Origin of the sequence: Sphingobacterium sp. LZ11T8 (assembly GCF_024261425.1) — a bacterium.
In the GTDB taxonomy this organism is placed as follows: domain Bacteria; phylum Bacteroidota; class Bacteroidia; order Sphingobacteriales; family Sphingobacteriaceae; genus Sphingobacterium.
Window position 1 is genome coordinate 230687 of record NZ_JANBZY010000005.1, and the last position, 57671, is coordinate 288357.

Sequence of the window (57671 nt, forward strand, 5' to 3'; positions counted from 1 at the left end):
GCCGCAATACCTTCTTCAGTATATATTAAAGTAACCTCAATCTTAGGTTGCTTATATTCCTTTTTCATTTTTATTCTTTTAATAGCTGTGTGTGTTCTATTATCACTAACAAATAGTTGGGTGACTATTGTAGAGAGTACAAATTTAATGCTATTGGACTTTCCTCAAGGTTTATTCTAGCTATTAAGTTTTAATTGTAGTGTATGGTCTACACTAATGAAGCGCTATTTTATCTCTCGAATAAATAAATAATTAAGAATTTGAAAAAACTCCCTAGCGATAAAATATATTTTGAATAAATAAGTGTTAAAATGACGTTAATTAAATATTTTTAATATATTGCATTATGAAATGTGAAAATTTCATGATTCAACCCTCTGGTTTGAACAATTATAAACTATCAAATACAACACCAACAGAATTACACAATGCGAGGAAATTATGTCATAGGGATAGATTTTGGTACAGATTCCGTACGCTCTATTTTGGTAAATGCTAATAATGGGGAGGAAGTATCTTCCGATGTGTTTTACTATCCGCGATGGGCCAAAGGTCTTTACAATGATGCTGAAAAGAATCAGTTTCGACAACATCCCTTAGATTATATCGAGGGGATTACCGCCACGATAAAGAGATGTATAGAACTGGCAGGACCTGAGCGGGCATCTCAAGTAGTTGCTATTTCAGTTGATACCACGGGTTCCACTCCGATTGCCATCAATAAAGAGGGAGTTCCACTTTCCTTACTGCCGGAATTTGCTGAGAATCCTAATGCAATGTTTATCCTTTGGAAAGATCATACCGCAGTTGCAGAGGCAAAAGAAATAAATACACATGCAGAAAAGTATGATAATAATTACCTAAAATATGTTGGTGGCGTTTATTCTTCGGAATGGTTCTGGTCCAAAATATTGCATATTTCCCGTGTTGATGAAAGAATTCGTGACCAAGCATATACATGGATAGAACATTGTGATTGGGTGCCTTTTTTGTTGACCGGAGGAAATTCAGCGGATGAGGTTAAGCGTGGAGTCTGTGCAGCAGGTCATAAGGGTTTATGGGCAGAGGAATATCAAGGGTATCCGCCAAGTGAGTTTTTCGAGGGATTAGACCCACTTCTCAAAGGACATGTCGAGAAGTTAGGAACAGGAACCTATTGTTCATCAGAGTCAGTTGGGAAACTATCGGCAGAATGGGCGGAAAAGCTAGGTTTGAGTACCAATGTCAGTGTTGGAGCAGGCGCTTTTGATTGCCATATGGGGGCCGTAGGTGGAGAAATAGAGCCTTATTTCCTAAGTAAGGTAATGGGAACTTCGACCTGTGATATCTTGGTTGTCCCTGGCGAGCTCGATTTTACCGTAGAAGGCATTTGTGGACAGGTTAATGGTTCTGTTATTCCTAAAATGACAGGCCTTGAGGCTGGACAATCAGCATTTGGTGACGCTTATGCCTGGTTTAAGGATCTTTTGATGTGGCCATTGATAGAATTACTGGGCAAGGATCATGAACAGGTTATGCAAGCTGAAAAAAAGATCATCCCTATGCTGAGTGAGAAAGCAAGTGCTATTAAGCCCAAGCTTTCCCAGCCAATGGCAATTGATTGGCTGAATGGCAGAAGAACACCATATGCGAATCAAAATCTAAAATCAGCTTTTTTTGATCTGAACCTATCAACTGATGTAATCTTATTGTTCCGTGCTGTCGTAGAGTCGACCTGTTTTGGAGCTAAGAAAATTGTGGAATGCTTTATTGATCAGCAAATTCCTGTTAAGGGGATTATTGCTTTAGGGGGAGTGGCGAAAAAATCTCCTTTCGTGATGCAAATGATGGCTGATATCATCAATATGCCTATTAAAGTCCACAAATCTGAGCAAACCTGTGCATTGGGAGCTGCCATGTTTGCAGCAGTTGTAGGCGGTATTTATGAAACAGTTGAAGAGGCGATGGAAAAAATGGGACAAGGGTTCGATGTGGAATACCAGCCTAATCCAGAACTTGCTCCAATCTATGCCGAACGATACAAGAAATACAGCCAATTAGCTGATTTACTAGAAAATAACCTTTACCATGTATAACAGAATTAAACAAGAAGCATACGATGCCAACATGGAATTACCCAAGCTAGGCTTAGTTCTATTTACATTTGGAAATGTTAGTGTCGTAGACCGGGAAAATAAGGTTTTTGCGATCAAACCAAGTGGGGTGCCATATGAAGACCTAAAACCATCCGATATGGTAATAGTAGACTTTGATTCGAACATTATCGAAGGCAATCTGAGGCCTTCTTCCGATACAAAAACCCATGCAGTCCTATATAAAGAATGGGAAGAGATAGGGGCCATTGTACACACGCATTCCACCTATGGAACGGCTTGGGCACAGAGCAACAGAGATATCCCTATCTATGGTACAACCCATGCAGACCATCTGACCAAGGACATCCCATGTGCTCCTCCAATGCAGGACGAGATGATCAAAGGGAATTATGAATATCAGACAGGATATCAGATTATCGATCATTTTAGGGACAGTCATTTAGATTATAAGGAAGTTGAAATGATGTTGGTTGGCAATCATGCCCCTTTTTGTTGGGGAAAGGACGGTAAAAAGGCAGTTTACAATGCAGCCGTATTGGAGTATGTGGCAAAGATGGCCTTCCTGACCGAACAGATTAACCCTGATGTACATCGAATGAAGGATTCCTTAATCAACAAGCACTATGAAAGAAAGCATGGTAAAGATGCTTACTATGGACAATAAATCATTAATAAACCTCAAATAATAAATACATGCCTACCTTAAAAAACTTAGAAGTTTGGTTCATCACTGGAAGTCAAGATCTGTACGGAGAAGAAACATTAAAACAAGCAGCAGATCACTCTAAGGAAATCTCAGCCTACTTTAATGATCATTCCAATATACCAGTAAAAGTAATATTCAAGCCTATCGTCAGAAATTCAGAAGAAATATTCGCTACAATTTCAGCAGCAAATGCAGCTGAAAACTGTATTGGGTTGATTACCTGGATGCATACGTTTTCACCTGCCAAAATGTGGATAAGAGGCCTGCAGGCCATGCAAAAACCACTTTTGCATCTACATACCCAATTTAACCGAGATATCCCTTGGGATGCCATAGACATGGACTTTATGAACCTAAATCAAAGTGCACATGGCGACCGGGAATTTGGATTTATTGTGTCAAGAATGCGAATCGGAAGAAAGGTCGTGACAGGCCATTGGCAGGATGAAGAAGTCATTTCGCAGATCAATGTCTGGTGCAGGGCAGCTGCAGCGTGGCATGATTGGCAAGGAGCTAAATTTGTTCGTTTTGGAGATAATATGCGATATGTGGCAGTAACTGAAGGTGATAAGGTTGAAGCAGAGATTAAATTCGGTTTCTCTGTAAACACCCATGGAATCGGAGATTTAGTCGCTGAAATAGATCAGGTTTCGGAAGCTGCGGTAAATAAGCTTGTGAGGGAATACGAACAAGCCTATGTACTTGCAGAGGATGTCCTAGAAAACGGTAAAAACAGAAAACAAGTTGTTGAAGCTGCAAGAATTGAACTTGGTTTAAGATCATTCTTGGAAAAGGGAAATTATAAAGGTTTCACCGATACTTTTGAAGACCTGCATGGTATGTTGCAATTGCCTGGTTTGGCAGTACAGCGTTTGATGCAGGACGGATATGGCTTCGCTGGTGAAGGAGATTGGAAAACTCCAGCCATAGTAAGAGCGTGCAAGGTAATGGCAACAGGCTATGAGGGTGCAAATGCATTTATGGAAGATTATACTTACCATTTCGACCCTAAGAATGAAATGGTTCTTGGTTCCCATATGTTAGAAGTAGATGCTTCTTTAGCAGCAGAAAAACCAAGGTTAGAAGTTCATCCGCTAGGGATTGGCGGCAAATCCGATCCAGCAAGGTTAGTATTTAACTCTAAAGGAGGAAAAGCCTTGAATGCTGCTTTAGTGGATATGGGCGACCGTTTTAGATTGGTGGTGAATACCGTAAAAGGGGTTGAAGTCAAGGAAAAGCTTCCAAAGCTGCCTGTAGCAAGGGTACTTTGGCAACCAGAACCAGACATGAAAACTGCCTGTACAGCCTGGATATATGCGGGTGGGGCGCATCATACCGTTTACAGCCAAAATTTAACCACCGAATACTTAGCTGATTTTGCAAGAATCGCTGGATTAGAATTAATCGTCATAGATGAATCCACAAATCTCAAAGATTTTGAGAATAACCTAAAATGGAGTGAAGCTTTCTTCAAACTTCAATAAGCAACAATAACCAATAATAAACCCTACAATCATGGAAAAATTCGCAACAATTGACTACGTCATATTCTTGATTTACTTTATCGTAGTCTCAGGTTATGGATATTGGATTTATAGAAGGCAGAAATCTGCAAGTGAGAGCAGTAAGGATTATTTCTTGGCAGAAGGATCCTTGACCTGGTGGGCGATTGGAGCCAGCTTGATTGCCTCCAACATCTCTGCTGAGCAATTTATTGGAATGAGTGGTAACGGCTTTACTGTAGGTATCGCTGTTGCCGCTTATGAATGGATTGCGGCCATAGCTCTGATTATCGTTGCGGTTTGGTTTATTCCCGTCTATCTCAAGAACAAAATATTTACCATGCCTCAGTTCCTGAAGCAGCGGTATAACGAAACAACGGCCCTTATTATGGCCATTTTTTGGTTGTTCCTTTATGTATTTGTCAATCTGACCTCCATTCTATACTTAGGGGCATTGGCCATCAGTAATTTAGGCGGTGGTGAGAACTTCCATATTATCATGCTCGCCCTCGCGGTTTTCTCCGTGATTATTACCCTTGGGGGAATGAAGGTTATTGGATTTACGGATGTAATACAAGTTGTGGTTTTGATTATTGGAGGTTTGGCAACCACTTATGTGGCATTGACACTCGTTTCTGATCATTTCGGATTAGGGAAAGATGCGCTGGCAGGCTTTAAACAATTGATGGTGGATTCTCCCAAGCATTTTAACCTGATAGTGGATAAACCTACAGAACAGAGTACGCAGGAAGAGATCAATAAATACCTCATGCTTCCCGGTATAGGGATGTATCTTGCGGGAATCTGGATTGTCAATTTAAATTATTGGGGGTGTAACCAATATATCACCCAGCGTGCTTTAGGAGCCGATTTGAAGACAGCTAGGACAGGTATCCTATTTGCCGGATTCTTAAAGTTATTGATGCCTATCATCGTCATGCTTCCAGGGATCGCTGCTTATGTACTCTATAAAAACGGTGCATTGCAAGAAGAAATGGCTCCAGGAGGAAATTTCAATCCTGATAATGCCTACTCAGCAATCTTAGGATTCCTTCCAAACGGCATGAAAGGGTTTTCCTTAGCTGCCCTCACTGCAGCCATAGTAGCTTCTTTAGCAGGAAAGGCAAATAGTATAGCGACCATCTTTACCATGGATATTTACAATAAATACATGGATAAGAATGCCTCGGAGAAGAAATTGATTCGAGTGGGTAAGATTACCATTGTGCTGTCCATCATAGTTTCATTGTTATTTACCTGGGATGATCTATTGGGAATTGGCGGAGCCGGTGGTTTTACCTTTATCCAGAAATATACCGGTTTTATCTCTCCAGGAGTGTTTGCCATGTTCTTATTGGGCATGTTCTGGAAGAGAACAACAGGGGCTGCAGCCATTGCAGGTTTGATTACCGGATTTGTGCTGTCGGTCGTTTTCAATAACTATGCACCGGCATGGTTCGGCCATGAAACCTTCCTTTATACTGCATATCCTAACGCACAAGGCAACTATGAAATCCCATTCCAGATCTGTATGGGCCTTGCATTTTTGTTTACCATGATCGTGATGGTTTCCATCAGTTTATTGGGACCTAAAATTAATCCTAAAGGCTTAGAATTGGACAGAAGAATGTTCAAGCTGGAGCCTTCAGTAACAGTTATGGTGGTTATTACGATTCTCCTTGTAGGAGCATTGTATGTTAAGTTTTGGTAATAAATTAATAGAATCATGATCTTGACCTTATTCTCAAATTCCAAATTCTGCATGCAGGGATTCTTTCTGCTCATCGTTGCATTAAGTATTGGCCAAGCACATGCACAGCTCGAAAGCCCAAATGGAAAGATCAAGGTCGATGTACAATTGAATGAAATGGGAGAACCTTCCTATGCAGTTAAATTTGAAGATGTGGTGGTTCTGGAAAGTTCGAAATTGGGATTGATGGTAGGCGATGAATCATTTTCTTCTGGTTTATCCCTGGTCAATAGATCCAAAGTAAATACAGTTAATAAATCTTATGAGAGCTTAAATGCCAAAAGAAGAATTAATAAGTATCAAGCAAATGAGCAATTGTTCAGTTATATTAATAAACAAAAACATAAGTTCAATATCCGTTTTCAAGTTTCCAATGATGGTGTGGTATTTCGTTACGAAATCCCCCAGATAGATCATGAAAAAAGGTTGCTGAAATCAGAAACAAGTTCCTTTAAGTTTCCAAAGACTACCATTGCATGGTTACAGCCCATGGCCATTGCAAAGTCTGGATGGGAACAGACAAATCCCTCTTATGAGGAACATTATTATCAGGAAATTAAAGTCGGTACAGTTGAGTCAACCCGTACAGGTTGGGTTTATCCAGCATTATTTAAAGTTGGAGAAACCTATGCCCTAATCTCCGAATCTGGCTTGGAGGCAAATCATGCTGCCAGCAGGTTGGATACCGAATCTGAAAATGCAGAATACAAGATAGCCTATGCAGGGATTAAGGAAACTATCATGAATAAAGAATTGGAAACTGTAGTGGAGGGTGATTTCCAGAGTCCTTGGCGTGTAATCGCTATAGGAACTTTAGGTACCCTAGTAGAATCAACCTTGGGCCTGGATATCCTTGATCCAGCCATACAGATAGACCAGAGCTTTATAAAGCCTGGAAAGGCTTCTTGGAGTTGGATCAATAGCAAAGACGAGTACATCATATTTGATGAGCAGAAGAAATATATAGATTTTGCTGCCGACATGAATTGGCAATATTGTTTGATCGATGTAAACTGGGATAGGAATATAGGTTATGAAAAGATCCAAGAGTTAGCCGATTATGCGAAAGAGAAGAAAGTGAGTTTGATCCTATGGTATAATTCTGCAGGAGATTGGAATACCGTCGGCTATACCCCTAAAAACAAGCTGTTAACCTCGGAATCGCGTAGAAAGGAATTTGCCAAACTTCATGAAATGGGGATCAAAGGTGTGAAAATTGATTTTTTTGGGGGCGATGGTAAGTCCGTGATTGCATACTACCATGAAATCCTTCGTGATGCCGCAGACTATAAACTTCTAGTGAATTTCCATGGTGCTACTTTGCCACGAGGATGGTCAAAAATGTATCCCCATCTGATGACAGTTGAGGCTGTGCGGGGATTTGAGACCGTAACATTTACCCAGGAAGATGCCGATAGACAAGCCGAGATTTGTGCCACATTGCCGTTTACCAGAAATGTATTCGATCCAATGGATTATACCCCTATGAACCTCTTTAAGGTGAATGCTAATGTCAAGAGAAAAACTACCTCAGCTTTCGAACTGGCAACCTCTATTTTATTTTTGTCCGGAATCCAGCATTATGCGGAATCTCCCGAAGGTATGGCTCATGTACCAGAATATATTAAGCAGTTCCTACGTGATCTGCCTTCAAATTGGGACGATGTCAAATTTATCCAGGGTTATCCTGGCAAAGAAGTCGTGATTGCTAGGAAGTCTGGAAATAAGTGGTATATGGCCGGAATAAACGGTGAAAACATGGAGAAAAAAATGACTATAAACCTTTCTGGATTGGCAACAAAGGGGATGGTAAAACTTATAACGGATGGCAATAACATTGCCGAATTTAGCACACAAGAGTTTGATGTAAAAGATCAAAAATCCATAACGGTCAGGCCTAATGGAGGGTTTGTGATGATATTAGATTAAACGATATCAGCACTATATCCCCATATCTTGCGCCGACCAGCTTGGCAGGTACCGCAAGAAGGACATGATCTGATCCTTATAGATATCCTTATTCAACACATAATAAAAGGCCCCTTTTTTAGAATTCTCCTTGTCCTTTTCATTTAATTTAATCAACAGGTTTGATGAAAGTAACTTTCTGTTGAAATTCCTTTTATCGATCACGATATCATAAACAGCCTCATAAAGGCTGGATATCTGTGGTAAGGTGAATTTTTCAGGTAAAAGTTCAAACAGGATAGGGTATAGGGCTGCCTTGCTCCGCAACAACCTTTTTGCAGTATTGATCATTTCCACATGGTCAAAGATCAGGGTTGGATAATCGTCGATAGGGAACCATTTCGCTTTGAATTCTTCAGAAAGGATATGTTGGTATTCCTTGCTATCTATTAATGCAAAGTAGGTAATACTCACCACACGGCCATGTTTTTCTCGATTGGGTTTTCCAAAAACGGCAGATTGTTCCATATATACATCTTCCAATCCCGTCAACTTGTACAAAATCCTTGATGCAGCCTCATCAGGACTCTCATCAGGCTGTACAAATCCACCCATTAAACTCCAATTGTTGATTTCAGGTTCAAAGCCTCTCTTGATCAATAGGATTTGTAAAGATTCACCATCAAACCCAAAAATGATACAATCTACTGCCAGGAGCGTGCTTGGTTCATCCTTATAAAATTCCATATACTTTTTTTCCACTAATCTAAATTTGGCATTTTCGTCTTGTGAACCAAATTGCTGTATAGCCAAAATACAAAATTTAATTAAAATTATTAAAATTCAATTGATGTGGTATTTTCTTGCTTATGTTTAAAACTTTCCTGTTTGCTCAAAATACGCCCTTTCTGCACCTCAATTATTAAAATCCTGTTATAATTGGTTAAATAAAGGTCAACGACTTTCTTTTCTGTTTTCCTTTAAATTATTTATTAAATTAGGGTAACCTAAATCTCGCGTTAATAACCATGAATGTTAGACCTAATGATCTTCCTTTTACAAAGATGATTTTCTGTTTAGTTGCAGCCTTCATCCTCGTACTATTTTCTTGCTGTAAGGATGCCGGTAACTCCTCCAAACCATACAAAGCTTGGGAAGTAACAGGTGGCTCAAAGGAAAACATTAAATACGCCGATCTAAATCAAATCGATACCCAAAATGTGAAGGATTTAGAGGTCGCATGGATCTATCATTCTGAAGGCGCTGACAGCCTTAAATTCAGTCCTATCGAAACGAATCCGATTATCGTCGATAATGTGCTATATGGTGTCTCTCCAAAGATGAAACTATTTGCCCTTGAGGCTGGAACAGGTAAGCAAATCTGGGTTTTTGACCCACGGGACTCATTGATAACAGGAAAATGGGTCCGTAATAGCGAGAATATGAATCGAGGGGTAACCTATTGGTCAAGTGCAACAGACAAAAGAATTATCTATACCGTAGGGCCATTTGTCTATGCTGTAGATGCACTTTCAGGATCATTAATAAAATCCTTTGGCGATCAAGGTGGAATCGACCTGAGGAAAGGATTAGGGCGCGATGAAAAGAAATCCAATATGACTCCCACCTCCCCGGTTATCGTCTATAAAGACCTCTTTATCGTCAGTGGACAAGTTGATGAGGAAACACCTGGCCATATACGTGCTTTTGATGTCAAAACAGGAGAACAGAAATGGATTTTCCATACCATTCCCCATCCCGGAGAATTTGGATTTGATACTTGGGAAGACAGTACGGCCTATAAAACTAAAGGATCAGCAAATGCTTGGTCTGGCTTTAGTTTGGATGAAAAACGAGGCTTGGTTTTCGCGGGAATAGGAAATCCAACCAATGATTTCTATGGGGGCAAACGTTTGGGAGATGGCTTGTTTGGAAACTGTATTTTGGCTTTAGATGCCGAAACCGGAAAAAGGAAATGGCATTTCCAGACCGTGCACCATGATGTATGGGACATGGACCCTTCAAGTGCCCCGATTTTGGTCACCCTAAATAAAGGGGGGCAAAAAATCGATGCTCTTGTTCAAACCACTAAAACAGGGTTGGTTTTTATTCTCGACCGTGAAACGGGTACCCCAATTTATCCCATAGAAGAGCGCCCTGTACCAACTTTAGGTGCTGTTGAAGGTGAGGTGCTTTCCCCAACTCAACCTTTCCCTGTAAAACCAGCCCCGTTTGCTAGGCAAGGGATGACAGAAAAGGATCTCAACTCCTTGGTTTCAGCAGACTCTTACGAGGATATTAAGAAAAGATATGCACAATATAATTCTCATGGTATCTACACACCACCATCCATCAATGGAACGGTGATCTTCCCCGGTTACGACGGTGGTGGAGAGTGGGGCGGACCTTCTTTCGATCCTGAAACAGGTATTCTCTATGTCAATTCAAATGAAATGACCTGGGTGCTGAATCTTGTTAAATTGGAAAAGACCTCAAATACCCAAAAAACTAACCTTGAAGCGGGTGCTATCCTCTACAAAAAACATTGCATGTCCTGTCATGGACCGGAAAGATTAGGTGGAGGAGATTACCCATCACTGATTGCTGTCAATAAAAAATATAACCTCATCAAGTTTAATGAGCTGCTGTCAACAGGCAGACGAATGATGCCTCCTTTTAATCATATGAGCTTGGCAGAAAAAAATGCAATCGCATCCCTAGTCCTAGAAATGGATGGTAAAAAAGAGGAATTATATGCAGGCAAACCTGAAACGCTCGCCACTTCTTCCAACGAGGATAATGATAGTCCAGATTATTCCTTTACTGGTTACAATAAGTTTCTGACCAAAGAAGGATACCCAGCTGTCAATCCACCTTGGGGAACCCTTAATGCCATCGATCTGAATACAGGCGAGTATGTCTGGAAAATCCCGTTCGGAGAGTTTGAAGAATTGAAGAAAAAAGGAATTCCAACAACAGGTAGAGAAAACTATGGCGGCTCTGTCATTACCTCAGGAGGACTGTTGTTTATTGCAGCAAGTTCCGATGGGAAGTTCAGGGCAATCAATAAAGCAAACGGCAAAATTCTATTCGAAACAGAGCTGCCTGCACCTGGCGTTGCTACCCCTGCAACCTATGTGGTCAATGGAAAGCAATTTGTTGTGATAGCCTGCGGGGGTTCAAAATGGGGAGGAAAAAAAGGAGATGCTTACGTAGCCTTTGCTTTACCTGATAAAAAATGAACGGTTCAATAAAAAATATCATCAATGTTCTGGTCTTTTCGATCCTTTGCTGTTCTTGTCAGGAAAGGATCGAAAAGAATAAGCGGGAAAAGCTTGTTGATTCTACCAATTTGCGTGCGCAATACATTCGTGCCATTGCTGGGGAAGATGAGAGGGTAGATTCTACCACTGTACAAAAAGGGGAGGTGTTGCTGTCCTATTCAGATTGTTATACCTGCCATAAGGAAAATAAAAAAGTGTTGGGGCCATCTTTTCAGGATATTAACCTTCGTTATCCTCGGCAACAGGTTTTTATTAAGATCTTGGCCCAACGGATTATACATGGAGGCTCAGGTGCTTGGGGACATGTAGCGATGAAAGCACATCCTAAATTATCCGTTCCAGATGCTGAAGCTATGGTTACTTATATACTTTCGGCACCATCAAGCAGAAAATAGCTATCTCCAAGCTTTCTGCTTGTAACGTAATAATTACCTAGATTTTTTCCTTCAATCCATTTTAACTTTCCTTTTATTAAAAATTAATACTAACTTAAATCCAATAACCAGTTGATTCTGAGTATGTGGAAATCATTCATGTCGCTCAGAAGAGACTTAAACCTTATACTACACCCTCAACGGGAGCTTTGGCTCCAAAACAAAAGCTATCATCATATGCAATCATTTGATTGTGTTTGATTCGGACAATAGAACATCTTTTTCCATAATGAAGTGGAATAGAGAATGGGCTAATGGTTTTTGGTAATAATTTGACTTAACATAAATTATGATGTGTAGAAAAAATCCTGTTTCAAAGAAATCACTTAGCATTGCCGCTGTTTTTTCAGTGTTTGGATTGCTGATCTTTCTCTTGCCCATGTGCCGTCCAGGTACTGGATCAGGAAGTTCAGATGCCGGAAACTTTGTCCTGCCAAAATATGTTGACTACAACTATGATATAAAACCGATCCTTTCTGATAAATGCTTTGCTTGCCACGGTCCGGACAATAATACCCGAGAAGCTGGCTTAAGATTGGACACCGAAGAAGGGGCCTACAAAGCTTTGGCTGAAAGTCCTGATAAGCATGCTGTGGTTCCCGGTAAACCCCATATCAGTGAAGCTTTTCTGCGTATCACATCGGATGACGAGTCCATAAAGATGCCACCTACTGCTTCAAATCTGCCCTTGAGCAATTTTGAAATTGACCTTATCGAACGTTGGATTGAACAAGGAGCAGTTTATAAACCGCATTGGGCTTTTACGGCACCTAAAAAACCTGAAGTGCCCCAACAGGAAAAAATTAAATGGGGGAATAATGAGATCGATAATTTTGTTCTTGACAAAATGTCCAAAGCTGGGTTCAAACCTAATCCTGAAGCCGATAAAAATAGGCTCCTGCGCAGGGTAAGCCTGGATTTAACAGGATTGCCGCCTGATGAGAAAGTCATGGAACGTTTCTTAAATGACGATTCACCCCAAGCCTATGAAAAATTAGTGGACGAACTCATGGCAAGTCCCGCATTTGGTGAACAAATGGCCTTGCACTGGATGGATGTCGCTCGTTACGCTGACTCCTATGGCTACCAAGATGATGATATCAGGACACAATGGCCTTGGCGGGATTGGGTTATCCATGCTTTTAATGAAAACATGCCCTACAATCAGTTTGTCACTTGGCAATTGGCTGGAGATTTACTCCCCAATCCTAATAAAGAGCAGATTTTAGCGACAGCTTTCAATAGAAACCATAAAATCACGGAAGAAGGTGGAGTGGTGGAAGAGGAATATCGCGTTGCCTATGGACTGGATAAAACCAATACCTATGCTAAAGGTATTTTAGGAATTACCATGGAGTGTGCACAATGCCACGACCATAAGTATGACCCTTTTACCCAAAAGAACTATTATGGCATGTACGCCTTCTTCAATAATTCTTTGGAAAAAGGTTTAGAAGGATTAGTGAATTCAGGACCATCAAAAACTCCAAGGCTGACCGTAACCCAAGAAGATATCAAGGGAATCCTGAGTTTCATCAATCAAAATGCTGATGATGGAGAGGTCACGGTATCGGTCATGGGCGAAAGGGATAGCATCCGACCTACCTTTATTCTGGATAGAGGGGTTTATGATGCCCCGACTGTACGTGTCTATCCGCAGACGCCTGAAGCTGTTTTGCCTTTTGATAGCACCAAGTACGCATCCAATAGATTGGGATTGGCCCAATGGACCTTCAGTGATAAAAATCCATTGACCTCTAGGGTGTTTGTAAACCAAATGTGGGCACTCATTTTCGGACGTGGCCTGGTCGCTTCCGTTGCTGATTTTGGCAATCAAGGTGACCTTCCTAGTCACCCTGAACTTCTGGACTGGTTGGCAGTTGACTTCCAGCAAAATGGATGGAACATCAAACGGCTTATCAAGCAACTGGTCAGTACGGCCACCTATAAGCAGTCTTCTGTCATAGAACAAAAACACTTAGAAAAAGATCCTGATAATATCTTCCTGGCTCGGGCGAAAAGGTTGCGATTGCCGGCGCAGATGATTCGGGATCAAGTCTTGGCGACCAGCGGATTATTGAACCGGAAAATAGGTGGGCCCAGTATCAAACCTTATCAACCCGAAGGAATTTGGGAAGTCAGTAGTTCGGGGCGGGGAGCTTTGGCGCAATATGTACAGGATCACGGTCAGGACTTATACCGTCGAGGAATGTATGTCTTCTTTAAATTGACGCTGCCGCCTCCCAATATGTTGATTTTTGATGCCAGTAACCGAGATGCCTGTGAAGTCCAAAGACAAAGGACCAATACACCATTGCAAGCCTTGGTCATGATGAACGATCCGGCTATACTGGAGGCGTCTAGGATCTACTCGACAAACCTGATGGCCGATCAGCCAAATCTTAAACAGAATGACTATATCAATAAAGTTTTTAAACGGGTACTCTGTCGAGAACCCACGGATAAAGAATTGGAGTTGTTAGGTTCCTATTATCAAGATGAACTTACTCGGTTTACTCAAAACAAAAAAGATGCTGCCTCCTTCTTAAATGTGGGTGAGGCACCGCAGGACAGCTCTCTTCCAAAAGAGAAATTAGCCGCATTGATGTCGGTGGTGCATGCGATTTATAATCTGGAAGAAACACTGAATAAAGGATAGGGTCTAGGGAAATACAATATGGATAATCATGAGAAAAAAGATAGATAATAACTTAGATAAAGAAGTAAAAGAAGCTCAGCTGTTCCAAAACCGCAGGCAATTTTTATCTAGTTTAAGCATAGGGATTGGAAGTATAGCCTTAGGGTCTTTATTGATTCCAGACTTGTTTTCGGGCAAACCTGGTAGCCAAGAAGCCTTTGAAAGAGCTTTGCCTCATTTTGCTCCTAAAGCAAAACGGGTCATTTACCTTTTCCAATCTGGTGGCGTATCCCAATTGGAATCCTTCGACCATAAACCAAAGCTTAGGGAGATGATCGGTCAAGACTTGCCAGAATCAATCCGTGGCGGACAAAGATTGACCGGTATGACAGCAGGTCAAGCTACTTTTCCACTGGTGGGTTCATATTTTGATTTTGCTCAATATGGACAAAGTCGAGCTTGGGTAAGCAGTTTATTTCCGCACATGGCAAAGATCGTGGATGATCTATGTATCATCAAATCTATGCATACAGATGCCATTAACCATGATCCCGCCATCACTTTCTTCCAAACGGGATCTCAACAGGGTAGCCGTGCGAGTATGGGTGCTTGGTTGAGTTATGGACTAGGAAGTGAAAACCAAAATTTACCGGGCTTCTGCGTCCTAGTTTCTAAGGGAAAAGGAAATGGTCAAGGAGTCTATTCTAAACTTTGGACCAACGGATTCCTGGATTCTGTCCATCAAGGGGTGCAATTTATGGGTGGTCCTGATCCGGTTCTCTATCTTAATAACCCTGAAGGAACCGATAAGATGAGCCGTAGGAAACTTTTGGATAAGCTCGCCGAATTGAACAGCATGCAATTTGAAACGTTCAAGGATCCCGAGATTACGGCAAAAGTCCAACAATATGAAATGGCATATAGAATGCAGACCTCCGTACCGGAAGTAACTGACCTGTCCAAAGAACCTGACCATATCATAAAAATGTATGGTCCTGAGTGCTTGGTCCCTGGTACCTATGCGGCAAATTGTCTGCTTGCCAGAAAACTTTCAGAAAATGGAGTGCGTTTCGTGCAACTCTACCATCAAGGCTGGGACCAACATGGTGGTCTCCCAAATGAAATGGCCATGCAAGCAAAAGATGTGGATCAGGCTTCCGCAGCATTGGTTTCCGATCTTAAACAAAGAGGTCTGTTGGATGAAACCCTAGTGATATGGGGCGGAGAATTTGGTAGAACAAACTATTGCCAAGGTGGACTGACCGTGGATAATTATGGCCGTGACCATCACCCGCGCTGCTTCAGCGTTTGGATGGCAGGTGGCGGTATCAAACCGGGCATGGTCTATGGCGAGACGGATGAACTGGGCTATAATATTGTCAAAAACCCTGTTCATGTACATGATTTCCATGCTACCATTCTGCATACACTGGGTTTAGATCATGAAAAACTAACCTATAAGCATTTGGGAAGGAGATACCGATTGACCGATGTCGCAGGTAATGTAGTCAAAGATATTTTAGCATAAACAGGGAAGCTAAATGACAATCAAAAATTTGCACTTCAATATATTGATAGGCCTCAACAGCTTTATCATTTTTTTCTTACTGTTTGAAAACAGCATTCAGATCCCCGCTTATTTACAGGTTGTAGGCCGAATGCACCCCTTGTTGCTGCATTTTCCTATTGTGCTCTTGGTCATCTGCTGGATCCTCTATCTTTTTAGGTCTCGCCTTGAAAAAGAAGTACCAACGCTTCAATCTATCCTCAACTCCCTGTTGTTCATCAGTGCCTTACTGACTGCGATCACGGTCATCATGGGGCTGTTACTTTCTAAGGAAGGGGGATTTGAAGGAAGGACCTATGAAATACATAAATATACCGGAGTTGGCCTATCCCTATTGACACTTGCCTTACTGGCTTTTATCCGATTCAACTCCAGTGGCAAATACCAGAAAGTCTTTGCCCTTGGCATGAATATTTCCATCATTCTGTTGCTTCTTGTTGGGCATTTTGGTGCATCCCTTACCCATGGTGAGGATTTTATCATGTCGCCCATCATGGAAAAGAAATCAAAGGAATTGGATGCTGAAACCGCTATTGTTTTTGAAGATGCAGTTATGCCTATCCTTCAGGCAAAATGCGTAGGCTGCCATAATTCAAGTAAACCTAAGGGCGGACTTGTCCTATCTGATAGTACATCAATCTTGAAAGGTGGCGAGAATGGAAAGGTCTTTACTGCGGGTAACGCATTGACCAGTTTAATGATCGAACGTATCCTCCTGGATATTGAACATAAACATAAGATGCCTCCTAAAGGGAAACCTCAATTGAGTATCGATGAGGTATCTCTTTTACGAGCTTGGATACAGAGCGGTGGTAAATTTGATCTTCCGCTTTCTGCCTTCGCCGTTCAGGATACCCTCTTTCAGGCTGTCAAGTCTGTCTATGGTTTTGCTGGAGCAGAAACCTATGATTTCGCTGCAGCAGATGAAGCTGAAGTAAAGAAACTAAACACACCCTACAGGATCATCAACCCCTTGGATGCTGGCTCTCCAGCCTTGGATGTAAACTTTTATGGCAAGGACTTTTTTACGGATAAATCGCTTTCTGAATTATCCTCCATTGCCGAGCAGGTGGTCTCCATAAACTTGAGTTCCATGCCGATTAAAAAGGCCGACATCCAAACACTCAATAAATTTAAGAACCTGAGGATCCTGAACCTGAACAACAGTAAGGTAAGCAACGAAGACCTGGCATTGCTTAAGGATCATGAAAACCTTAAAAGTATCAGCCTCATTGGCACTGGCATTAGCATAGAAGGAATCAAATCTTTGGCAAATCTGCCAAATATGAGGAAAATTTTCGTTTGGAACACTGCATTAAAACCTACGGATCTAGATGCGATAAGAAAGGATTTTCCAACCCTGAAAATAGATGCGGGATCGAAATCTGATGATTCCCAAAAATTGGCCCTGACACCGGTAAGAATAAATCCTAATCGGAGCTTTTTCCAGAAAGAGATGACAGTTTCACTAAGTCATCCTATTACGGGTGTGCAATTGAGATATACCTTGGATGGTACGAATCCGGATTCTTCAACGGCCAAGATCTATAAGGAACCTATCCTGCTGAACAAGGATGCTAATTTACGTGTCAAGGCAGTGAAAGAGGGTTGGTTGCCTAGCAATGAAACCCAGCAACGTTTCTATGCAACTTCGTTTAGTCCTAAGACCATCGTGTTAGAAACTAAACCTAGTCAACAATATAAAGCAAGAAAGGAACAAAGCTTCTTTGATCTGGAAAGTGGAGGCAATAACAATGCAGATGGTAAGTGGTTAGGATTTCAGGGGAATGACCTTTCTACGACGATGAGCTTCGGTGAAGCAATTTCACTCGATACCCTCGCTCTCAGCATTAAACAGTCGTATAATGAACATATCTATCCACCTGAATATATTGAAATCTGGGGTGGAACTGACTCCCTGAACCTCAAACTCTTGAACAAAGTCAAATTGGACCTGGATAAAGTGGATAAAATGCGATATAAACGAATGATTGCCTGTGCAATCCCTAATCAGAAAATCAGTTTTATTCGACTGAAAACAAAGCACTATCCTAAAATTCCACAAGGTTTTCCCGGAGATGGTAACCCACCTTGGTTATTTGTGGATGAAATCATATTAAAATAACTGGTATTTAACCTATAAATCTACATCATGAATAGAAAAGCATTTATCCAAAAATCTACTGTCCTAACAGGGAGTTTGTTGATCATGAAAGACTTGTTTTCCAAACCGAAAAACATCGTTTATGGTCATAATAGCATGAAGTATAGTCTGGATACGGCTTGGGCAACTAAACATAACCCGAAATTAACGGTTAATGATTGCCATGAAATGGTACAGGATAAAAAGGGTAGGATCATCTTGCTGACCAATGAAACAAAGAATAACGTCATTGTCTTCAATAAGGACGGTAAAGTATTGGAAAGTTGGGGAAATGACTTCCCCGGAGGTCATGGCCTGACCTTGCATAATGAAAATGGAACTGATTACCTATATATTACCGATACCGATAAACATCAGGTCTATAAAACCAGCCTTTCAGGAAAGGTCCTCCTGACCATTGATGCTCCTCTAGGAATTGGGCTTTACCATAAAAAAGAGGAATTTGTACCTACGGAAACTGCAATCGATGATAATGGCGACATCTATATTGCCGATGGCTATGGCGCTCAACATATCCTACACTATGACAGTAAAGGTAAATTGATCAATCATTTTGGCGGTCGAGGAGAAGGAGATCAATTTCTTGATAATGCGCATGGAATTGCCTTTGACAAAAGAAAAGGTAAAAAAAGCCTTTTGATTACAGACCGAACGAGGAACTGCTTTAAAAGATTTGATACTGCAGGGAAATTGTTGGAGATTATCCAGCTGCCAGGAGAATGTGTGTGTAGACCTGTGATCAAAGGGAACCATGTTTATGCGGCAGTTTTAAGGTCTCCAAATATGGATGTTGCAGGTTCGGGCTTTGTTACCATCCTGGACAAAAACAATAAGGTGGTCAGCAATATAGGGGGTACAGAACCTGTTTACCAAGATGGAACCTTAAAGACTATGCAGCAACAAGACAAGATATTTGTTCATCCCCACGATGTCTGTGTGGATGATGATGATAATTTATATGTGGCGCAATGGGCATCTGGAAAGGTTTTTCCATATAAGTTAAATAGGGTGTAACCTTATCTTTTCTTGTACATTTCCCTATACTTGATTTTTTCGGATTCTCGCTCGATCAATAGTCGGGCTAGAGTATGTCCGGGGGACCTAATGCCTGCTTCTTCGGCCAATGCCCGTCTAGCTTTTTCTTCGGAGACATCGATTCGATAAAGGATACTGATCACCTTATTGAAATTTGTGGAAACCAGTTCATCTATATGATTGGCTAATTGTTCGAATTGTTCTTTCTCGGTCTTATATTTTGAGACATTTTCCAATTGAAGCTTATCGGCAACCAAAAGCACAGGATAATTCTTGTTTTCCATATCTTTTTCTCATTTCTACTGGTAAATTTAATTTTATTTTATCCATTTCCATTAAGTAAAATGACCTTTTGTAGCTGACTATTTTAGCTCCAAATTCTTTCAAATTCGACCATTTGTTTCGAGTATAGCTTTAGTCTTATTCGAGGCATATTCGGAAAATTCGGAATGTGTCTCGAATGAGAGTAAACTTAGATACGGGGAAACCACTTGATTGGAATAGCTAAAATATTATCCTGAAATAAGTGCTTTTGCTCTTATTCTGATTTCTCCAGTGATTCTCCTTTTGGAGAACCGAAAATCTGCTTATGTATAATCAGGCAGATGCTGATAACTATTATGATTGCTGCAATCCCTAGGGTTTCGTGGGTTCTTTGGAAGCTATGACGCATAAGACCTCCGATTCCTTGGATCATTAGCACAAATTCATTGAGGAATATCCCGAGCAATAAGCCATAGACCCCAATTCCAATACCCTTATTCATTTTTAGAGCCTGACTGTTGAAGGCGTAGCCCAATAAAAATAAGGAAATAATTACTAATAATACCAAATGTAGGTAGGCAATAACGATCGGTCTAAAGCCATAGACCAATTGGCTTAAGGCCGGAATAATGGAGATCGCTTGCAGGATCAATTTGATGCAGACCGCTAAGGCCACACAGGACCATAAGATAAAGACAACTTTACTTAACTGTAATGCATCCGTTTTCTTTTTGGCAGCAAAGAATTTGATAAGGAATTTTGCCCATAGGAAAATTTGTACCAAAACGGTTAGCAGCAATAATCCATAAAGCCAATTAGGGAATCCTTTCCACCAGAGTACAGACAGAAAATAAGCAGGAACAACTGTTGAGATATACAGCCATGAGAACCTCGGGCTAATGATACTCTGGCCAAATTTTTTGAAAATCCAATGGTTCAACAAACCAAAACAGCCAAAGAAAAACCAGCCATTGTATTGGAAATGCAGATAGAAGTAGACAGAGGCCAATTGTTTCAATGGATCCAATTGATGGGTTACCTTCAGGTAAACCAAGGCAAATGTGCCAATCGATGAGAGAACATTATATATTACTGCGGCTTTGATCAAGATCAATATCGCTTTTGGAACAGAGGATTTATTGAGGTCTTTCCAGAGAACGATCGCAAACCAATAGGAGACCAACACGACCAAGGATGAGAATGTAATAGAGAGAAAGGCATAACCCGTAATGGTAAATGAGATCAGCATGCCCAAGGATGCCAGGAAATTGGCTGATAGGATATTCCTATAAATTTTGGGAAAGCTCTTTTCCATGTTATTTCCAGTAACGATCAAGATCAAGAAAATCATGATCGCTTGAGACACCCATCCCGAAAATGCAAAGTGCGAATGTGCATGCATCAGGTTTTTTTGATCCAGGAAGGGTAGGGGAAAGAGAAATTTAAGGCGCATCAATAGACCATAGATTCCCACGATCAGAAAACTGAACATGGTTAGTAGAGTCCAATCTTTTGCAGAATTAAATTTGAGTGTTGCTGACATTCCTTTTTTCTAAGCTAATTAACCTTCGACCTTTCCAGTGCAATAAGTCGGGATAAATACCTTTCCTTTGATAATGGAAAGTTTTTCCTCTTTTTCAAGGTTTTTCATGGCTCGGATTATGGTTTCCACCCTTAACCCGGTCATATTTGCCAATTGTTGCCTGGTCAACATCAATCGATGACATTCCCCACAGATGAGTTTGTTTTCATCGTTTAATTTATTGAGCAGATGAATCAGGATTTCCTCTGGCGAATAGCTGCAGATCATTTTCGTCATGAAGAGCTTGAACCGAAGTTCTCTTGCTATTCGTTGGGTTACCAAGAGCATGATGCTATGGTAATCGCTTAGAATCTCCATAAATGCGCTAGAGGATAACTTTAGCATGGTACATGGTTTGTCTGCGATGGCAGTTGCCACATGGAAACCGTTATCAAGTATGGCAACCTCCCCAAATCCCTCGCCTGCACAGACGACCTTATGCAATACTTCTTTACCGTCGGCAAGGAAGTTGCAAATTCTTACTCGTCCACTGATCACTTGATAATAGAAATTTGAAGGACTATTCTCATGGAATATCACTTCTGCGCTTTCCACTTTTTTAACGGTTGCGCCTTTTTCAATAAGTAACTCGGATGGGATCATATCCTTGTTTGTTTTATGTCTTTCTATTTAAGACAAATCTATCCAGAAAGACTGTTTTCATAGTTGATGGTAGTCACTCAAAATAGTGATTAGAATCAAAATTAGACTTAATTCTCTAATAGTCAATAGGATGCAGGGTTGATTACCATAAATCAATACTGTTAATCAATAAATTATGATTTGCCTCATAAAATTAGCCTCAAGCTTGCCGGTACCTTTGTAATAAACGTAATACACAATCATTGATTGAATTCAAAAAAATCTAAGAAACTATGAAAAAATTAACCGTACTCTTTTTGATGGCCATGTTTATATATGCCTGTTCATCAAACAATAGTGAACAAAAATCAGAGCGTTCCTTCCCAGAGGAAACAGCCGCCGCATCTAGCGATGCTGGTACTGACGCAAGCTCCTATGACCCTAACCGCGGAGAAGGAAAATTTACAACAGTTGACCTAGGCGCCAAGCTGGATGTAGCGATGGCTGAAGCAGGCAAGACCATTGTAGATTTAAAGTGTGCATCATGTCACAAGATGACCGATGAGAAATTGGTTGGACCAGGATGGAAAGGCGTTTCAGAACGTAGAAAACCAGAATGGATCATGAACTTTATTACCAACCCAGATGCGATGTTGGATAAAGACCCTGAGTTGCAAGCGCAATTGGAATTGTGTTTAGTGCGTATGCCTAACCAAAACTTAACAGACGATGATGCCCGCAAAATCTTGGAATTTATGCGTCAAAATGATGGTGTGAAATAATTCGAAAGCAAGTTATTATATCTAAATCATACTATAATGGAATTTAAAAAATATTTTCTATCAGGGATTGCTGTGGCCACGCTGCTCACTTCATTCCAAGCTTGTAAGCCCAAAGGGGCCGGTGAAGCTGTCAGTGGTAATGCCGCAGAAAAGACCTATGTCGCTCCAGGAAAATACGATGAGTTTTACAACTTCGTATCAGGTGGTTTCAGCGGACAGATGTCTGTATACGGACTGCCTTCAGGACGTTTGTTAAGGGTCATCCCGGTATTCTCCGTGGATCCTGAAAAAGGATGGGGATTCAGTGAAGAAACGAAACCTATGCTGGAAACTTCCCATGGTAATGTGCCTTGGGATGATTTGCACCACGTTCAATTATCAAAAACCGACGGTAACTATGATGGTCGTTGGGTATTTGCCAATGCCAACAATACACCACGTATTGCGCGTATCGACTTGACTACCTTCCGTACAGCAGAGATCCTTGAACTTCCGAACAGTGGGGGTAACCACTCATCACCTTATATCACTGAAAATACAGAGTATGTGGTAGCAGGAACGCGTTTTTCGGTTCCTTTAGATGGTGAAGGTGGCGACGTGCCTATCAATACCTTTAAGCAGAACTTCCGTGGTTCATTGAGCTTTGTCAGTGTAGACAAAACGAGTGGAAACATGGAATTATCCTTCCAGATTGAAACTCCTGGAGTCAACTACGATTTAAGTCGTGCTGGTAAAGGTGTATCTCATGGTTGGTTCTTCTTCTCTACCTATAACACTGAACAAGCAAACACCTTGTTAGAGGTAAATGCGTCTAAAAATGACAAAGACTTTGTTTTAGCAGTAAACTGGAAAAAAGCAGAGGAATATTTAAAAGCTGGTAAAGGTAAAAAGGTTACTGGTCTGAAATATGCCCACAACAAGTACGATGAAAAATCACATACTTCTTCTACTGAATTCAAAACGGAAACTATCGTCTTGAAGGCAGAAGAGTTAGAAGGATTGTGTTACTATATCCCTTGTCCTAAATCACCTCACGGTGTAGACGTTGACCCTACGGGTGAATATATTGTCGGTTCAGGTAAACTTGCCGCTTTAATTCCAGTATTCTCATTCGATAAAATCCAAAAAGCGATTGCTGGAAAACAATTCGAAGGTGAATTCGGTGGTATTCCAATCATTAAATATGAAGCAGCATTACATGGCGAGGTAGAAAAACCAGGTTTAGGTCCATTGCACACTGAGTTTGATGAAAAAGGAAATGCGATCACTTCATTCTTCGTATCCTCAGAATTGGTGAAATGGAATGTGAAGACTTTGAAAGTTATTGACCGTGTTCCAACTTATTATTCAACAGGTCACTTGATGATCCCTGGTGGTGATACCAAAAATCCTTATGGAAAATATGTGGTTGCTTATAACAAGATTACAAAAGACCGTTTCCTTCCTACAGGACCTGAATTGTCACAAAGTGCGCAGATCTTTGATATTTCAGGAGACAAGATGCAGTTGATCTTGGACTTCCCTACAATCGGTGAGCCGCACTATGCGCAAGCAATTAAGGCAGACAAAGTCGTAGACAAGAGCGTTAAGATCTTCAAAATCGAAGAAAATACGAACCCACATGCTACAAAAGGAGAGAGTGAAGCTCGCGTAGAACGTAAGGGTAACCAAATCCATGTTTACCTAACTTCTATCCGTTCCCACTTTGCACCTGACAATATTGAGGGTGTTCAATTAGGCGATGAGGTCTATTTCCACGTAACCAATATTGAGCAAGACTGGGATATGCCACATGGATTTGCCGTAAAAGGAGCCAAAAATGGCGAGCTTTTGGTTATGCCAGGAGAAACCCAGACCTTAAAATGGGTACCAGACCGTGTTGGTGTGTTCCCATTCTATTGTACGGACTTCTGTAGTGCATTGCACCAGGAAATGCAAGGTTATATCCGTATTTCGAAGAAAGGAAATAATGTTCCGTTGACCTACAGCGTTGGCACAAACATGCCTAAAGAGAGTACTAACTAAAGCTACATAGAGATGAAATCTACAAACAACTTGTCAGTCTTGCACCGTGTCTTATTGGTACTATGCGGCCTGGCTTTAGTAGCAGTCATCTTCCTTCCGATTTGGCGTATTGAGCTGGATGCAGCTCAATACCCAGAAGGGTTGGAACTGCAGATATTCAGCCATAAATTGTCTGGACAGGTGGATATCATCAACGGATTGAACCATTATATCGGCATGAAAACCCTACATAAGGAGGATTTTAAGGAATTCACAGTCCTTCCTTATATCATTGGATTCTTTGCATTGGCCTTTACCGTTGTCGGTCTTGCCAACAAAAGAAAGTGGGTATACTATTTATTTGGAGCATTCTTGCTATTTGGGATTGTAGCCATGGTAGACTTCTATGTTTGGGAGTACAACTATGGACATAACCTTGACCCGAATGCACCGATCAAAGTACCAGGAATGTCCTATACTCCTCCATTGATCGGCTATAAAAAGCTGTTGAATTTCGGAGCTTATTCCGTTCCCGATATTGGTGGTTGGATTTTTATCCTTTGCGGAATTATTTTGGCTTTTTGTGTCATTCAAGAATGGCGCAAAACGAAAACTTCTAAAAAACTTAAAAATGAACAGAACTAAGATATTTCTTATCTGCTTGAGCAGTGTCCTTCTGATCATGTTTGGATTGCAAGCATGTCAAGGCAATAGTGAACCAAAGCCCATAAAATATGGCTCTGACCAATGTGCTTATTGCAAAATGACTATTAGCGATGCTCGATTTGGCACACAGTTGCAGACTAAAAAAGGTCGAGTTTACAATTTCGACGATGTACAATGCATGATTTCCTTTGTGAAGGAAAGCAACGTGAAAAAGGAAGAGGTTGCAGCCTATTTTTTACCGGATTATAGCAGTAATAAATTGTTGCCAGCAGACAAGATGTTCTATTTGAAAAGCGAAGAGCTGAAAAGCCCTATGCGTGGAAATATTGCAGCCTTTGAAAAGACAGAGGATCTGGAAAAGACAAAAGCTGAATTAGGAGGTACCGCCCTTAGTTGGGAAGACCTTTGGAAATAAAACCTGCATCATGGGAAGATCAGTTTGGAAGATATTTAGTGCGTTGATTTGTTTATTTATGGTAGGTGGCATGTCTCATGCCACTACCATTAGAGTAGGCAAAAATCATTCGGTGACATCCATAAAACAAGGGATTGCCCTGGCAAAAAAAGGCGATACCGTACTGGTTCAATCTGGAACCTATAAGGAGGGAAATATTATCATCGACAAAGCTATCAGCCTGATCGGTGAGGGTATGCCGACATTGGATGGAGATAAAAAACATGAGCCAATCTCCGTAAAATCACCCTTTGTCAATATTCAAGGATTTAGGATCAAGGGCTCTGGACATTCCTCCATTAATGATGTGGCGGGAATAAAAATCTACAATACCCATCATGTCAACATTATCAACAATGTATTGGATGATAATTTCTTTGGGGTCTATTCCCAAAACTCCAAACATCTGGAGATCAGGGGTAACAAGATCCAGGCTTATGGAACGGCCGAACAATTGATTGGCAACGGTATCCATGGTTGGAAATCGGACAGCCTACTCATTGAGAACAATGAGATCTTAGGACATCGGGATGGCATCTATCTAGAATTTGTAACCCATACCCATGTCAACAAAAACCGCTCAGAAGGCAACCTGAGATATGGCCTGCATTTCATGTTTTCACATGACAACAGCTATATAGAAAACATATTCCGGGCAAATGGTGCCGGAGTGGCCGTTATGTACACCAAGAATGTACATATGGAGAACAATAAATTTGAAGAAAACTGGGGGGATTCCGCTTATGGTCTGCTCCTAAAAGATATATCAGACAGTAAAATAATCAACAATACATTTGATCGCAATACCGCCGGAATTTTTATGGAAGGTTCCAATAGGATCCAAATCGAGAACAACCTTTTTCAAGGAAATGGATGGAGCGTAAAAATCCAGGCGAGTTGTATGGACAATGATTTTAAGAATAATAATTTCTTGCAAAACACATTTGATGTGGCAACCAATGGAACGTTGACCCTTAACAATTTTGAAAATAATTATTGGGATAAATATGAAGGCTATGATCTGGATAAGGATGGGATTGGGGATATTCCTTTCCGCCCAGTAAGTTTATTTTCCATGTTGGTCGAGCGCTATCCATCTGCCATGTTGCTTTTTAGAAGTTTTATGGTGACGTTGTTTGATCGTACCGAGAAGCTTTTGCCAAGTTTGACCCCAGAAGGGTTAAAAGATGAGAAACCACGTATGAAATCAGTTTAATTATGATCGAAATCCAACATATTTTCAAAGACTTTGGCAAGTTTAAGGTGCTGAAAGACATTAACCTTACCTTGAATGGAGGGGAGTGTGTCGCCTTGATCGGTCCAAACGGAAGTGGAAAAACCACGCTAATCAAATCTGTTTTGGGGATGGTGGTGCCGAGTGCTGGGATCATCAAATTTGACGGCGAGAATATCCAAAACAAATATTCTTACCGAAAAGAGATCGGCTATATGCCACAGATTGGACAATATCCAGAGAATATGAGCATAGGTCAGGTATTGGATATGATGAAAGATATTCGAAAGATGCCAGAAGATCAGTTAGATCTAGACTTATACCACGCGTTTAACTTACCAGCATTGTTGGATAAACGTATGGGCACGCTGTCTGGAGGGACTAGGCAAAAAGTCAGTGCATGTTTGGCATTTCTATTTAATCCAAAGGCCTTGATCTTAGACGAACCGACGGCCGGACTAGATCCTCTTTCCTCCGAAATATTGAAAAGTAAGATCCAGAAGGTCATGAATGAAAATAAACTGATCATTATCAGTTCACATGTGCTCAGTGACCTGGACGATTTAGTTTCCCAAATCATTTATCTGCAAGAAGGGAAACTGATGTTCCATAAATCACTTCAACAGTTAAAGATAGATACAGGTACAGATAAATTGTCTAAAGCAATTGCGCAGGTCATGTCTGTTCCAAATCAAACTAAATAGGCTATCCATGAATAAAATTATACGCTACGTTTTTGTTGATTTACTGAGAAATAAAACCATCATTTTCTATACCGTTTTACTCTTTGCCCTTTCAGTAAGTGTGTTCAGTATGGAAGATAATTATGAAAAAGGATTGGTGAGTTTATTGAACATTGTACTTTTTGTAGTTCCTCTGGTAAGTATCGTATTTTCAAGCATATACCTCTATAATAGTGCTGAATTTATTTGTTTATTAGTGAGTCAACCCCTGAAGCGGGGGAATATTTGGCTGAGCATCTTTGCAGGTCTGGCAGGTACCTTATGTCTATCCTTTTTTATAGGCGTAGGGATACCAACCCTCATTTATGCTTTCAGCAGTTCTGGATTAATTTTGGTCGGATGCGGGTTATTGCTTTCTGTGATCTTTGTGTCAATAGCCTTGTGGACCTCTGTATTGATTCGGGACAAATCCAAAGGTATCGGACTTGCAATCCTCTTGTGGTTGTATTTCGGGTTGCTGTTCGATGCCTTGGTCTTATTTATGTTGTTCCAATTTTCGGACTACCCAATCGAGAACTTTATGGTTGGATTGTCCATGTTCAACCCCATCGATGTCTGTCGGATCATGATCCTCTTACAACTCGACCTTTCTGCCATGATGGGCTACACCGGAGCAATTTTTAGAGACTTCTTTGGAAATGCACTAGGCATGGGCCTAACCATGGGCGTCCTGTTTTTGTGGGCGAGCATTCCACTATGGCTGTCGGTCAGGTATTTTAAAAAGAAGGATCTATAGGAGCGAGTACGGCAATTGGTACAATGCCAAACAAATGACAGGTCCGATTGACGGTTTTATACATTGTCATAAAATTCATTTTTGCCATGATAATCAATCAATTCACAAAAATCTCAGAGCTTATCAAAGCTAATGAGTTGTGCATTGATGCCATTGCATCAATAGCGAAACCCTTACGGAAAATCAAAATTCCAATATTGCGTAAGGTCTTGACTCCTCGTGTCAATATCATGGAAGCTGCAAAGATTGCAAACTGTTCTGTAGATGACTTTAGACGTGTTCTGGAGCCACTGGGTTTTACATGGGAAGAGGCTTCTGGGCCCAAGACTTCTGAATTAGAGAAAGTACAAAATAAACCAGGCTGGCTACTGGAATGTGAACAGATTGTTCGATTGGATGTCAGGCCAATTCTAGATGCTGACCGTGATCCTTTAAAAGAAATCATGGCAGCTTATAAATCACTTCCTGAAAAGGCAGTTTTGGAAATCATCAATACATTTTTGCCATTCCCACTTATTAGCCGACTGGAAGATAAAGGCGCATTCAGTTATACCGATGAAGTTTCAAAAACGGAATTTCATACTTATTTCTATAAGCCAATGGGAGAAAAGGCGGTGACCAAAATAGAGTCCATGATATCGTTTGTATCCTTTGATGTGATCGAAGGGATACTGAATAAGAAGAGTTTCGATATGGTAGAGTTGGATGTTAGGAGTTTGCCAATGCCACAACCTATGGAGCGTATCTTGGAAACCTTGGGCCAATTAAAAGCGAATGAAGGCCTTTTTGTCCAACACAAGAAAGTACCCCTTTACCTGTTGGAAGAATTGGGCAATCTACCTTATCGGGTATTTGTCAGCGAAATTGCCGAAGGAGATGTGAGAATATTAATTCATCCTTAAGTAAAGAGATATGACTTTAAGTTCGATGGATAATGCCACTAAAGGATATGTAGTTGTGCCATTTTTTGCTACGGCGGCTATCTTTTTCCTAGTTTTCAGCATCCTGTTGGTATTGACGGGGAGCCAAATCCTAGGACATTATTTTCAACCTAAGGTTCTAGCTATAGTCCATACCCTAGCCTTGGGGTGGGGCACCATGATCATATTTGGGGCAGCCTATCAATTAGTGCCGGTCATATTTGAGCAAACTCTGTTCTCCCCTAAATTAGCTTTGTTCAGCTATTTCCCGTTAACCGTAGGTAGCTGTCTCTTGATCCATAGCTTTTGGAATTTCCGTACTGATTGGGTCCTGATTTTAGGCGGGTCCCTAGTTTGCTTGGCTTCTTATATCTATTTCCTGGTCATATGGATGACCAGTAAGAACCATGAAAAATCGTTTGAATTCAATCTGTTTTTCATGTTTTCCGCATTCTGGTTATGTTTCACTACAACTGTAGGATTATTGCTGGCCATTAATTTAGGGCATCACTATATTTCCAAGAATCATTTAGACATTTTGAAACTGCATGCCCATGCTGGTTTAGCGGGATGGTTTCTACAACTGATCCTCGGGGCAGGGGCAAAGATGATCCCCATGTTCGTCATGGGTAAATCAATCAAGAGAAAAGCATTGTTTATTTCTGTTACCCTGATCAATACAGGGTTGATCATGTTCCTGGTTCACGGATATAGAAATCAAGTGGATTACAAACTTCTGCTATGCGGAACATTGATCCTTGCGGGTGTCATTAGTTGGGGGGTATTTATTCAGGACTGTTTAAAGAACAGGCTTCGAAAAAAAATAGAGATCCCTATCAAGCATAGCTTATTATCCATTGGTAGTCTGTTTGCTGCTTTTGCAAGTTTGCCACTCGTAATTAATCAAGAGTCAGGGAATTGGGTTACCCTCTATATGGTTTGGATATTCTTGGGTTGGATAACGGGAATAATCTTGGGTATGACCTTTAAGACCCTGCCATTTATTATTTGGAACATTCAGTATAAAAACTTGAACGGAATGGCCAATGTGCCCATGCCGAAAGACCTATATAGCCATCAATTATTAAAGGTCCAATACATCCTGTTCCTTGCAGGTTTATCACTGACCTTGCTGGCGGTTGGCTTCAAAATCAAATGGTTGATCACTGTCAGTTCTATCCTATGGGTCCTTCTTTCCGTTTCTTACTTAATGAATGTTTTGAAGGTGCTGACTCATAAGAGGAAGGAGGAATATGGAAGTTGATTTTACATCTCCGTTTGCTTCGGAGCAATTGAAGGCGATGCAATCGCTGATGTTAGTCATGGATCCAGAACTTGGGATAAACATCATTGATATGGGCTTGGTCTATGGATTTGATTTTACAAAGAGCGACAAGCTACAGATTCAAATGACCTTAACGACGCCCTATTGTCCGATGGCAGGGTCCATCACACAGGCGGTGCAAAAAAGTATGGAAAAGACCTTTCCTGACCGAGTAATCATATTAGAACTGGTTTGGCAACCGGAATGGTCACCTGATCTGATGACCGAGGCGGGAAGGGAACAATTGAATAGACAATAAAACTAAATTAATACTACTATGAAAAATGTAATCTATGTGATCTGTTGGAGTTTATTTGCTCTGACGATGGCTTCTTGCCAAAAGGACGATGGTTTGGAGAATCCTTTGGAAGATAAAATGATCATTGCTGAAAAAACGATAAATGCCTCAACGCAGGTCCAGCTCTTGGCTGATAAGGACCTGGTTGTAGGTTTTCAACAAGTTTATATCAGAGTTTTGAAAGATGGAAAATCTAATGCTACAGATAAGATAGAATTTTCTCCAGTCATGGATATGGGTACCATGAAACATGGTGCACCTACCGGTAAATTTGCATTCAATTCTGCCGTTGATGCCTTCCAAGGTTTTGTGGTTTTTACCATGCCTACTGCGGATAATGGAACTTGGGCAATTGACCTGAAAATCAATAATGAAACGCTGAACTTTCCGGTCGTGATCAAACCTGCAGCCACGCGTAATGTTCCTGTGAAGTCTTTCACTGCACCTGATAATAAACGCTACATCCTGACCTTGGTACAACCTTCTTCCCCAAAGATTGGAATCAATGATTTGGAAGTGATGGTTTTCTGGAGGGAAAATATGTTTTCATTTCCTGTTCAAGATGGATTGACATTAGATTTCCATCCCGAAATGACTTCCATGAACCATGGCTCCAGCAATAATGTAAACCCACAGGGTTCAGGTGCAGGAATTTATAAAGGAAAAGTGAATTTCAGTATGTCTGGAGATTGGAGATTATTCTTCAATATCAGCAAGGGTGAAACCCAGTTAGGGAAAGATGTCTTTCTAGATGTTCTTTTTTGATAATAAGGATCAATAAAATTGTTAGGACTCGTTAAAATTTAGGGCTTATGAAAAGGGTTTCTTTTATTTTAAGTTTTTGCTTCCTTGCGGCTGGACAATTTGTTCAAGCCCAGCATCATCATCATGACACCTTGAAGAATGTTGCCATTGAGGAAGTGGTGGTAAGTACTCAGGTTTCAGTAAATAAGCAGCTTGAAAATGAACAACGAGCTTCTAAACAAGCCAATATTGACCAGATCTTGGACAGGATAGCTGGGGTACAGATGGTTCGCAGGGGCAATTATGCCTGGGAACCAACCATCCGTAGCCTAAATGCTGCGCAGATCAATCTGACAATTGATGGAATGGCGATTTTTGGAGCATGTACCGATCGTATGGATCCTATCAGCTCTTACATTGAGCCCAGTAACTTGAAGCAGATCAATGTGAATATTGGCCCATCATTCAACAGCTATGCTGGGGGAATGGCCGGAGGAATGAACTTCAAACTTGCCAATCCAGAACTTTCCAAAGTACCTCAATTGAATGGAATGCTAGGGACAGGTTATGAATCGAACTCACAAGCTGTTCAGACCTTGGCATCACTGCAATATAGTTCGGATAAATTTGCATTCCTCGTGAACGGAATTTTTAGAAAAGCACAGAACTATAAAGCGGCGGACAGGACAATTGTTCCAAATTCGCAGTTCCAGAAATGGAATGGATCTATTGCTGCGACCTATAAGTTGAATTCCAAGAATCAAATACTTGCCCAATATCTTGCCGATTATGGTCAGGATATTGGGTATCCTGCATTGACCATGGATGTTGCTTTTGCCAATGCAAATATTGTTTCCCTGACGCATGTCTATAATGCCGGCAAAGTAGGGCTGAATGAAATTCGATCTAAGATTTATTTCAACCATATAGACCATGCTATGGATGATAGCAAAAGACCTGCGGAAACTGTTCCGATGCACATGGATATGCCCGGTCTGTCATGTACTGCTGGCTTTTATTCCGAGTCGGGATATCAGTTTGCCAAGCATCATTTGCAAGCAAGGCTAAATGGATACATCAATAGGTTGACAGCCAATATGACCATGTATCCAAAAGAAGGTAATCCTATGTTTATGTTTACCCTGCCCGATGTACAGCGAGGTTTGCTGAGCTTGGACCTGTCAGATAGATACTATCTGAATGAAAAATGGATGCTGGATTTTATGGGAACCTATAGCTTAGCGAACTCCAGTATCTATAGCCAGCAAGGGAAAGAACAGCTATCTAGCTTAACAGATGCTCCTCTCGATGGTTCAAATCACCTTGGAAACATTAACCTGACCGGCCATTATCATCCATCTGCCAATTTGCATTGGATGGCAAAGATTGGATATGCGAACCGCAGTGCCAGTCTTCAGGAATATTATGGGTTCTATCTGTTCAACCGGTTGGATAGCTATGATTACCTAGGTAATGTGGATCTGAAAACCGAGAAGTCACTACAGGCAAGCTTTGGTCTCAGCTATCAGCTTCCTTGGCTTAGATTGGAGGCAAATCTGTATAACTACTATTTCAGGGACTACATTGCCGGAAGGATTAATCCTGACTTTCATGTGATGACCATTGGTGCTACTGGGGTGAAACAACATCAGAATTTGGAACATGCCAATCTGATGGGGGCTGAAATGGCCATGAAGATCAAGTTCTTAAAGAATCTGGAGTGGTTGAGCACCATAGCCTTTTCCGAAGGAAAGGATTTTGAAGGCAATTACCTGCCGTTGATTTCGCCTTTTACCAATAATAATACTTTCCTCTTTAACCATAAGGGCTATGTGGCGCAATTTGAAGTAAGTTATTTTGCTAAACAAAATAAAGTGAGTACCGCCATTTATGGGGATACCGCTACACCCGAAGCAACCTTGTTCAATGTTGCGGTGCGGAAGGCATTCCAAATAAAGCAGCAAAAACTAACCGCTAATTTAAGGTTGGAAAATATCTTTGATAGATATTATTTTCGCCATCAAGATATCATGAAGATTGCTAGACCTGGCCGTAATTTAATAGCCCAGATCAACTTTTCTTTCTAATTTTTTGCACAAAATAGGCCTTTATGTTTCGCCTCATAAAATACTGGGGCTTTTGTGGTTAGCTTTATGTAATTCTTGAAATCTATCTCTCATTCTAAAACCATGCCTATGAAAAACGTGATCAAACGTGATGGTTCTCTTGAACTTTTTCATTCCTATAAAATTGAAGATGCCATAAAAAAGGCATTCGAAAGTGTGTCTGTTCCTTATGATGAGCAGATCATAGAAACCATTCTGGACGAACAGCAAAATGCCGACCTCTTGGATGTTGAAGACATTCAGGACGTCATAGAAAGAAAGCTCTATGCAGCTGGATATTTTCAGGTGATGCGTTCATTTATGTTGTTTCGCCATACCCGAAAATTACAACGTGAGCATATCGATCGTTTTGTAGATTCCAGTACTTATGTGGATAGTAGTCATGCTGTCGAGGAATACATTTACCAAAACGACTGGCGTATCCAAGCGAATGCCAATAACTCATTTTCCAATGCCGGTTTGGTGAACAATACTGCTGGAAAGATCATTGCCAATTACTGGTTGGATAAGGTTTACAATAGGATTGAAGGTCATGCCCATCGTAACGCTGATATCCATATACATGACTTGGATTGTTTAACCGGTTATTGTGCCGGTTGGAGTCTAAGGGTGTTGTTGGATGAAGGTTTCAATGGTGTCAGGGGTCGGGTTGATAGTAATCCACCTTCGCATTTCAGGGAGTCCCTGGGCCAGATGGCCAATTTCTTGGGCATTCTGCAGAGTGAATGGGCAGGAGCTCAGGCCTTCAGTTCGTTTGATACCTATCTTGCACCTTATGTCTTTAAGGATTGCCTAAGCCAGATTGACGTCAAGAAAGCTATCCGTAGCTTCGTCTATAACCTGAATGTTCCTGCTCGTTGGGGGCAATCTCCATTTACCAATATTACCCTCGATTGGAATGTCCCACAGGACTTGAGGGACCAAATCCCTACCAAAGCAGGAAAACATCTGTTCAGGGGCATCAATAATGAAGTCTTGAAAACATTGGCGCTTGAAAGAGGCGTTCAAGAATTGGAAGATTTGACCTATAAACATTTCCAGCCGGAAATGAACATGATCAATCGGGCTTATTATGAAGTCATGACCGAAGGCGATGCAAATGGACAGCCTTTTACATTTCCTATCCCTACCGTGAACATCACAGAGGACTTTGATTGGAACGGAGAAAATGTGGATGTCCTGTTTGAGAACACGGCCAAGATCGGTTCCTCTTATTTCCAAAACTTTATCGGTAGCCAATATTTTATTGATGAAAATGGAGATCGACAGGAAAATCCGGATGCCTATAAACCGAATGCCGTACGGAGTATGTGCTGCCGTTTGCAACTTGACCTTCGGGAATTGCTGAAACGTGGAAATGGTCTCTTTGGAAGTGCCGAGATGACCGGCAGTATCGGTGTGGTAACCATTAATATGGCCAGATTGGGTTATCTGTACCAAGGAAATAGGGATGGTCTGTTTGCCCGACTGGATGAACTGATGGAAATCGGACGTTCGACCCTCGAAAAGAAAAGGAAATTTATTCAGGAAATGTACGATAATGGTTTGTATCCATATACCAAGAGATACCTTTCCCATTTCAGGAATCACTTTTCGACCATCGGTGTCAATGGGATGAATGAAATGATCCGCAATTATACTGGCAATCAGGAAAATATTGTTTCGGATTGGGGGATTGAATTTGCCAGTGAGATCCTGGATTATATCCGCGAGCGCTTGAAAAAATTCCAAGAAGAAACCGGCAATCTATACAACCTGGAAGCGACACCTGCTGAAGGGACAACCTATCGTTTTGCTAAAGAAGATAAAAAACGCTTCCCTGATATTCTACAGGCTGGGCAAGATCAACAGATATATTATACCAACAGTTCCCAAATTCCGGTAAATCATACGGACGATCCATTTGAAGCATTGTTGCTGCAGGATCAACTGCAATGTAAGTATACCGGTGGGACGGTATTGCACCTGTACATGCGGGAAAAGATCAGTACTCCTGAAGCCTGTAAGCTGTTTGTAAGGACCGTATTGAGCAATTTCAGATTGCCTTATATCACGGTAACTCCTGTATTTAGTATCTGTCCTGTGCATGGATACCTGAATGGGGAACATGAATATTGCCCAAAATGTGATGATGAAATCGTGAATCAATATAATTTAAATAGTGAATATGGAAACCATGAAGAATGAAAGATTGCTATTGTTGCAGCAACATCAGCAAGAACGCAGTAAATGTTTGGTCTATACTCGTGTAATGGGGTATCATAGACCTGTTGAAAGTTTCAATATCGGTAAACAAGGAGAGCATAAACAGCGGACCCTGTTCCAAGAAGGATATGGCAAATGCTCTATATGATATAACTCCTTTTACCTTATTGGATTACCCTAATAAAGCAGCCTGCATCCTTTGGTTTGTGGGCTGCAATATGCGTTGCAAATATTGTTATAATCCTGATATCGTATTTGGTAAAGGTAAGATTGGCATCGATCAAGCTGAAGCTTTCTTGAAATCTCGAAAGGGCCTATTGCAAGCGGTTGTCTTTAGCGGTGGGGAATGTACCATGCATCCAGATATGATGTCCTTGGTGAAGATTGCCAAATCTTTAGGATACCTCATTAAAGTCGATACCAATGGGGCAAGACCAAAGCTGATCAAAAGCCTTATTGACAATGATCTTTTGGATTATGTAGCGCTCGATTTCAAGGGCTTGGGACAACGTTTTCATGAAATAACTGTTTCTGGTTCCTTCGAAGCTTTTGAAGAAACATTGGATATCTTGTTGAATGCCAACATTCAATTTGAAGTCCGAACAACTGTGCATTCCCAATTGCTATCTGCCGCTGATCTGCAGGAAATGTTGAAATTCTTGGAGGATCGCGGTTATAGGAATAATTACTATATGCAAAAGGCCTTAAACAATGTGAAGATGATTGCCGAATTGGGTGATTCGAATTATAGGGATGAAGAATTGAGATTCGGGGACAATGGGCTGAGGATAATTGTAAGGGGCTAGAAAAAAAACCAGACCAGGAATTGATCCTGACCTGGTTTACTATTACCATAAACAAATTTTATTTCTTTTCAATAAAGGCTGCTGCCTGAATTTCATTGGCATCTTTGACAACCAATCCTTTTTTAGCAGTACCTGTTTGAGGATCGATAGCATAGAATTGTGGGAATTTATCTAGTTCCGTTAGTCCGACATAAGCTTTGCCTTCAAATACATATGGCCAGCTAAGTCCCGATGGCATATTGTTGTAGGTTGGGATTCCCTTTACCCAATTGAATTTTTTCTCCTTCATGTTTACCACCGCATATTGGGAGGAAGCATCCATTCCAGGTTGCTTTCCAGCTTCATATTTCTTGTTGTAGAATTCAATCAAGAATATATCATCCAATAATGGCCACACTTTACTGAACCTATAACCAGCAGATGCTGCTTCTAAATCCCAGAAGTACCCTTTGTCGAAAGTAGTTTCGCCTTTTCTGATAACCAAAGCTCCTGCTTTTTTAGTTCCGAAGTTATTGCCCGAGAAAACATAGACATCACCATTAGAAGCAACACCGATTTGGGAATATCTAGCTGAACGGTAAAAACCTCCAGAAATAGATAGACGTGAATCGCTATAGACCGCTTCGGTCTTTAATGTTTTAGCGTTTATTTTTGCTACCACAACATTGTCGATATCCGTGTTTTCGTGGAAGTGCAGACTGGTATAGAATGCATCGTCTTTACCATCTGCTAATCCTATCAATGCGGCATTCTTACCTTCGAATCCATTAAATTGATTGACTTTGAACGTTTGGAATTGGGGTTCTCCCGCTGAAAGTCCAATACGGTTCATGGTTCCTACGGTTTTATCAGCAGCTCTATATCCACTCATGATGGTATAGGCATAATCACCAACAACACCAGCCGTTACGAATCCGTTTTGGATTTCGAATTGATTCCCCACAGTCATGGCAGCTCCAGATGGATTAATAGTGAAACGTTGCCCTATATGTGCATCTCCACGTCCGTATTTGATTCCAACCAGGCCTACATGTCCATATGACATAAACTGCGTGAATGTATTTGTGAACTCCAAACCGGTTCCTTTTGGTGAAATACTGTCTTTTTCGTTTGCCAAAGAGTTTGCAGGAAGGAAGTAAGTAGCGGTAGTTGAACCAGGGACCGATACAGCAACCAGAAATTTACCTTCTTTGTTCTCCTTTACAGGTGTTGGAGGTACTGGGTTTTCTTCTGTACAGGCAACTAGGGTTAAAATTGCCATTGCATAGATCCATGATTGTTTGATTAATTGATTTTTCATTTTTATGAAATTATTGATGTTAATTTATTGATGAGTTATTGCGTTTTATAAAGTAATACCTAAGTTTTACAGCGAAACTTCTTCCCGGTTTTTGTAAGCTGTAATTATCATAGAGCATGGCGTCTGCTAGGTTTCTGGCTTCCACACTGATATTGTATTTACCGTTTTTAAGCATGTAGCTTGCGGAGAAGTCGCTATATAATTGCTGAGGTACAATTGCTTTGGATGCCCTATCGGCATAGGCATAGGAATGCAGGTAGATTTTGTCCACAAAGTTTAGGGTGTAATTGAGGTTTAGGGTATTTCCTTTACCGAAAAGGTTGTGGAAGTAATAGGTGGCATCAACATTCCAGAAGAAGTAAGGCAGATTGGGCATTCGGTAACCATAGTTGCCATTGGGTTGTGTTTCGGCAAGGTTGGAGAAAGGGGCCTTGTCCCTGATATCCATGTAAGTAAATGTACCTCCTATAGAAGCCCTGTTTTTATAGTATAGGCGTGCTTCAAAATCAGTTCCCCATCTGGTCACTCGCCCGTGGTTCCTATTTTGGAATACAGTTTCACCATTTATTGCATCTCCTTTTCTGCCTGGCAATCGTTGGATGAAATTATAGGTGTCCCTATGGTATCCCGCCCAGTCAAGAAACAAGCTGTATGAAGGGCTGATTTCCTTGTTGAAAGTAATGCCCAGGTTATAATTGTTGGACTCTTCCGGTTGTAACGTGATGTTTCCTTCATCTAAAAGCTCATCGCCAAATAATTCGCGATCATTCGGCAATCGATATGCCTTTTCAGCAGAGGCTTTAAATTGGAAGTCTTTATAGAAATAATTGCTCGCAATACCGTAACCTGTTTTAGAGGCGTTTTCCTGTCTTTTAGAAGTTATTAATTCCTCGTTGGTTTGTGGGCCGGTTGCTCTGTTTAAGTAATGCTTTCCAAATACGATGGTGTTCCATTTTTTCCTGAAGGTAAATCTGTACTCAAAGCCCAAAGAATTCTTTAGACTTGTTCTGGTCATGCTATCTGCTGCATTTGGAAGTTCTGGGTAAAGGTCATTTGCAATACTTTCCAGATTTGGTTTTCTGGAATAAAAGGAGAGGTTGTTATTGATGCTAACAGAATGACTCTTGTTGATGCGGTAACCGATACCTAGGGATGCTGATTGGTTGCTGTTAGAATATTCCGCCATTCCTAGACTTGCTTCACCATAAGCTGCATTGACCCCTCTTAGGTCCGCCATTTTCTTTTTAGAGCCATCCCAACTGTACTTATAAGCAGAAGTATCTATACTCCCAGCTTTTTCGTAGTTGTAATTCCCTGTTGCTCGGACGCTTAATCCTTCAATTAATAGGTTCCTTTTGTCATAAACGAAAGAGGGCAGGATAGATTTGCTGAATGCAGTCCTTTCGCCAAACACATACCTCATTTCAGACCCATGTTGGATATCTCGATGAACTTGTCCCATCGTTAACCCAAATAACATTCTGTCAGCCCATTTCTTACCAACCACACCTACTTTGGCGATTAAGGTCTCGTTCCTGTAATGATCATGAAAGCGTCTGAACCAAGAAGAGTCTGCAGACCATGCAGATCCGGTTTGCCAATTATCTCCTTCGGATCCAGGTGAATTGTCCTTAGCAAAAATCCGGTATGATGTCTTTACATTATAATTGTTGTCAGAATAATTTTGAAAAGCATTCAATTGGAGTGAGACTCCCGATTTGAAGGTGTGGTTCAAACTGAGGTTACTTCTCTGGGTATTAAAAGATCCATAGGAATAGGATGCATCCAGGGATGTATTGGCAGACTGGTTGGTGACTATATTGATAACTCCACCTAATGCGTCTGAGCCAAATTCAATAGGCACAACTCCTTTGTATATTTCAATGCGGTCAGCGGCATTCACAGGGATATTGTTCAGTTGAAAGGCAGACCCCATTCCCTCCATAGGCACTCCATCGATGAAGACTCGGATGTTTCTCCCAGTAAAGCCGTTCAGGGTAATGTTCATATCGGAACCAACACCTCCCGTTTCACGAATTTTTACGCCTGAAGCCTTATCTAATAGATGCGCTAAATCTAATGTGGAATTGTACTGAGATTTTGCATCTATGGCCACCACATTGAATGGAGTTTCGCGGACTTTCTGTACCGCACTTTTTCCCTGAACCACAACTTGATCTATATTGGTACTTGGGTCAATCTCAAGATAGAATACCTGATTGATGTTTTCATTGTCATGAACCTTTATCCGCCTAAGCTGACTTTTGTATCCTATTGCTGAGACTGAAAGTTCATATTCACCTGCAGAAGTCGACAAGATAAACCTACCGTTTTTATCAACTTCTGAATGGTGGTCGGTTTTACATATGCGTACAGAAGCATGGTCGATCACTTGACCTTTCTGGTTGAAAACATGTCCAGTTATTTTTGATGATTGAGGGAAAGCTTGGAGGGCTGATAATCCGATAATAATTATCAGGAGTAACACTTTTTTCATTGTTGAGTAAAATATTGAAATAACTATTAAAACTTTTAGTTATAAATAACCTATTGCTATTTAGATTAATTATAAATAACTTTGCAAAGTTATAGTTACAATAGAAAATATTTAGCGAAATCCGGGACAAAAAGTAATGAAAAAAGGGATGGTAGTGCGTTCAGAAATCACTGAATTGAGACGAGTTTTATACGACAATTTTATAGAGGACAATCCAACAAATGATGATAAATCAGTATACGACAATCAATTTGACTATGAACAGAATGGGATAACAGTATGCTGCAAAACACAGCTTGCAAAAGGATTGCATATCGCCGAGGTTAACCTGGATACTTGCTGTTCACTGACCAATACATGGTCGACCGAGAAACCCCATGTCCGCTTCTTCTTTTATCTGAAAGGAAACTCACATGTGAACAATGGCGCTGGAAATGAAAGCTATTCACATCGGATAGGGATGCTACAACGGAACTTTTTAGATACCCAAGGGGGAGGAGGAGAGATTGTTATAGAGAAAAATGATCAGGTACATTATATCATCATAAAAATGACCTATTCTTTTTATTTGCAATTATTAAAAGATGAAGAATGGATAGACAACGACCCGTTTCATCAATATATTCTGGGTGGAAAACCTGAGAATCGGCCGAATGAAACGTTATTTATGGATTTAGGTATCTTGAAAATCCTGCAGGAAATCATGAATAATGAAAGTGTTGTCCATCATCGCTATCATTACCTGAAGCTTAAATTGAAAGAATTGCTGTTTGTGATATATCAGAAAACCAATACCGGAGAGGTTGTCCCAGCGAAGGGTTCTAATTCAAACAATAGACTTGAAGAAATTAGATCTTTCCTTGTTCAAAATTTAGAAAATCCTCCATCAAGTGCAGATTTAGCAAAGCGGTTTATGCTGAATGAAAGAAAACTAAAAGCAGATTTCCAGAAAAAATTTGGAAAGACCATTTACGGTCTTGTTATACAGATGCGTATGGAGAAGGCTATACAGCTTTTGTATGAAAACTTAAATGTTAATGAGATAGCATGTATTTTGGGGTATAGCAGTGTTCCACATTTCATCAAAGTGTTCAGGACTTACTATGGCGACACCCCAAAACAGTTCATGCTAGATATTCATAATAAGAGTACGTCTATTCCTCAATCCAAGCTTTTATGTAATCATATTCAATGAGGGTAACTTCATCGTTATTGTCTGTGTAATTAGCAGCTCCAAGTCCAATTTGGTCTAAACCTGATAGACCACTGTTGTTCCAGGTATAGAGCCGCGTATTATTAATAAAGAAATCAACTTTGCCATTTTCAAATTCTATCCGTAAAATATTAGTTTTTCCTATTCCTTGAATGGCAGATGATTTAGTCCAATCCTGTATCAGGTTAAAATCTCCGTCGATATGTTTGAAAACGGTGTAGCCAATATTAGCATTTAAAACTATCCAAGATAAATAGCCCTTTTCCAATCGACCATAAAATATCGCAGGATCTCCTACTCCTGCGGTTTGTTTATATCCTATCTCGAGAATTTGTTTTTTAGCTTGTCCAAATATGCTTTTTGGAGCAGTATTCCCATTGACATGATTTGAATTAATCCTATAACTTACCACATAATGGCCATCTTTCTCTTCAGAATTGAACCCCTGGTTTTCATTTCCAGTTACCCATCCGCTATTCCCATTAAAATTCTCCTCATAGACTAAGGTTCCATGTTTACTTCCATCTTCATCCTTGCTACAGGAAGCAAATAGGACTAAACAACAAAAAGGGATTATTGAGCTCCATTTAATTGATTTATTTTTCATGATCTTCTAATATTACAATGTGACTTAATTCATTCGAATTTCTAAGGTTTTATAGGCAGCATTCGATATTATAAAATTAGAAGAGAGCCAAAAGGCAAACAATACTTAAAAACCATTAATTTTTGGGAATTGATAAAGGGAATTTTAGGGCGGGAAATAGGCCATTGGTCTGAATGATATCTACCAATTTCTTTAAACCAAAAAAGCGACCTTTTCAAGTCGCTTTTTTCTGTAGCCCGTAGGGGAATCGAACCCCTGTTTCAAGAATGAAAATCTTGCGTCCTAACCCCTAGACGAACGGGCCGTTTTGTTTTCCGGTGTGCAAATATAGAATTTACTTTTATTAACACAAAATATTTTTCATAAAAATTGCTGATTCCCTTTTAAGGTGCTATTTTTAAGCTGTAAACTACATCATATGAAACTAATTAAAACCCTAAGTCTCTGCGGAATTCTTTTGTTGGCTGGCCAAGTGCAGGCCCAAAAGAATAATCTGGAAGTAAAATGGGATTTCAATGAAAATTATAACCCCAAAGATAATCTAGCACTAAAGATCATTGTAAAAAACAATGACATGCAGAATTTGAACCTTAAAGGATACAACCTTTGGTTCAATTCCATGTATCCCATTGAAGAGAAAAGTGTGGATGGTTATTCGATACATAACCGCAACGGAAACTTATATTCCATCGATTTTACGGATCAATCCTTCATCAAAGCGAAAGACTCCTTGGTGATCGATTATAAATCACCCTATCCAATTACCCATACCTCCCTTACTCCAAATGGTTTTTACCTTCAAAACAGAGATAATCCCAAGGAAATCATCAATATCGGACATCCGCAGGTGATTCCGCTGCATCTCAGTTCCGAGGAACAGAACAAATTTCTAAACGAACTCTTTGAAAAGAATGCTTCTAGGATCTCTTCGGGTGAGCAGTTGATTCTTCCCACACCTGCCCATATCAAAGTAGGTAAAGGGACTTATAAATTCAATTCCGATGTCAGTTACTATGTTCATGAACATTTCAACTTTGCTCTAAAGCCTTTCCAGGAACTCGCTCAGCAACTGAGCCAATTCAATTTTGTCAACGGAAATGAAGGGGATGCCAACATCAAGATCCTCTATAAAAAAGGAATGGCTAATGAGGAGTACAATCTAAAAATAGACAACAGAGGCATTTCTATTGAAGCGAGCGAGCCAGCTGGAGCATTCTATGCTCTACAATCCATCAAGTCCTTGCTTACTGCAGAACAATTGAAGGGCAAGGCAGATGTAAGCCTTCCGTATTTGGAAGTCAATGACAAACCAAGGTTCGAATACCGTGGTTTTATGATGGATATAGCCCGTAATTTTAAGGGTATTGAAACCATCAAAAAATACATTGATGTATTGGCTCAATTGAAGGTCAACAAACTCCATCTGCACTTCATTGATGATGAAGGTTGGCGATTAGAGATCCCATCCTTACCGGAGTTGACAGAAATTGGCTCCCAACGATCACCTTTCTATCAGGACGGGACGAGTATTCAACCTGCCTATGGATCTGGAACGAACGTGACTGAAGGTCATTTCTTGACCAAAGCCCAATTTCAGGAAATATTGAAATATGCTGCGGCAAACTATATCTCCGTCATTCCAGAGATTGAAACGCCAGGTCATGCACGAGCTGCCATCAAATCAATGGAAACTCGGTACAACAGGTTAATGAAAGCTGGTAAAACCCAAGAAGCAGAAGAGTTCTTACTTTACGAAGCCGAGGACAAATCCGAATACAGTTCGGCGCAATACTGGGACGATAATGTGATGAACCCGGCCTTGCCTTCCGTTTACCGCTTTTTAGACGTTGTATTGGACGATATCAAGAAGATGTATGATGAGGTTGGCTTGAAGTTAGAGGTGGTTTCCCTGGGAGGAGATGAGGTTCCAGCGGGTTCATGGGAGAAATCTCCGGCCATCCAGGCCCTGATGGAAAAAGAAGGCTTTAAAACTGTTTATGAGGTTTGGCCATACTACGTCAAGAAGATCAACGAAATCTGTGCCTCCAAAGGGTTGATCATGGCTGGATGGGAAGAGTTCGGAATGGTCAATAAAGGCTCTGGAATGGTAGTCAATGAGGAGTTGGCTCATCTCAATATGCATCTTGATGTATGGAACAACGTAATCGGGGGAGGCCATGAGGATTTAGTCTATAAATTGGCCAATGCTGGATACAAGACCATGTTCATCAGCGCAGCTAATCTCTACCTGGATATGGTCTGGGACCGTGATTTCAGGGAGCCTGGATTAAAATGGGCCGCAATATCCGATCTTTATCATTCCTTTTCATTGTTGCCTGAGAACTTTTTCTCCAATATGGCCATTACGGAACCTGGCAAGAAATTGGAACCGAAATACCTGGCTTCCAAAGTAAGGTTGACCGAAAAAGGAAAATCTAATCTCTTAGGTATTAAAGCCGCTCTTTGGGCAGAGACCGTATTGACCCCAGAACGCATGGACTATATGTTGTTCCCAAGGTTATATGCTTTGTCTGAGCGCGCTTGGGCTCCTAAAAGAGTGTGGGAGGAGGACTCCAAATTTGATAAGAAGGCCTTTGCTCAAAGCTATTCCGATTTTGTCAATAAAGTAGGAAAGAAGGAACTTCCGAAACTGGACCTAATCGCTGATGGGTTCAACTATAGATTACCTTCCGTAGGCGTTGTCCAAAAAGGGAACAAAATCCAAGCAAATATTGAATATCCAGGCTTTGATATCTTCTATACCCTTGATGGTTCAGAACCTAATTCAGGATCACAGCGATTCCCTATAGATGGAATCCAGGTCAAAAAAGGAGACAAGATCAATTTGGCTGTAGTAGACGATAAAGGCAGGATAGGAAGAGTATCAACCTACCTAGCCCAATAAAATACTATCAAAATGCAGAACATCCAAGGCTATTAATCCTATAACCTTGGATGTTCTCCTTTCTTATCTGAAAAAGCCTTTCCACTGTCTCATATCTCACATCTCTTCACCTTTAAATCCCAAAAACGAAGCAAAGCATAAATGCTTGTGCAATATATCGACCTTTTTAAAACCTACCTTCTCCAACAAGTGCAATTGATAGATTAGGGGCCTTGGAGAATCCTCTTTTTCTATATAGGCGAAAACATGTTCCTGATAGGCTTTATCTTTCAATTTCACTAAAAACTCCCCATATCGGTCATTATACATGAATTTTTGGATTTCAGTACTGTTTTGTTCCACGATGTCGAAAATCCAGATACTTCCACCCTCGTTCAGCAAACCATGGAGTTTCATAAATGCCTTTTCCCAATCTTCATCATCCCTTAAATGATGTAAGACCATGGTTGCAATGATCACATCATATTTGCCCTTGGGTAAATCAATGGACCTAAAATCGCCCTTAAAAACTTGAACTTCGCCCTCAGTATGTTCTTGAACCCTATGTTTTGCCCTGTCCAGCATAGGTTGACTTAAGTCGACTAAATCAACATTGACCTTATTATTGCTTTTCATTAGGGTCTTGATGGCATAGTTACCCGCACCGCAGCCGATGTCCAATATGTTTTTGAGGTTCGGATACATATCCCTGATTCCATCGGTAATCAATTCCATATTCAATACTGCATCGATGGTATTCGCCTGACTGGTTTCCAGATTTGCAAAACGCTCCACATCGGCATCAAACCGCTGTTCTATTTCTACTAATGTTGATTTTTCCATAATCTATTGTTCTATATCCAAATTTATCGGATTCAGTTATACCTAAAAAATACTATTTTTATCATAGTACAATACTTTTTAGGTATCATGGAGCTAAGACATTTATTCTATTTCAAGACCTTGGCAGAAGAACTTCATTTTGGAAATGCAGCCAAAAGGCTCTTTATTTCCCAGCCACCGCTGAGCAGGCAGATTAAGGAGCTCGAAAATGAATTGCAGGTCGATCTTTTTCACAGGAACAACAAAAAAGTAGAACTTACAGAAGCAGGGCAGTACTTCTATGCGCAAATCAATGAATTGATCGATCATTTGGAACAGGTGAAGAATACAACCAGACTGATCCATGAGCAGGTGTCAGGTGAACTGCGTTTAGGTTATATCAGCTCCACACCAAAGGGACTTATTGCGAGAATCTTGGAAGAACTCAAAATTAGCTTTCCAAATATGCAGGTCAATCTTATTGAGGCTTCCAGCCAATCGCAAATCGCATCTTTGGAAAGTGGTAAATTGGATCTTTCCATTATCCGTAGCCACAGCCCAAATGCAGTTGTGGTCAAAAAGTTATTGTTCAAGGATGAACTGTGTATCGTGGGGAATGCCAATAATTATAGACCAGCATCCATGGATCAATTAAGCAAAATGGATTATATCTCTTTTAACCAAGATTACGCTCCTGAGTATTTTAGGCACAGCGAAGAGTTTTGCAATAAATTAGGATTTGAACCCAAGGTAAAGCATCAATGCAACAATATGAACGCTATCTTGGAACTGGTCAAGCTAAATATTGGTTATGCCATTGCACCATTGAGTATGGTTAAAGACATGTCAGACCTTTCGGTATTAAGCTCTTCTAATCTGAAACAAAAAGTGGAGAGCAATGTTTATCTAGCCTACCATCAGGATAACTCTAGGACAGGCTTGATGCAGATCATAGAAAGGATCATAAAGATTCAAAAATAAAGGCCATTCAAGTTATTGAATGGCCTTATAATATCCTTTAGATTGAGAGTTTTAGATCCTTAAAAGGATTTGAACTTCTCTGGTTCCATTTCTGTAAAAGATGCTACCTTTTGATAGGTAATGCTATCCGAAGTCGCTTTAAAGGTTGTAGGTAAGATCAACCCATTACCAATATCCTTATAGCCGTTCACCAAATAGCTCTTATTGTCATAGTCCAAACGTTTCACCAGCCCAGACTCTTCACTGACATAAAAGCTTCCTGAGTTACCTAAGAAATTCGAGAAGTCCAATTTCTGAAGTTTCTCTGCATTGATGATCTTGCTACTGCTCTGCGAACTGATATTTGACGACATAATGGTGATCGGTAAAGAAAGCACCTTCAAGTCAATGTTGTACTGAGCGATCAAATCAGGCAATAATTCCTTATAGGTCTGTACGGCCATTTCAGCACCATTTTCATCATATACATGGTTTAATTTTTGGTTCTGAACATTTAACAATGCTACTACATTTTCATTGTTCAGCGTACCTTCAAAACGAACATTCCCAGTTTGTTTATCCAATAAGAACTTTCTGTTTCCGCTGATAGCAGGGTATTTGCTGTTCCCCGATACGGTAAACATAATATACTTTGTGGTTTCCCATTTGTTCTTACCACCTACTGCATTCCAGATTTTATCGACAATGCCATTGGACTGCGCCAATAGGACTGCTGGAGAAATAGTGATGGCAGCAAATATTAAATAGATATAGAAAACTATATTCTTCTGTTGTTTCATAATACTGAATTTTGTGATAATATGAGAGGAATTCACTACGTGCATAATGCTGCAACCCCAAAATCAAATTGGGAATGATTGAGTTGCCTGGTCCGTATGTGTATTTTGTTTCATAACCTCCTAGATATCAAAAACAATACCATTAATGGTTTTTATGGATTAGGCCCATTTGGATTGCCGTAATGGCAGCTTCTTCACCTTTATTTCCGTGCTTGCCACCTGCTCTGTCCAATGCCTGTTCTTGGTTGTCTGTTGTTAATACGCCAAAAATTACCGGTTTATTATATTTGATCCCTACCTGCGCGATACCATTGGCTACCGCATCACAGATAAAGTCAAAATGTCTTGTTTCACCTTGGATTACACAGCCTAAGGTAATCACGGCGTCCAATTCTTGATTACGCAAGGCAATGTCGCTCCCTGAGATCAATTCATAGCTCCCAGGTACTTCAATTAATTCAATGTTCTCTTCTTTCGCTCCGTTTTCTAATAATCCTTTATATGCTCCATTCAATAAAGCTCCTGTGATTTGGGCATTCCATTGAGAAACTACAATCGCAAATTTCAGATTCTCAGCATTGCCCACCTGTAAATGGGAAAAATCAGATAGATTTTTTAATGTACTCGACATAGATATAAATTAAAATAAAAAGGCTACCAAAGGTAGCCCTCAAAGTTAATTAAAATATTTTTGGTATTCCGTCAATGCTTATTGACCTCCTGGTATTAATTCCTTTACTTAAAAGTATTTCAATATCTAATTACTAACTACTAACTACTTAGTACTTAGATTTAGTACTATTACTGTTGTTTAGCCTGTACGCGAGCGATAAAGCTATCCACAGTTGTAGATTCAGCGCTTTCAGGATACTCATCTCTGATTCGTTGGTAAGCAACCTCAGCATTTTTGTAATCCTGTAATTCTTCATATACCAAACCTAATTTCTTTAAGAAGATTGGGGTAGTATAAGCATTAGCACTCTTATCAGCTGCTTTTTTGTAATAGTTGGCCGCCTTATCATAGATTTTCTCTTCTGAATATGCATCACCTAAAAGACCGATAACCAATGGGTCCAATACTTGACTTCCAGTCTCTGTATATTGTTCTAGGTATTTGATTGCTTCTTTAAAGTTCTTTTGACGCAAGTATAGTCCACCTAGGTAAGCATTCGCTACGTTTGCAGATTTAGTGTTGGAATATTCGTCGGCAATTTCTTTGAAACCTGGGAATGAACCATCACCATCGATAGCTTTTTTCTGAAGCGAATCAATAGTAGCGTAATATTCCGCTTGGTACATTTGGTTAGCAGCTTTCTCTGCTCTTGGTGCCAGATATAGTTTTTGGTATCCAAAATATAGAAGGATCAATACAACGATACCTGCTACAATAAAGATGATACTCTTTTCATTTTCTTGGAAAAATGATTTCTTCGGCCCTGTTTTTACCGCTGAAGAACCGTTTTGATTATTTTGTGACATTCTTAGTTTTAATAGATTACGGAACGCAAAAATACACTTTTAAAGAATACTTGCAATAATTTAGGAAAAATATTTAACAGCCTTACGGGTTGACATTGACCATGGTTTCCTGATCCAATTGTTCATAAATGGAGTTCTGGCTTTTGAATTCCGGAACCATGACTTTCATTTGTCGCACTATATTAAGGCTGTTGTTGCTGTCCAGCTGTTTGGATAGAACGTGTATTTCATTTTTTACTAACTCAAAATCATTTTCACGAACCTTGGCGATCATGATTTTTTCATGATGCGTAGGCATCGTGTTTTCAAGGTCATTCAATAGCTCCTCATAGAGCTTTTCACCTGGTCTTAATCCTGTAAATTTGATGTCTATGTCCTTGAAAGGGGTAAAGCCTGATAAACGGATCATCTTTTTAGCCAAATCGACGATCTTTACGGATTTGCCCATATCGAATACAAAGATCTCACCGCCATTCCCCATGTTTCCAGCTTCAATCACTAATTGACAAGCCTCTGGGATGGTCATAAAATATCGCGTGATATCAGGATGGGTGACCGTTACTGGACCACCTTTTTCAATTTGATCCTTAAATCTTGGGATTACCGAGCCATTAGAACCCAATACATTTCCAAATCGGGTAGTAATGAACCTTGTCGATTTGATACCGTTGACAGTCGTCAGGAAGTTGTTCAGGGATTGAACATACTTTTCGGCAATTCGCTTGGTTGCTCCCATGACATTGGTTGGGTTAACCGCTTTATCAGTAGAGACAAAAACAAATTTTTGAACATCAAACTCAACCGCCAAATTAGACAATAGATAAGTGCCGAAAACATTGGTTTTCACCCCTTCACTAGGGTGGTTTTCCATCATTGGAACATGTTTATATGCTGCGGCATGATAAACATAATGCGGTTTAAAAGTCTCGAAGAGCAGTCGCATCCGTTCTTCACTTCTGATATCTGCTATATACGAATGATAGATCTGGTTCTTGAATTGATCTTGGAGATCTAACTGTAAATTGTGCAAAGGAGATTCTGCCTGGTCGCAAAGAATGATCATTTGCGGTTCGTATTTTCCAAGCTGTTTAGAGATCTCACTTCCGATTGAACCTGCAGCACCTGTAACCAATACGCGTTTCCCACGTAATTGATCCATTAATTTTTCATTGGAAATCTGGATCGGCGCACGTTCCAATAGATCCTCAATTTTTATCTGTTTGATCTGTGCAGGGGATAGATCACCATTGATAATCTTGCTTACCGGAGGCAAGGTCAAAACCGTGATATTATGTTCCAATGCTTGATCAATAATGTTGTTCTTGATATCAATATCAATATTGGAAGAAGCAATGATCAATTCATCAACGCCAAATTTATGGACGGCCCTTGTGAAATCCTTAGAACCATAGATCTTAAGCCCATCGATGGATTTTCCAATTTTTTCTTCATTATCGTCTATATAGGCTACGATAGTCTTTTCAGAACGGAAATCATGCTCAAAAGTTCTTTTAACAGCTATACCTAAATCCCCAGCGCCATATACGATGGCATTTTTACGGCCATTTCTCGTAGATTTCGTGTACTGAAAGAAGATTTTGATACAGGTACGGTAGGTGGTTAAACCCGTAAAAGCAAATAGAGCATAAATGATGATCAGGTTTGTCGGAATGTTGATATGTATTTGTAACGCGATAAAGATTAACTTAGCGATAAACATGATGATCGAAGTGAATACGATCGTCGATAAAATACGGATAGAATCTACCGCAGAGGTATACCTGACAATTCCACTATATAACTTAAATACCATAAAGGAAATGGCAGTTAAAGTCATGCAAAATAAGAACTCAATTGAGAAGTCCGTTTTTGAGAAAGAATCTACGTTGAAGTTGTTGTAAAGGGTAAATGCAAGTAAGAAGGCACAGGCTGATACGGCTATGTCAAACATAAAAATAATCCATCTAGGAACTATCTTGATGTGATTCAACGGCTTAATTATTCTCATCGTAACGGGTTAGTTTGTAAACTTACGATTATTATAGTTTATTATTTTAATTTTAACCAAATATAATCGTTTAAGCTTTATTTGTTGAAATATTATTGCGTATTTTTAACTTGCATTATATTTACGTAAATGATAAATGTATCAAAATTAGCTCAAGAAGGAGTACTACAACCTAAGGAAGCTATGCTTTCAAAAGACAGAAAAAAAGGTAGTCTAACTATCGGTATCCCTAAAGAAAATACCTTCCAAGAAAACCGAATTGCACTAACCCCTCTATCTGTAGGATTGTTGGTTGAAAATGGTCATGAAATCATTATTGAAACGGGAGCTGGTGATGCTTCCAACTTTCAGGACCATCACTATAGTGAGCAAGGAGCTCGTATCGTATACGACAAAAAAGAAGTTTATAAAGCTGACCTGATCATAAAGATTTCCAGCCCGACCTTGAAAGAGGTGGAGCTCATGAAAAACAGACAGGTGCTTTTCAGTTCCCAGCAACCTTCATTGATGAAGCTTGAAGTCCTGAAAGCTTTGATGAAAAAGCAGATTACCGCGCTTTCCTTCGAATATCTACAAGATGAGGGCGGACATCTATCCGTTGTCCGTGCAATGAGCGAAATCGTCGGAGCGACCTCCGTTCTGATTGCAGCAGAATACCTATCCAATGTTTTTGATGGAAAAGGATTGATGTTAGGTGGAGTCACTGGTGTTCCACCAACAGAAATGGTTATCATTGGTGCCGGCACGGTGGGTGAATTTGCAGCAAGGACTGCTATTGCACTGGGCGCACAGGTCAAGGTCTTTGATAGCTCTGTATATAGGCTGAGACGCTTACAGAGTAATGTAGGCAGTCGTGTATTCACTTCCGTGGTTCAACCTATTGTTCTTAATAAGGCAGTACGTACCTGTGATGTTGTCATTGGTGCGGTCAGGGCGAGAAACGGTCGAACCCCTTGTTTGATATCTGAGGACACGGTATCCAAAATGAAACCTAATTCGGTTTTGATAGATGTCAGTATCGACCAAGGCGGGGTGTTTGAAACATCCGAAGTGACCAACCATGATAAACCCACCTTCAGAAAATATGATGTCATCCATTATTGTGTGCCTAATATCGCTTCTAGGGTGGCCAGAACCGCTACTTATGCCTTAACGAACATCTTTACTCCAATATTGATCGAAATTGGCGAAGCCGGCGGAATGAATAATATGATCTGGGCAAACCAAGGCATTCGCAGTGCAATCTATTTATATCACGGAAACCTAACTAACAAAGACATGAGCGAGAAGTTCCAGTTGCCTTGCAAGGACCTGAACTTAATCGTCATGGCGAATTTATAAACGATGAGAAAATATCTAATCCTATTTATTTTAAGCATGATTGCATGGCATACGAAGGCCCAAGATACGGGGCAAATGAGGTATCTGTATGGGAACGAGGAAATTCCCAAATCTAAATTACCTGTGGATTCCCTCGAAGAATTGGATAAACCGAAATTATATGTCCATAAAGCCAATCAAGAAAAAGAAGATCTAGTGTTCTTGGTGATTCCAGGAGGTGGTTATGCTGGAGTGGCGATCAACCACGAAGGTCATGATGTAGCTAAGAGGCTAAATGACCTAGGCTATACAGCCTACGTGCTTTTTTATAGGCTTCCTAAAGTTGCCACAATGGAGGATAAACGTTTTGGACCGCTTCAAGATGCACAGTATGCCATAGCACAGATCAGATCTGAAAATCCCCATAAAAAAGTAGTAGTTATTGGCTTCTCTGCAGGAGGGCATTTGGCAGCAACTTTATCAAATCTATACGATCGCCCGCAAACTGAGTTTTTGGAGCAGGCAAACCTGAAGCCCGATTTCTCCGTTCTGTGTTACCCCGTTATTTCCATGGATTCTACCATTACCCATCAGGGTTCCAAAAACAACCTGATAGGTCCTGAATTCACAGCAGAAGATGTAGAACTGTTCTCTATGGAAAAACAAGTGGACAAAAACAATCAGCCTACTTTCCTAATGAGTGCCAAAGATGATAAGGTAGTACCGATTGAAAATAGTTATAGGTATCAGGATTCTTTGGGCATGTATAATATTCCGAACCCAATCTTTACCTACGAAGAAGGTGGTCATGGATTTGGCCTGATCAATAAAACGGATAACAGGGATTGGTTTGCTGCTATGATGGAATGGCTGTTGAACGTAAGTAAATAAACCCAGTTTCTATTGAAACTGATGATATGTTGATACGAGGATATTGATTCTCGTATTTTTTTTGATCTCTACCTTTGGAAACTGTACCATATGTAGGGTCAACTCATTATTTCCAAGGACCAACTCATTATAGAAACCTCTAAATTTAATATCCTTGATCCAGAACTTTCCGTCCGCATTGATTTCATAGCTGACGTTTTCCTGAAGGATTGAGATCAAGGAATTGGTTTCAATATCTAGGTTTTTGGCTGCAGCAACGGTCAATACATTGCTTTTTGCCAATAATCTAGCTGTATATGGCGTATTCGGAGTAGCATACAATTCTTTTGGATTTCCATAGTCCGCTATTTCTCCTGCTTTCATCACCAAGAGATAGTCTGCCATGGCCAATACCTCTGCTGGATCATGCGAAACCAGAATGACGGTCAATCCAGTGTTCTTGACAATGTTCTGTATATCCTGTTGCAGTTCATCCCTGAATGCAGCATCCACTTGGTTAAAGGGTTCATCCATTAATAGAACCTCAGGATCATTGATCAATGCCCTGGAAATAGCAACGCGCTGCTTTTCACCTCCACTGAGATCGGCAACCCTTTTTTGCGCAAGATGATCAATGCGCAATTGTTCCAAAACCTCTTGTGTCCTTCTTGCCTTCAGCTCTAGGTTGGTATTGGAGAGTTGGGAGGCTACATTATCCCATACCTTGGCATAAAGGTTTAGATCATCAAATCCCTGAGAAACCAATTTCATGGCATCATGTCCCGGAATCAATTTGTCTTTTCGGGTTGGCACCAACCAACCTCTATACCTTATTTCGCCGGTATTAGGTTCCAATAGTCCATAGATCAACTTTAGCAAGGTGCTTTTTCCACTTCCTGACTCGCCGATGATGGCTGTGATCTTGCCCTCTTCAATGCCAAAATTCACCTGACTTACCGCAGTAACGATAAGGTTTCCTTCAAAAACAGCAGAAACATTCTCCCCATGAATTAAGGGAAGATTAGGTTTTTGAACATCAGAAAAAATATATTGACAAGAGTTAGATTGTTGAGCCATAAAAAGTGTCGGATCTTTTGAACCCGACACAAAAATACAGTTTACGAATCGTTTTTTCTATTAAAAACCTAGAGTCAATCCAAAAGCGATGTTTTTGACACCCTCTTGGGCTGGGCTTTTTTCAAACAGATTGTTCATATAATACTTGGCAAACAAGCCAAAATCGTCATATCCAATGCGCACAAATGGGCCATATTGAAAAGTCTGCAAGTTATAGGTATCCTTAAATTTCTGCTTTCCGTTGTCGTCGCTCTTCAAGCGTTGTGTTCCCTTCAATAATACGCCTGTCATCGCCCCGAACGCAAGTTTTACTCTTTTTCCATTGCTTAGCTGTCTACTTCTCAGTTCAAATGAAAGTGGAAGGCGCAAATACGTGGAAGTAAAAACATTTTTTGAATAATTTGCATCGCTATCCAAAGGCTCGTAGGTTAATGGTGAAACGTTTTCCAGAAGTAGAACATTCTGTTTAAGACGCCAGTAATTCCATTCAAAACCTGCCGAAAGGTAAACCTTGAAGTTATCGTTGAACCTTACCCCAAATTGTGCAATATCAAACCCAAAGTTGGAAGCTTTTTTATAGCTCAAGAATTGGTTTTGCTCTGACAACGTGAAACTACCATCATCGGAAAGCCTTGAGAATCCCCAATCAACTCGGGTGAAGGTCAATCCACCATAAGTCCTTGGATATTTGATCTCTTTTTTACTCGAATCCCTATTCTCTTTGTCTTCTTTTCCTAGGGTAAAAGAGAAATCGTAGCTACTACTATGGGTATTTCCCGTACTGTCTTTCTTCTCTTTTTCATTGTTTTCTTGGGCAGATGCAGAAAAGCTAATCAAGCCTAATGCAAAGATGAGTGTTGAAAAAATTCTAAATTTCATGTTATCTTCTGGTTTTTGCGATGCTGTTAAATAAATCTACACTAATGGTTCCTTCTTCGTCAGAACTGAATCTTACCGCCTTAGAAGAAGGGTTAAGGTTGTCTGACAAGGTATTCAGGATATTGGTGAAGATGGTCTGTTTTTTCTTAGGTTCCTTTTTTACCTCTGCATACATGACTTCTTCGTGCTCAATGATGTTGACCAAAGGTTGGATCGGAGCCACCTCAACTGTAGCTAATTCGTTTGGTTCTTGCTCAATATCATCAATTTCAACTGCCGTTACAAGCTTTAATTCTTGCGAGGGGACAATCATGTCTTCTCGTTCCGTGTCTTTAGCCTGAATAACTGGTTTATTTTCAGTTTGTTTCTTTTGAACCTCCTTAATTTTGCTAGGCTGATTCGAGGTTAACAAAACTGGTACTTCCTTACTTTCTTTTTCTACAGGAATTAAATCCTCTGAAATTGATGTCTCCTTATCGTTTATCAGTTTGTCCTCATGTTGCGCTATTTGAGCAGGTTTTTTTTCTGCTGAGTTATCTTGGAAAAGGAACATTTTTAAGGATATTCCTAAGGCTAAAGTCAGACAAGCTGCAATCATCCAGACATAAAGATTGTTTTTCCTTTTGAAAGGAATGGTTTTTTCTTCGTCAAGTTTTGACTCTATTCCTTTCCAGATCGATGCCGGTGGGGTAGTTTCCTGATCTCGAAGACCATCTGAAAACAATTTATCTATTTCTTGATCTTTCATATTCCTAATTCCTCCATTTTTTGAATGCGCTCTTTCAGCCAAAGCCTGGCCCTTGAAAGTTGAGATTTTGAACTGCCTTCACTGATTTCCAGCATTTCTGCAATCTCCTTATGGTTGTAGCCTTCTATGGCATACAGGTTGAATACGGTACGGTATCCCAATGGGAGTTTTTTGATCAATGCCAGCAAATCTTTGTAGTCCAAATGATTTAACGAAAAGGACCCTGCTTTTTCCAATTCCTTTTCGCTGAGTTCATCCGTTGACAGAAAGCGCACCTTATTCTTGCGGTGACTTTCAATGGCTGTATTGACCATAACGCGACGTATCCATCCTTCCAAAGAACCTTTGCCCTCATAGAGCTCACACTTATTGAATACCTTGATGAAACCGTTCTGTAAAATGTCAGCTGCTTCATCTTGATCCTTTGCATACCTTAAACATAAAGCATACATTTTAGCTGAAAAGTAATGATACAGTTCCGATTGAGCTTGCCGCTCCCTGGACTTGCACCGCTCCCATATATGTATAACTTTATTAGGCTCCAATTTGTGATCTGGTTTATTGAAAAGACGCCCTTCAGCCTAAAAGGGTTGCATCGGAAATAAAATTTATTTCAATATAATAGTTCGACTCTGATCTTCAGTAACTTCTATTTTTATGACGGCAGCATCTTCCGGAATTAGATTCGGGATTTTCTCCGGCCATTCAATAAAACAATAATCCCCAGAATAGAAATATTCTTCATATCCAAGATCAAAAGCCTCTTGTTCGCTTTTCAATCGATAGAAATCGAAATGATAGATTGGCCCGTTCTCCGAATGGTATTCATTCACTATGGAGAATGTAGGGCTAGATGTACTGTCTTCTACCTGTAGGTAGGCACAGATAGCCTTGATAAAGGTTGTTTTCCCAGCTCCCATTGGCGCTTGAAAAACAAACACTCTTTTATCACCTGCGTTTTCAATTAGCCATGCTGCAGCTGCAGGTAGGCTTTCTGTATTCGCAACTCTATATTCCATTTTACTGTTTTGTTATTTAGGACTGTACGTGATGAATGGAATGATCATTTCTTCCAAGGATATCCCTCCATGCTGGAAGGTACCATTGAAATAATGTACAAACTGATTGTAATTGTTCGGATAGACAAAATAGGTGTCTTCTTTGGCAAAAACATAGGTTGAGCTCATGTGGACCCTTGGTAACTGAGCTTCCAATGGATTTTTGATTACAAATACATCCTTGTCGATATAATTCAGGTTTTTACCTTGCTTATATCTTAAGTTAGTGTTGGTATTTCTATCGCCAATGATCTTGCTAGGTTTCTTGACACGGATGGTTCCATGGTCTGTAGTGATGATCACCCGGACATTCTTTTGCGAAAGCCATTTTAGAACATCTAATAATGGGGAGTGTTCAAACCAAGATAAAGTCAATGAGCGGTATGCTGCCTCATCATTGGCCAATTCCCTGATCATGGCCATGTCCGTACGGGCATGAGATAGCATATCCACGAAATTGTAGACCAGGACATTCAGGTCATTCAACATATATTTGTTGATGTTTTCCAGCACGTCCTTGCCTTGATCCATGGTAATGACCTTGGTATAGCTATGTCGGATATCCTTACGATAGACTCTTTTAATCTGATCCGCT

General features: G+C 40.3%; 50 protein-coding genes and 1 tRNA gene (2 of these 51 running past the window's edge). 31 read left to right on the forward strand and 20 right to left on the reverse strand.

The window, feature by feature from the left end; translation table 11 throughout:
• Positions 1 to 68: the beginning of a hypothetical protein gene (locus NLF99_RS13555; protein ID WP_185213033.1), read on the reverse strand. Its footprint begins 94 nt before the window's first position; 68 of the gene's 162 nt are visible here — the first part of the coding sequence; it begins with the start codon at positions 66 to 68; the stop codon falls past the left edge of the window.
• A 360-nt stretch (positions 69 to 428) separates the two neighbouring features.
• On the opposite strand from NLF99_RS13555, the gene NLF99_RS13560 reads away from it, so the two are divergent.
• Genes NLF99_RS13560 through NLF99_RS13580 form a run of 5 tightly spaced genes read left to right on the forward strand, consistent with a single transcriptional unit; the run spans position 429 to position 7983 of the window.
• Positions 429 to 2075: a ribulokinase gene (locus NLF99_RS13560; protein WP_254528947.1), complete on the forward strand. Its 1647-nt coding sequence runs from the start codon at positions 429 to 431 to the stop codon at positions 2073 to 2075.
• Positions 2068 to 2760, forward strand: coding sequence for an L-ribulose-5-phosphate 4-epimerase (locus tag NLF99_RS13565; protein WP_185213031.1), 693 nt, complete (start codon positions 2068 to 2070; stop codon positions 2758 to 2760). The genes NLF99_RS13560 and NLF99_RS13565 overlap by 8 nt, the downstream gene beginning before the upstream one ends.
• 29 nt (positions 2761 to 2789) lie before the next feature.
• Entirely contained in the window at positions 2790 to 4286 is a 1497-nt protein-coding gene (gene araA, locus NLF99_RS13570) for an L-arabinose isomerase (protein WP_185217391.1), read from the forward strand.
• A 31-nt stretch (positions 4287 to 4317) separates the two neighbouring features.
• The gene (locus tag NLF99_RS13575) at positions 4318 to 6015 is read left to right on the forward strand and encodes a sodium/solute symporter (protein ID WP_254528949.1); all 1698 of its coding nucleotides are present in this window, start codon (positions 4318 to 4320) and stop codon (positions 6013 to 6015) included.
• Between the two features lie 15 nt (positions 6016 to 6030).
• Complete coding sequence (locus NLF99_RS13580) at positions 6031 to 7983, forward strand: glycoside hydrolase family 97 protein (RefSeq protein ID WP_254528951.1); 1953 nt, start codon at positions 6031 to 6033, stop codon at positions 7981 to 7983.
• A 12-nt stretch (positions 7984 to 7995) separates the two neighbouring features.
• Here NLF99_RS13580 and NLF99_RS13585 read toward each other — a convergent pair whose 3' ends face one another.
• Complete coding sequence (locus NLF99_RS13585) at positions 7996 to 8709, reverse strand: NUDIX domain-containing protein (protein WP_185217389.1); 714 nt, start codon at positions 8707 to 8709, stop codon at positions 7996 to 7998.
• 281 nt (positions 8710 to 8990) lie between these two features.
• On the opposite strand from NLF99_RS13585, the gene NLF99_RS13590 reads away from it, so the two are divergent.
• The 6 genes from NLF99_RS13590 to NLF99_RS13615 all read left to right on the forward strand — a co-directional run bounded on the left by NLF99_RS13590 (position 8991) and on the right by NLF99_RS13615 (position 19063).
• Positions 8991 to 11204 carry a PQQ-binding-like beta-propeller repeat protein gene (locus NLF99_RS13590; protein ID WP_254528953.1) on the forward strand — a complete coding sequence of 738 codons (2214 nt, stop codon included), beginning with the start codon at positions 8991 to 8993 and terminating at the stop codon, positions 11202 to 11204.
• Positions 11201 to 11641: a c-type cytochrome gene (locus NLF99_RS13595; protein ID WP_254528955.1), complete on the forward strand. Its 441-nt coding sequence runs from the start codon at positions 11201 to 11203 to the stop codon at positions 11639 to 11641. Before NLF99_RS13590 ends, NLF99_RS13595 begins: the two co-directional genes overlap by 4 nt.
• 328 nt (positions 11642 to 11969) lie before the next feature.
• Complete coding sequence (locus NLF99_RS13600; protein WP_254528957.1) at positions 11970 to 14339, forward strand: PSD1 and planctomycete cytochrome C domain-containing protein; 2370 nt, start codon at positions 11970 to 11972, stop codon at positions 14337 to 14339.
• Positions 14340 to 14367: 28 nt separating this feature from the next.
• Positions 14368 to 15846, forward strand: a complete 1479-nt coding sequence (locus NLF99_RS13605; protein ID WP_185213024.1) for a DUF1501 domain-containing protein — start codon at positions 14368 to 14370, stop codon at positions 15844 to 15846.
• A 13-nt stretch (positions 15847 to 15859) separates the two neighbouring features.
• Positions 15860 to 18010, forward strand: a complete 2151-nt coding sequence (locus tag NLF99_RS13610; protein ID WP_254528959.1) for a chitobiase/beta-hexosaminidase C-terminal domain-containing protein — start codon at positions 15860 to 15862, stop codon at positions 18008 to 18010.
• Positions 18011 to 18037: 27 nt separating this feature from the next.
• On the forward strand, positions 18038 to 19063 hold the full coding sequence (locus NLF99_RS13615; RefSeq protein ID WP_254528961.1) for a hypothetical protein: 1026 nt from the start codon (positions 18038 to 18040) through the stop codon (positions 19061 to 19063).
• Between the two features lie 2 nt (positions 19064 to 19065).
• On the opposite strand, the gene NLF99_RS13620 is transcribed toward NLF99_RS13615, so the two are convergent.
• The 3 genes from NLF99_RS13620 to NLF99_RS13630 all read right to left on the reverse strand — a co-directional run bounded on the left by NLF99_RS13620 (position 19066) and on the right by NLF99_RS13630 (position 21533).
• On the reverse strand, positions 19066 to 19368 hold the full coding sequence (locus NLF99_RS13620; protein ID WP_254528963.1) for a hypothetical protein: 303 nt from the start codon (positions 19366 to 19368) through the stop codon (positions 19066 to 19068).
• A gap of 254 nt (positions 19369 to 19622) precedes the next feature.
• A complete protein-coding gene (locus NLF99_RS13625) occupies positions 19623 to 20891 on the reverse strand; it encodes a hypothetical protein (protein ID WP_254528965.1) in 1269 nt (422 codons plus the stop codon).
• A gap of 18 nt (positions 20892 to 20909) precedes the next feature.
• Entirely contained in the window at positions 20910 to 21533 is a 624-nt protein-coding gene (locus tag NLF99_RS13630; protein WP_254528967.1) for a Crp/Fnr family transcriptional regulator, read from the reverse strand.
• Between the two features lie 272 nt (positions 21534 to 21805).
• On the opposite strand from NLF99_RS13630, the gene NLF99_RS13635 reads away from it, so the two are divergent.
• From NLF99_RS13635 to NLF99_RS13705, 15 genes are all read left to right on the forward strand, one after another.
• The gene (locus NLF99_RS13635) at positions 21806 to 22294 is read left to right on the forward strand and encodes a c-type cytochrome (protein WP_185213018.1); all 489 of its coding nucleotides are present in this window, start codon (positions 21806 to 21808) and stop codon (positions 22292 to 22294) included.
• Between the two features lie 36 nt (positions 22295 to 22330).
• Positions 22331 to 24319: a Sec-dependent nitrous-oxide reductase gene (gene nosZ / locus NLF99_RS13640; protein WP_185213017.1), complete on the forward strand. Its 1989-nt coding sequence runs from the start codon at positions 22331 to 22333 to the stop codon at positions 24317 to 24319.
• Between the two features lie 12 nt (positions 24320 to 24331).
• Positions 24332 to 24943: a hypothetical protein gene (locus tag NLF99_RS13645; protein ID WP_197700953.1), complete on the forward strand. Its 612-nt coding sequence runs from the start codon at positions 24332 to 24334 to the stop codon at positions 24941 to 24943.
• Positions 24930 to 25379, forward strand: coding sequence for a nitrous oxide reductase accessory protein NosL (locus NLF99_RS13650; RefSeq protein ID WP_214648454.1), 450 nt, complete (start codon positions 24930 to 24932; stop codon positions 25377 to 25379). Before NLF99_RS13645 ends, NLF99_RS13650 begins: the two co-directional genes overlap by 14 nt.
• Positions 25380 to 25389: 10 nt before the next feature.
• The gene (locus tag NLF99_RS13655; protein ID WP_254528969.1) at positions 25390 to 26634 is read left to right on the forward strand and encodes a nitrous oxide reductase family maturation protein NosD; all 1245 of its coding nucleotides are present in this window, start codon (positions 25390 to 25392) and stop codon (positions 26632 to 26634) included.
• A 2-nt stretch (positions 26635 to 26636) separates the two neighbouring features.
• Entirely contained in the window at positions 26637 to 27356 is a 720-nt protein-coding gene (locus tag NLF99_RS13660; protein WP_185213015.1) for an ABC transporter ATP-binding protein, read from the forward strand.
• A 7-nt stretch (positions 27357 to 27363) separates the two neighbouring features.
• Positions 27364 to 28131: an ABC transporter permease subunit gene (locus NLF99_RS13665; protein ID WP_254528971.1), complete on the forward strand. Its 768-nt coding sequence runs from the start codon at positions 27364 to 27366 to the stop codon at positions 28129 to 28131.
• Positions 28132 to 28217: 86 nt separating this feature from the next.
• Entirely contained in the window at positions 28218 to 29033 is an 816-nt protein-coding gene (locus tag NLF99_RS13670) for a DUF2249 domain-containing protein (protein ID WP_254528973.1), read from the forward strand.
• A gap of 10 nt (positions 29034 to 29043) precedes the next feature.
• A complete protein-coding gene (locus NLF99_RS13675; protein WP_254528975.1) occupies positions 29044 to 30315 on the forward strand; it encodes a hypothetical protein in 1272 nt (423 codons plus the stop codon).
• Positions 30305 to 30634, forward strand: a complete 330-nt coding sequence (locus NLF99_RS13680; RefSeq protein WP_254528977.1) for a metal-sulfur cluster assembly factor — start codon at positions 30305 to 30307, stop codon at positions 30632 to 30634. The genes NLF99_RS13675 and NLF99_RS13680 overlap by 11 nt, the downstream gene beginning before the upstream one ends.
• An 18-nt stretch (positions 30635 to 30652) precedes the next feature.
• Positions 30653 to 31438, forward strand: a complete 786-nt coding sequence (locus NLF99_RS13685; protein ID WP_254528978.1) for a FixH family protein — start codon at positions 30653 to 30655, stop codon at positions 31436 to 31438.
• A gap of 47 nt (positions 31439 to 31485) precedes the next feature.
• Entirely contained in the window at positions 31486 to 33504 is a 2019-nt protein-coding gene (locus NLF99_RS13690; protein ID WP_254528980.1) for a TonB-dependent receptor, read from the forward strand.
• A gap of 108 nt (positions 33505 to 33612) precedes the next feature.
• Positions 33613 to 35730 (forward strand): ribonucleoside triphosphate reductase, encoded by a 2118-nt coding sequence (locus NLF99_RS13695; RefSeq protein WP_254528982.1) that lies wholly within the window; start codon positions 33613 to 33615, stop codon positions 35728 to 35730.
• Positions 35711 to 35896 (forward strand): anaerobic ribonucleoside-triphosphate reductase, encoded by a 186-nt coding sequence (gene nrdD, locus NLF99_RS13700; protein ID WP_095067913.1) that lies wholly within the window; start codon positions 35711 to 35713, stop codon positions 35894 to 35896. The genes NLF99_RS13695 and nrdD overlap by 20 nt, the downstream gene beginning before the upstream one ends.
• Positions 35877 to 36554, forward strand: coding sequence for an anaerobic ribonucleoside-triphosphate reductase activating protein (locus NLF99_RS13705; protein ID WP_254528984.1), 678 nt, complete (start codon positions 35877 to 35879; stop codon positions 36552 to 36554). The genes nrdD and NLF99_RS13705 overlap by 20 nt, the downstream gene beginning before the upstream one ends.
• Before the next feature lie 58 nt (positions 36555 to 36612).
• Here the strand turns inward: NLF99_RS13705 and NLF99_RS13710 are convergent, their stop codons facing one another.
• Both NLF99_RS13710 and NLF99_RS13715 read right to left on the reverse strand, forming a co-directional pair.
• Positions 36613 to 37854: a DUF4374 domain-containing protein gene (locus NLF99_RS13710; RefSeq protein WP_254528986.1), complete on the reverse strand. Its 1242-nt coding sequence runs from the start codon at positions 37852 to 37854 to the stop codon at positions 36613 to 36615.
• A gap of 19 nt (positions 37855 to 37873) precedes the next feature.
• Positions 37874 to 40351, reverse strand: a complete 2478-nt coding sequence (locus NLF99_RS13715) for a TonB-dependent receptor plug domain-containing protein (RefSeq protein WP_254528988.1) — start codon at positions 40349 to 40351, stop codon at positions 37874 to 37876.
• 136 nt (positions 40352 to 40487) lie between these two features.
• Here NLF99_RS13715 and NLF99_RS13720 point away from each other — a divergent pair, with 136 nt between their 5' ends.
• Complete coding sequence (locus NLF99_RS13720) at positions 40488 to 41546, forward strand: helix-turn-helix transcriptional regulator (RefSeq protein WP_254528990.1); 1059 nt, start codon at positions 40488 to 40490, stop codon at positions 41544 to 41546.
• On the opposite strand, the gene NLF99_RS13725 is transcribed toward NLF99_RS13720, so the two are convergent.
• Complete coding sequence (locus tag NLF99_RS13725) at positions 41506 to 42171, reverse strand: hypothetical protein (protein ID WP_254528991.1); 666 nt, start codon at positions 42169 to 42171, stop codon at positions 41506 to 41508. The genes NLF99_RS13720 and NLF99_RS13725 overlap by 41 nt on opposite strands.
• 232 nt (positions 42172 to 42403) lie before the next feature.
• Positions 42404 to 42475: transfer RNA gene (locus tag NLF99_RS13730), tRNA-Glu, on the reverse strand.
• A gap of 114 nt (positions 42476 to 42589) precedes the next feature.
• Between NLF99_RS13730 and NLF99_RS13735 the strand changes: the two genes are divergently transcribed.
• A complete protein-coding gene (locus NLF99_RS13735) occupies positions 42590 to 45076 on the forward strand; it encodes a beta-N-acetylhexosaminidase (RefSeq protein WP_254528992.1) in 2487 nt (828 codons plus the stop codon).
• A 96-nt stretch (positions 45077 to 45172) separates the two neighbouring features.
• On the opposite strand, the gene NLF99_RS13740 is transcribed toward NLF99_RS13735, so the two are convergent.
• Positions 45173 to 45898, reverse strand: a complete 726-nt coding sequence (locus NLF99_RS13740) for a class I SAM-dependent methyltransferase (RefSeq protein WP_254528993.1) — start codon at positions 45896 to 45898, stop codon at positions 45173 to 45175.
• Between the two features lie 87 nt (positions 45899 to 45985).
• Here NLF99_RS13740 and NLF99_RS13745 point away from each other — a divergent pair, with 87 nt between their 5' ends.
• Positions 45986 to 46858, forward strand: a complete 873-nt coding sequence (locus NLF99_RS13745; RefSeq protein WP_254528994.1) for a LysR family transcriptional regulator — start codon at positions 45986 to 45988, stop codon at positions 46856 to 46858.
• Between the two features lie 59 nt (positions 46859 to 46917).
• Here the strand turns inward: NLF99_RS13745 and NLF99_RS13750 are convergent, their stop codons facing one another.
• The 4 genes from NLF99_RS13750 to NLF99_RS13765 form a co-directional block, all read right to left on the reverse strand.
• Entirely contained in the window at positions 46918 to 47637 is a 720-nt protein-coding gene (locus tag NLF99_RS13750) for a hypothetical protein (RefSeq protein WP_185213884.1), read from the reverse strand.
• Positions 47638 to 47779: 142 nt separating this feature from the next.
• On the reverse strand, positions 47780 to 48268 hold the full coding sequence (ribH, locus tag NLF99_RS13755; RefSeq protein WP_185213885.1) for a 6,7-dimethyl-8-ribityllumazine synthase: 489 nt from the start codon (positions 48266 to 48268) through the stop codon (positions 47780 to 47782).
• 170 nt (positions 48269 to 48438) lie between these two features.
• Entirely contained in the window at positions 48439 to 49116 is a 678-nt protein-coding gene (locus tag NLF99_RS13760; protein WP_185213886.1) for a tetratricopeptide repeat protein, read from the reverse strand.
• 82 nt (positions 49117 to 49198) lie between these two features.
• Positions 49199 to 51124 carry a nucleoside-diphosphate sugar epimerase/dehydratase gene (locus tag NLF99_RS13765; protein WP_185217369.1) on the reverse strand — a complete coding sequence of 642 codons (1926 nt, stop codon included), beginning with the start codon at positions 51122 to 51124 and terminating at the stop codon, positions 49199 to 49201.
• A 129-nt stretch (positions 51125 to 51253) separates the two neighbouring features.
• Here NLF99_RS13765 and NLF99_RS13770 point away from each other — a divergent pair, with 129 nt between their 5' ends.
• Together NLF99_RS13770 and NLF99_RS13775 are read left to right on the forward strand one after the other, a co-directional pair.
• Positions 51254 to 52465 carry an alanine dehydrogenase gene (locus NLF99_RS13770; protein WP_185213888.1) on the forward strand — a complete coding sequence of 404 codons (1212 nt, stop codon included), beginning with the start codon at positions 51254 to 51256 and terminating at the stop codon, positions 52463 to 52465.
• A 3-nt stretch (positions 52466 to 52468) separates the two neighbouring features.
• Complete coding sequence (locus NLF99_RS13775) at positions 52469 to 53335, forward strand: alpha/beta hydrolase (RefSeq protein ID WP_254528995.1); 867 nt, start codon at positions 52469 to 52471, stop codon at positions 53333 to 53335.
• Positions 53336 to 53344: 9 nt separating this feature from the next.
• Here the strand turns inward: NLF99_RS13775 and NLF99_RS13780 are convergent, their stop codons facing one another.
• The 6 genes from NLF99_RS13780 to NLF99_RS13805 form a co-directional block, all read right to left on the reverse strand.
• Complete coding sequence (locus tag NLF99_RS13780; protein ID WP_254528996.1) at positions 53345 to 54391, reverse strand: ABC transporter ATP-binding protein; 1047 nt, start codon at positions 54389 to 54391, stop codon at positions 53345 to 53347.
• Between the two features lie 60 nt (positions 54392 to 54451).
• Positions 54452 to 55270, reverse strand: a complete 819-nt coding sequence (locus NLF99_RS13785; RefSeq protein ID WP_254528998.1) for a PorT family protein — start codon at positions 55268 to 55270, stop codon at positions 54452 to 54454.
• Position 55271: 1 nt separating this feature from the next.
• A complete protein-coding gene (locus tag NLF99_RS13790) occupies positions 55272 to 56018 on the reverse strand; it encodes a hypothetical protein (RefSeq protein WP_254528999.1) in 747 nt (248 codons plus the stop codon).
• A complete protein-coding gene (locus tag NLF99_RS13795; RefSeq protein ID WP_302328333.1) occupies positions 56015 to 56563 on the reverse strand; it encodes an RNA polymerase sigma factor in 549 nt (182 codons plus the stop codon). Before NLF99_RS13795 ends, NLF99_RS13790 begins: the two co-directional genes overlap by 4 nt.
• A gap of 63 nt (positions 56564 to 56626) precedes the next feature.
• The gene (gene tsaE, locus NLF99_RS13800; RefSeq protein WP_254529001.1) at positions 56627 to 57037 is read right to left on the reverse strand and encodes a tRNA (adenosine(37)-N6)-threonylcarbamoyltransferase complex ATPase subunit type 1 TsaE; all 411 of its coding nucleotides are present in this window, start codon (positions 57035 to 57037) and stop codon (positions 56627 to 56629) included.
• 12 nt (positions 57038 to 57049) lie between these two features.
• Positions 57050 to 57671: the 3' end of a PglZ domain-containing protein gene (locus NLF99_RS13805; RefSeq protein WP_185213895.1), read on the reverse strand. Its footprint extends 932 nt past the window's final position; only the last 622 of its 1554 coding nucleotides appear in the window; the start codon falls outside the window, past its right edge; it ends in the stop codon at positions 57050 to 57052.

Bases quoted from the DNA above. Each gene is read 5' to 3' on its own strand.
- NLF99_RS13620 (WP_254528963.1), bottom strand. From the start codon at position 19,368: ATGGAAAACAAGAATTATCCTGTGCTTTTGGTTGCCGATAAGCTTCAA.
- NLF99_RS13600 (WP_254528957.1), top strand. From the start codon at position 11,970: ATGATGTGTAGAAAAAATCCTGTTTCAAAGAAATCACTTAGCATTGCC.
- NLF99_RS13760 (WP_185213886.1), bottom strand. From the start codon at position 49,116: ATGTCACAAAATAATCAAAACGGTTCTTCAGCGGTAAAAACAGGGCCG.
- NLF99_RS13610 (WP_254528959.1), top strand. From the start codon at position 15,860: ATGACAATCAAAAATTTGCACTTCAATATATTGATAGGCCTCAACAGC.
- NLF99_RS13670 (WP_254528973.1), top strand. From the start codon at position 28,218: ATGATAATCAATCAATTCACAAAAATCTCAGAGCTTATCAAAGCTAAT.
- NLF99_RS13675 (WP_254528975.1), top strand. From the start codon at position 29,044: ATGACTTTAAGTTCGATGGATAATGCCACTAAAGGATATGTAGTTGTG.
- NLF99_RS13660 (WP_185213015.1), top strand. From the start codon at position 26,637: ATGATCGAAATCCAACATATTTTCAAAGACTTTGGCAAGTTTAAGGTG.
- NLF99_RS13575 (WP_254528949.1), top strand. From the start codon at position 4,318: ATGGAAAAATTCGCAACAATTGACTACGTCATATTCTTGATTTACTTT.
- NLF99_RS13710 (WP_254528986.1), bottom strand. From the start codon at position 37,854: ATGAAAAATCAATTAATCAAACAATCATGGATCTATGCAATGGCAATT.
- ribH (WP_185213885.1), bottom strand. From the start codon at position 48,268: ATGTCGAGTACATTAAAAAATCTATCTGATTTTTCCCATTTACAGGTG.
- NLF99_RS13585 (WP_185217389.1), bottom strand. From the start codon at position 8,709: ATGGAATTTTATAAGGATGAACCAAGCACGCTCCTGGCAGTAGATTGT.
- NLF99_RS13655 (WP_254528969.1), top strand. From the start codon at position 25,390: ATGGGAAGATCAGTTTGGAAGATATTTAGTGCGTTGATTTGTTTATTT.
- NLF99_RS13740 (WP_254528993.1), bottom strand. From the start codon at position 45,898: ATGGAAAAATCAACATTAGTAGAAATAGAACAGCGGTTTGATGCCGAT.
- NLF99_RS13775 (WP_254528995.1), top strand. From the start codon at position 52,469: ATGAGAAAATATCTAATCCTATTTATTTTAAGCATGATTGCATGGCAT.
- NLF99_RS13715 (WP_254528988.1), bottom strand. From the start codon at position 40,351: ATGAAAAAAGTGTTACTCCTGATAATTATTATCGGATTATCAGCCCTC.
- NLF99_RS13765 (WP_185217369.1), bottom strand. From the start codon at position 51,124: ATGAGAATAATTAAGCCGTTGAATCACATCAAGATAGTTCCTAGATGG.
- NLF99_RS13705 (WP_254528984.1), top strand. From the start codon at position 35,877: ATGGCAAATGCTCTATATGATATAACTCCTTTTACCTTATTGGATTAC.
- NLF99_RS13750 (WP_185213884.1), bottom strand. From the start codon at position 47,637: ATGAAACAACAGAAGAATATAGTTTTCTATATCTATTTAATATTTGCT.
- NLF99_RS13565 (WP_185213031.1), top strand. From the start codon at position 2,068: ATGTATAACAGAATTAAACAAGAAGCATACGATGCCAACATGGAATTA.
- NLF99_RS13695 (WP_254528982.1), top strand. From the start codon at position 33,613: ATGAAAAACGTGATCAAACGTGATGGTTCTCTTGAACTTTTTCATTCC.
- NLF99_RS13625 (WP_254528965.1), bottom strand. From the start codon at position 20,891: ATGTCAGCAACACTCAAATTTAATTCTGCAAAAGATTGGACTCTACTA.
- NLF99_RS13595 (WP_254528955.1), top strand. From the start codon at position 11,201: ATGAACGGTTCAATAAAAAATATCATCAATGTTCTGGTCTTTTCGATC.
- NLF99_RS13770 (WP_185213888.1), top strand. From the start codon at position 51,254: ATGATAAATGTATCAAAATTAGCTCAAGAAGGAGTACTACAACCTAAG.
- NLF99_RS13780 (WP_254528996.1), bottom strand. From the start codon at position 54,391: ATGGCTCAACAATCTAACTCTTGTCAATATATTTTTTCTGATGTTCAA.
- NLF99_RS13635 (WP_185213018.1), top strand. From the start codon at position 21,806: ATGAAAAAATTAACCGTACTCTTTTTGATGGCCATGTTTATATATGCC.
- NLF99_RS13725 (WP_254528991.1), bottom strand. From the start codon at position 42,171: ATGAAAAATAAATCAATTAAATGGAGCTCAATAATCCCTTTTTGTTGT.
- NLF99_RS13560 (WP_254528947.1), top strand. From the start codon at position 429: ATGCGAGGAAATTATGTCATAGGGATAGATTTTGGTACAGATTCCGTA.
- araA (WP_185217391.1), top strand. From the start codon at position 2,790: ATGCCTACCTTAAAAAACTTAGAAGTTTGGTTCATCACTGGAAGTCAA.
- tsaE (WP_254529001.1), bottom strand. From the start codon at position 57,037: ATGGAATATAGAGTTGCGAATACAGAAAGCCTACCTGCAGCTGCAGCA.
- NLF99_RS13735 (WP_254528992.1), top strand. From the start codon at position 42,590: ATGAAACTAATTAAAACCCTAAGTCTCTGCGGAATTCTTTTGTTGGCT.
- NLF99_RS13690 (WP_254528980.1), top strand. From the start codon at position 31,486: ATGAAAAGGGTTTCTTTTATTTTAAGTTTTTGCTTCCTTGCGGCTGGA.
- NLF99_RS13685 (WP_254528978.1), top strand. From the start codon at position 30,653: ATGAAAAATGTAATCTATGTGATCTGTTGGAGTTTATTTGCTCTGACG.
- NLF99_RS13680 (WP_254528977.1), top strand. From the start codon at position 30,305: ATGGAAGTTGATTTTACATCTCCGTTTGCTTCGGAGCAATTGAAGGCG.
- NLF99_RS13645 (WP_197700953.1), top strand. From the start codon at position 24,332: ATGAAATCTACAAACAACTTGTCAGTCTTGCACCGTGTCTTATTGGTA.
- NLF99_RS13745 (WP_254528994.1), top strand. From the start codon at position 45,986: ATGGAGCTAAGACATTTATTCTATTTCAAGACCTTGGCAGAAGAACTT.
- NLF99_RS13785 (WP_254528998.1), bottom strand. From the start codon at position 55,270: ATGAAATTTAGAATTTTTTCAACACTCATCTTTGCATTAGGCTTGATT.
- NLF99_RS13790 (WP_254528999.1), bottom strand. From the start codon at position 56,018: ATGAAAGATCAAGAAATAGATAAATTGTTTTCAGATGGTCTTCGAGAT.
- NLF99_RS13630 (WP_254528967.1), bottom strand. From the start codon at position 21,533: ATGATCCCATCCGAGTTACTTATTGAAAAAGGCGCAACCGTTAAAAAA.
- NLF99_RS13615 (WP_254528961.1), top strand. From the start codon at position 18,038: ATGAATAGAAAAGCATTTATCCAAAAATCTACTGTCCTAACAGGGAGT.
- NLF99_RS13650 (WP_214648454.1), top strand. From the start codon at position 24,930: ATGAACAGAACTAAGATATTTCTTATCTGCTTGAGCAGTGTCCTTCTG.
- NLF99_RS13665 (WP_254528971.1), top strand. From the start codon at position 27,364: ATGAATAAAATTATACGCTACGTTTTTGTTGATTTACTGAGAAATAAA.
- nosZ (WP_185213017.1), top strand. From the start codon at position 22,331: ATGGAATTTAAAAAATATTTTCTATCAGGGATTGCTGTGGCCACGCTG.
- NLF99_RS13580 (WP_254528951.1), top strand. From the start codon at position 6,031: ATGATCTTGACCTTATTCTCAAATTCCAAATTCTGCATGCAGGGATTC.
- NLF99_RS13605 (WP_185213024.1), top strand. From the start codon at position 14,368: ATGAGAAAAAAGATAGATAATAACTTAGATAAAGAAGTAAAAGAAGCT.
- NLF99_RS13720 (WP_254528990.1), top strand. From the start codon at position 40,488: ATGAAAAAAGGGATGGTAGTGCGTTCAGAAATCACTGAATTGAGACGA.
- NLF99_RS13590 (WP_254528953.1), top strand. From the start codon at position 8,991: ATGAATGTTAGACCTAATGATCTTCCTTTTACAAAGATGATTTTCTGT.
- nrdD (WP_095067913.1), top strand. From the start codon at position 35,711: ATGGAAACCATGAAGAATGAAAGATTGCTATTGTTGCAGCAACATCAG.